42 protein-coding genes, 10 tRNA genes, 1 other RNA gene, 1 pseudogene and 1 riboswitch are annotated in these 56344 nt (G+C 74.6%); of the genes and pseudogenes, 28 read left to right on the top strand and 26 right to left on the bottom strand.

The features are described from left to right. Nucleotides 1–333: 333 nt before the first annotated feature. Nucleotides 334–831: a hypothetical protein gene (locus LPA54_RS29235; protein WP_228983364.1), complete on the top strand. Its 498-nt coding sequence runs from the start codon at nt 334–336 to the stop codon at nt 829–831. Here the strand turns inward: LPA54_RS29235 and LPA54_RS29230 are convergent. Next, nucleotides 832–1238: pseudogene (locus LPA54_RS29230) on the bottom strand (ATP-binding protein); the annotation flags it as partial. A gap of 247 nt (nt 1239–1485) precedes the next feature. On the opposite strand from LPA54_RS29230, the gene LPA54_RS29225 reads away from it, so the two are divergent. Next, a complete protein-coding gene (locus LPA54_RS29225; RefSeq protein WP_228983361.1) occupies nt 1486–2106 on the top strand; it encodes a restriction endonuclease in 621 nt (206 codons plus the stop codon). A 107-nt stretch (nt 2107–2213) separates the two neighbouring features. Here LPA54_RS29225 and LPA54_RS29220 read toward each other — a convergent pair. Continuing rightward, nucleotides 2214–2301: transfer RNA gene (locus tag LPA54_RS29220), tRNA-Ser, on the bottom strand. Between the two features lie 72 nt (nt 2302–2373). Here LPA54_RS29220 and ffs point away from each other — a divergent pair. From ffs to LPA54_RS29190, 6 genes are all read left to right on the top strand, one after another. After that, nucleotides 2374–2472, top strand: an RNA gene (gene ffs / locus LPA54_RS29215) — signal recognition particle sRNA small type. Nucleotides 2473–2544: 72 nt separating this feature from the next. Further along, entirely contained in the window at nt 2545–4968 is a 2424-nt protein-coding gene (locus tag LPA54_RS29210; protein WP_228983359.1) for a DNA polymerase III subunit gamma and tau, read from the top strand. Nucleotides 4969–5029: 61 nt separating this feature from the next. Next, entirely contained in the window at nt 5030–6280 is a 1251-nt protein-coding gene (purD, locus tag LPA54_RS29205) for a phosphoribosylamine--glycine ligase (RefSeq protein WP_228983355.1), read from the top strand. A 243-nt stretch (nt 6281–6523) separates the two neighbouring features. Continuing rightward, nucleotides 6524–8644 carry a hypothetical protein gene (locus LPA54_RS29200; protein WP_228983351.1) on the top strand — a complete coding sequence of 707 codons (2121 nt, stop codon included), beginning with the start codon at nt 6524–6526 and terminating at the stop codon, nt 8642–8644. Between the two features lie 263 nt (nt 8645–8907). Beyond that, complete coding sequence (locus tag LPA54_RS29195; protein WP_228983348.1) at nt 8908–10389, top strand: N,N-dimethylformamidase beta subunit family domain-containing protein; 1482 nt, start codon at nt 8908–8910, stop codon at nt 10387–10389. A gap of 83 nt (nt 10390–10472) precedes the next feature. Beyond that, nucleotides 10473–11372: a phosphoribosylaminoimidazolesuccinocarboxamide synthase gene (locus LPA54_RS29190; protein ID WP_228983345.1), complete on the top strand. Its 900-nt coding sequence runs from the start codon at nt 10473–10475 to the stop codon at nt 11370–11372. A 143-nt stretch (nt 11373–11515) separates the two neighbouring features. On the opposite strand, the gene LPA54_RS29185 is transcribed toward LPA54_RS29190, so the two are convergent. From LPA54_RS29185 to LPA54_RS29150, 8 genes are all read right to left on the bottom strand, one after another. Continuing rightward, nucleotides 11516–11588 (bottom strand) — tRNA-Gly (locus tag LPA54_RS29185). A 22-nt stretch (nt 11589–11610) separates the two neighbouring features. Further along, complete coding sequence (locus tag LPA54_RS29180) at nt 11611–12219, bottom strand: response regulator transcription factor (RefSeq protein WP_228983343.1); 609 nt, start codon at nt 12217–12219, stop codon at nt 11611–11613. Further along, the gene (locus tag LPA54_RS29175) at nt 12219–13991 is read right to left on the bottom strand and encodes a sensor histidine kinase (RefSeq protein WP_228983339.1); all 1773 of its coding nucleotides are present in this window, start codon (nt 13989–13991) and stop codon (nt 12219–12221) included. The genes LPA54_RS29180 and LPA54_RS29175 overlap by 1 nt, the downstream gene beginning before the upstream one ends. 33 nt (nt 13992–14024) lie before the next feature. After that, complete coding sequence (locus LPA54_RS29170; RefSeq protein ID WP_228983337.1) at nt 14025–14819, bottom strand: ABC transporter permease; 795 nt, start codon at nt 14817–14819, stop codon at nt 14025–14027. Between the two features lies 1 nt (nt 14820). After that, nucleotides 14821–15840, bottom strand: a complete 1020-nt coding sequence (locus LPA54_RS29165) for an ABC transporter ATP-binding protein (protein WP_228983333.1) — start codon at nt 15838–15840, stop codon at nt 14821–14823. A 153-nt stretch (nt 15841–15993) separates the two neighbouring features. Beyond that, nucleotides 15994–16066, bottom strand: a tRNA-Gly gene (locus LPA54_RS29160). Between the two features lie 76 nt (nt 16067–16142). After that, nucleotides 16143–16217, bottom strand: a tRNA-Gly gene (locus tag LPA54_RS29155). 267 nt (nt 16218–16484) lie between these two features. Further along, nucleotides 16485–16817, bottom strand: coding sequence for an Lsr2 family protein (locus LPA54_RS29150; RefSeq protein WP_228983330.1), 333 nt, complete (start codon nt 16815–16817; stop codon nt 16485–16487). 397 nt (nt 16818–17214) lie between these two features. Here LPA54_RS29150 and purS point away from each other — a divergent pair, with 397 nt between their 5' ends. The 7 genes from purS (at nt 17215) to purM (ending at nt 25089) form a co-directional block, all read left to right on the top strand. Continuing rightward, nucleotides 17215–17463 carry a phosphoribosylformylglycinamidine synthase subunit PurS gene (purS, locus tag LPA54_RS29145; RefSeq protein ID WP_228983328.1) on the top strand — a complete coding sequence of 83 codons (249 nt, stop codon included), beginning with the start codon at nt 17215–17217 and terminating at the stop codon, nt 17461–17463. Then, nucleotides 17460–18143: a phosphoribosylformylglycinamidine synthase subunit PurQ gene (gene purQ / locus LPA54_RS29140; protein WP_228983324.1), complete on the top strand. Its 684-nt coding sequence runs from the start codon at nt 17460–17462 to the stop codon at nt 18141–18143. Before purS ends, purQ begins: the two co-directional genes overlap by 4 nt. Beyond that, nucleotides 18140–20389 (top strand): phosphoribosylformylglycinamidine synthase subunit PurL, encoded by a 2250-nt coding sequence (gene purL, locus LPA54_RS29135; protein ID WP_228983323.1) that lies wholly within the window; start codon nt 18140–18142, stop codon nt 20387–20389. The genes purQ and purL overlap by 4 nt, the downstream gene beginning before the upstream one ends. A gap of 143 nt (nt 20390–20532) precedes the next feature. Continuing rightward, entirely contained in the window at nt 20533–21336 is an 804-nt protein-coding gene (locus LPA54_RS29130) for a maleylpyruvate isomerase family mycothiol-dependent enzyme (RefSeq protein ID WP_228983313.1), read from the top strand. Nucleotides 21337–21492: 156 nt separating this feature from the next. Further along, the gene (locus LPA54_RS29125; RefSeq protein WP_228983310.1) at nt 21493–22284 is read left to right on the top strand and encodes an META domain-containing protein; all 792 of its coding nucleotides are present in this window, start codon (nt 21493–21495) and stop codon (nt 22282–22284) included. Nucleotides 22285–22435: 151 nt separating this feature from the next. Continuing rightward, the gene (gene purF, locus LPA54_RS29120) at nt 22436–23962 is read left to right on the top strand and encodes an amidophosphoribosyltransferase (RefSeq protein ID WP_228983308.1); all 1527 of its coding nucleotides are present in this window, start codon (nt 22436–22438) and stop codon (nt 23960–23962) included. A 44-nt stretch (nt 23963–24006) separates the two neighbouring features. Beyond that, nucleotides 24007–25089: a phosphoribosylformylglycinamidine cyclo-ligase gene (purM, locus tag LPA54_RS29115; RefSeq protein WP_228983306.1), complete on the top strand. Its 1083-nt coding sequence runs from the start codon at nt 24007–24009 to the stop codon at nt 25087–25089. A gap of 57 nt (nt 25090–25146) precedes the next feature. Here the strand turns inward: purM and LPA54_RS29110 are convergent, their stop codons facing one another. Then, complete coding sequence (locus tag LPA54_RS29110; RefSeq protein WP_058942884.1) at nt 25147–25398, bottom strand: DUF3073 domain-containing protein; 252 nt, start codon at nt 25396–25398, stop codon at nt 25147–25149. Nucleotides 25399–25801: 403 nt separating this feature from the next. Further along, the gene (locus tag LPA54_RS29105) at nt 25802–26884 is read right to left on the bottom strand and encodes a Glu/Leu/Phe/Val dehydrogenase dimerization domain-containing protein (protein ID WP_228983302.1); all 1083 of its coding nucleotides are present in this window, start codon (nt 26882–26884) and stop codon (nt 25802–25804) included. A gap of 164 nt (nt 26885–27048) precedes the next feature. Here LPA54_RS29105 and LPA54_RS29100 point away from each other — a divergent pair, with 164 nt between their 5' ends. Next, a complete protein-coding gene (locus LPA54_RS29100; RefSeq protein ID WP_228983299.1) occupies nt 27049–27903 on the top strand; it encodes a hypothetical protein in 855 nt (284 codons plus the stop codon). A gap of 520 nt (nt 27904–28423) precedes the next feature. Continuing rightward, nucleotides 28424–28630 carry a developmental transcriptional regulator BldC gene (gene bldC / locus LPA54_RS29095; RefSeq protein ID WP_003949541.1) on the top strand — a complete coding sequence of 69 codons (207 nt, stop codon included), beginning with the start codon at nt 28424–28426 and terminating at the stop codon, nt 28628–28630. 321 nt (nt 28631–28951) lie between these two features. Here bldC and LPA54_RS29090 read toward each other — a convergent pair whose 3' ends face one another. The 3 genes from LPA54_RS29090 to hrpA form a co-directional block, all read right to left on the bottom strand. Further along, on the bottom strand, nt 28952–29143 hold the full coding sequence (locus LPA54_RS29090) for a DUF6274 family protein (RefSeq protein WP_228983296.1): 192 nt from the start codon (nt 29141–29143) through the stop codon (nt 28952–28954). A gap of 350 nt (nt 29144–29493) precedes the next feature. Continuing rightward, a tRNA-Asp gene (locus tag LPA54_RS29085) sits at nt 29494–29568 on the bottom strand. Between the two features lie 89 nt (nt 29569–29657). Beyond that, nucleotides 29658–33593, bottom strand: coding sequence for an ATP-dependent RNA helicase HrpA (hrpA, locus tag LPA54_RS29080; RefSeq protein WP_228983294.1), 3936 nt, complete (start codon nt 33591–33593; stop codon nt 29658–29660). Nucleotides 33594–33701: 108 nt separating this feature from the next. Here hrpA and LPA54_RS29075 point away from each other — a divergent pair, with 108 nt between their 5' ends. The 3 genes from LPA54_RS29075 (at nt 33702) to LPA54_RS29065 (ending at nt 35977) form a co-directional block, all read left to right on the top strand. After that, a complete protein-coding gene (locus LPA54_RS29075) occupies nt 33702–34274 on the top strand; it encodes a hypothetical protein (protein ID WP_228983291.1) in 573 nt (190 codons plus the stop codon). A gap of 123 nt (nt 34275–34397) precedes the next feature. After that, nucleotides 34398–35156 (top strand): thioredoxin domain-containing protein, encoded by a 759-nt coding sequence (locus tag LPA54_RS29070; RefSeq protein ID WP_228983372.1) that lies wholly within the window; start codon nt 34398–34400, stop codon nt 35154–35156. Further along, nucleotides 35153–35977: a cytochrome c biogenesis CcdA family protein gene (locus LPA54_RS29065; protein ID WP_228983282.1), complete on the top strand. Its 825-nt coding sequence runs from the start codon at nt 35153–35155 to the stop codon at nt 35975–35977. Before LPA54_RS29070 ends, LPA54_RS29065 begins: the two co-directional genes overlap by 4 nt. A 69-nt stretch (nt 35978–36046) precedes the next feature. Here LPA54_RS29065 and LPA54_RS29060 read toward each other — a convergent pair whose 3' ends face one another. The 5 genes from LPA54_RS29060 to LPA54_RS29040 form a co-directional block, all read right to left on the bottom strand. Continuing rightward, nucleotides 36047–36211: a hypothetical protein gene (locus LPA54_RS29060; RefSeq protein ID WP_228983280.1), complete on the bottom strand. Its 165-nt coding sequence runs from the start codon at nt 36209–36211 to the stop codon at nt 36047–36049. A 107-nt stretch (nt 36212–36318) separates the two neighbouring features. Then, nucleotides 36319–36395 (bottom strand) — tRNA-Phe (locus tag LPA54_RS29055). Between the two features lie 22 nt (nt 36396–36417). Next, nucleotides 36418–36492, bottom strand: a tRNA-Asp gene (locus LPA54_RS29050). A 39-nt stretch (nt 36493–36531) separates the two neighbouring features. After that, nucleotides 36532–36604: transfer RNA gene (locus LPA54_RS29045), tRNA-Glu, on the bottom strand. Between the two features lie 162 nt (nt 36605–36766). Continuing rightward, nucleotides 36767–38467 (bottom strand): metallophosphoesterase, encoded by a 1701-nt coding sequence (locus LPA54_RS29040; RefSeq protein WP_228983275.1) that lies wholly within the window; start codon nt 38465–38467, stop codon nt 36767–36769. Nucleotides 38468–38535: 68 nt separating this feature from the next. Here LPA54_RS29040 and LPA54_RS29035 point away from each other — a divergent pair, with 68 nt between their 5' ends. From LPA54_RS29035 to LPA54_RS29005, 7 genes are all read left to right on the top strand, one after another. Beyond that, entirely contained in the window at nt 38536–38886 is a 351-nt protein-coding gene (locus LPA54_RS29035; RefSeq protein ID WP_228983271.1) for a metallopeptidase family protein, read from the top strand. Between the two features lie 82 nt (nt 38887–38968). After that, nucleotides 38969–39580 (top strand): hypothetical protein, encoded by a 612-nt coding sequence (locus LPA54_RS29030; protein ID WP_228983269.1) that lies wholly within the window; start codon nt 38969–38971, stop codon nt 39578–39580. A 370-nt stretch (nt 39581–39950) separates the two neighbouring features. Then, the gene (locus tag LPA54_RS29025) at nt 39951–42260 is read left to right on the top strand and encodes a DEAD/DEAH box helicase (protein WP_228983266.1); all 2310 of its coding nucleotides are present in this window, start codon (nt 39951–39953) and stop codon (nt 42258–42260) included. Between the two features lie 154 nt (nt 42261–42414). Then, nucleotides 42415–42487, top strand: a tRNA-Lys gene (locus LPA54_RS29020). A 238-nt stretch (nt 42488–42725) separates the two neighbouring features. Continuing rightward, nucleotides 42726–42799 (top strand) — tRNA-Met (locus tag LPA54_RS29015). Nucleotides 42800–42966: 167 nt separating this feature from the next. Then, nucleotides 42967–44229, top strand: a complete 1263-nt coding sequence (locus LPA54_RS42725) for a PP2C family protein-serine/threonine phosphatase (RefSeq protein WP_228983262.1) — start codon at nt 42967–42969, stop codon at nt 44227–44229. 213 nt (nt 44230–44442) lie between these two features. Next, a riboswitch (cyclic di-AMP (ydaO/yuaA leader) is annotated at nt 44443–44579 on the top strand. Nucleotides 44580–44590: 11 nt separating this feature from the next. Further along, on the top strand, nt 44591–45721 hold the full coding sequence (locus tag LPA54_RS29005) for a M23 family metallopeptidase (protein ID WP_228983260.1): 1131 nt from the start codon (nt 44591–44593) through the stop codon (nt 45719–45721). A gap of 330 nt (nt 45722–46051) precedes the next feature. On the opposite strand, the gene LPA54_RS29000 is transcribed toward LPA54_RS29005, so the two are convergent. The 4 genes from LPA54_RS29000 to LPA54_RS28985 form a co-directional block, all read right to left on the bottom strand. Beyond that, nucleotides 46052–47404, bottom strand: coding sequence for a PrsW family intramembrane metalloprotease (locus LPA54_RS29000; protein ID WP_228983258.1), 1353 nt, complete (start codon nt 47402–47404; stop codon nt 46052–46054). Nucleotides 47405–47541: 137 nt separating this feature from the next. Continuing rightward, complete coding sequence (gene trmB / locus LPA54_RS28995; RefSeq protein WP_228983369.1) at nt 47542–48279, bottom strand: tRNA (guanosine(46)-N7)-methyltransferase TrmB; 738 nt, start codon at nt 48277–48279, stop codon at nt 47542–47544. Nucleotides 48280–48520: 241 nt separating this feature from the next. Then, nucleotides 48521–49711, bottom strand: coding sequence for an L-2-hydroxyglutarate oxidase (gene lhgO, locus LPA54_RS28990; protein ID WP_228983367.1), 1191 nt, complete (start codon nt 49709–49711; stop codon nt 48521–48523). A 136-nt stretch (nt 49712–49847) separates the two neighbouring features. Further along, the gene (locus LPA54_RS28985; RefSeq protein ID WP_228983255.1) at nt 49848–51530 is read right to left on the bottom strand and encodes a sporulation protein; all 1683 of its coding nucleotides are present in this window, start codon (nt 51528–51530) and stop codon (nt 49848–49850) included. Nucleotides 51531–52339: 809 nt separating this feature from the next. Between LPA54_RS28985 and LPA54_RS28980 the strand changes: the two genes are divergently transcribed. After that, nucleotides 52340–54481, top strand: coding sequence for an asparagine synthase-related protein (locus tag LPA54_RS28980; protein ID WP_228983250.1), 2142 nt, complete (start codon nt 52340–52342; stop codon nt 54479–54481). Nucleotides 54482–54615: 134 nt separating this feature from the next. Here LPA54_RS28980 and LPA54_RS28975 read toward each other — a convergent pair whose 3' ends face one another. Both LPA54_RS28975 and LPA54_RS28970 read right to left on the bottom strand, forming a co-directional pair. Next, nucleotides 54616–55170, bottom strand: coding sequence for a hypothetical protein (locus tag LPA54_RS28975; RefSeq protein WP_228983248.1), 555 nt, complete (start codon nt 55168–55170; stop codon nt 54616–54618). 340 nt (nt 55171–55510) lie between these two features. Next, on the bottom strand, nt 55511–56344 hold an 834-nt coding region (locus tag LPA54_RS28970; RefSeq protein WP_228983245.1), incomplete at its 5' end, for an NPCBM/NEW2 domain-containing protein.

Raw genomic sequence — 56344 nt, 5'->3', positions numbered from 1 at the left:
GCGGGCCTCCGCACGCCCGCCCCGCCCCGCCACGGCGGCCCCGTCACCCCGACGCGCCACCCCGCGCGCCCCCCACCACCACACCCCGAGCCCCCGCCCGACACCCCCAACACGCAGACGCACAGGCCCAGTTGCCGAAAGCCCGACCCCTCGCCCCCCGTCCCGCCCCCGCGACCCCCGGCAGGTCCCCTTCCCCCACAGGGACACCGTGTGTTCACTTCTCCCCTACCGGGGGCTCGCCGCGCGCCGGCACGGAACGGGCGCCCACCATGTCCGTTGTGCGGTCCGCACCTACGAGTGGGAGGCGCCCATGGCCGGAAAGCGAGCCGCGAGGTGATCGCGGCGGTCGGCCACACCGACCTGACCCCGGAGACCCTGGCCCTGGTCGAGGAGGAGCTGCGCAGCCGGCTGGCACACCTGGAGGAGGACGCCACCGGCCTGGTACGCGTCGGCGCGGGACTGCCCGTGGCGTTCGGCCGGGCCGTCCGCGAGGCGGGCCGCAGCCTGGTCGTCCTGCTCCCGGCGCAGGGCTCGGTACCGGCCGTACTGCCCCGCCGCGACCGCCCCGCGGCCGGCGAACTCCTCCGCCTCGCCGAGCAGATGCGGCTCATGCCGTACGACCCGGAGGGCCGTGACGCGTGCGTCGGCGCGGACGAACGCATGATCGCCACGAGCCGCCACCTCCTGGCGGTCTGGGACGGCTCCCCGTCCGACGGCCGCGACGCGACGGCCCACCTCGTCGCCTACGCCCGCTCCCGAGGCATCCCGGTGGACATCATCTGGCCCCCGGGCGCCACCCGCCGGCGACCCACCGGGGCCGCCCTTTCCTGATCACGCCCCGCGCCAGGCGGCGAGCGGGTCCTCCGGCCCGTACGCCGCGTGGAGCCGGGAACAGGTGGTCCCGTTGCGCGACACCGCCACGCGTGGTGTCGGTTCGTCGGTGATCGCGGCACGGTGCTTCTGCAGCGCCGCGAGATCGTGGCTGTCGAACGCGGAGTTCTCCAGCCATCTGATCGAGCCGAGGAAGAGCAGGTCCTTGGCCACCGGCTGGCGGTCGGCGCCCACCAGGTCGATCTCCACGTCATTGCTGCGGGTCCAGTACCCGCCGATCGCGGAAGCGGAATGCAGGAGCCCGTCCGGCAGGAGACGGGCGACAATTTCCCGGGCGAGGGGTTGGATCGCACGCCCCCGCAGCTCGTCCACTGCTCCTTGATCCGGATCAGTGCGAGATCGTATCGCCAGGAAAACCGTCCCTCTTGATACCGCCCTGCCCCTCCCGACCCGCTCTGCGGCAGGAAGCGACGGCCCGCGCCACGCCATGCGTCTCGGTCATTGGCTGATCGGCGCCCTTACGGCTCGGTCCCGCCTCGTCGATCCTGCTGCCGGACCAAGGGGAGGGCCATGGCGGCGGCACGGAAGCGGCGGGTGTCGGCTGCGCGGAAGCGCCGTCGGCAGCGACTCGGTATCGGCGCTGCGACCGGATGCGTGGGCGCCGTCGTACTGGCGGCGTTCTGGAGCGCGATCTGGCCCTACCTCCTCGGTGCGCTCCTCCTCGGCGGCGCCGCCGGCGGAGGGTGGTGGCTGTGGCGCACCGACCGGCTCCTCAGGGGCGGCGACCGGCGGTGGCGGCACGACGAGGCGGTGAGGGCCGGGCACCGGACGCTCGCACAGGTCGACGCGATGACGGGGACGGAGTTCGAGGAGTTCGTCGTGGAGCTGTGCCGGCGCGACGGGTGCACCGACGTGCGGAGGGTCGGCGGCTCACACGACAACGGGGCCGACGTCCGGGGGTGCCTGCCCGACGGGCGCAGCATGGTGATCCAGTGCAAGCGGTACGCGCCCAGGAGCAGGATCCCCAGCCGCGAGGTGCGCGACCTGCTCGGAGCGAAGGTGCACTTCAAGGCCGACGTGGCGGTCTTCGTGGCCACGACGTACTTCAGTGGCCCGGCCGAGCGGTTCGCCGCGGAGAACGACGTGCTCGCCGTCCACCGCGACCACCTCGGGCTGTGGAACAACGGGGCCTCGCTCCTGTCGCTCAGCGCGGTGAACGGCCTCGGGCAGGGAGACCGGCGGCACCGTCAGCGCTGGAAGGAGACGTACGAGTAGAAGCGTCGCCCCGGCGGGCGGCCGTGGCCCCGGGGACTGCTCCCACGTACGACGAAGGGCCCCACTGCGAGCAGTGGGGCCCTTCGACATCGTGCCCGGTGAGGCACTGGCGGAGGATACGAGATTCGAACTCGTGAGGGGTTGCCCCCAACACGCTTTCCAAGCGTGCGCCCTAGGCCTCTAGGCGAATCCTCCGCCGGGAACATTACATGACTCCCGGGGGTGCTCGCGAACTCGTTCGCCGGGCGGGGGATCGGGTACGCTGGGCGCAGCCCCTCACGTGGCGCTATCTGACTGAACTCCCCCAGGGCCGGAAGGCAGCAAGGGTAGGTCGGCTCTGGCGGGTGCGTGGGGGGCGCTTGCGTGGGCGGGCCGGGTGCGTGTGGTGCTGGTCTCGGGGCGGGCCGGTTGTCGGCGGGGCCCGATATCGTCGTAAGGGTGTCGTCCCTCGCGCTGTACCGCCGCTATCGACCCGAGACCTTCGCCGAGGTCATCGGGCAGGAGCATGTCACCGACCCCCTGCAGCAGGCGCTGCGGAACAACCGGGTCAACCACGCGTACCTGTTCAGCGGGCCGCGGGGCTGTGGCAAGACGACCAGCGCGCGCATCCTGGCCCGCTGCCTGAACTGCGAGCAGGGTCCCACGCCCACGCCGTGCGGGGAGTGCCAGTCGTGTCGTGACCTCGCGCGGAACGGGCCGGGTTCGATCGACGTCATCGAGATCGACGCCGCGTCGCACGGTGGTGTGGACGACGCCCGCGACCTGCGGGAGAAGGCGTTCTTCGGGCCCGCGAGCAGCCGGTACAAGATCTACATCATCGACGAGGCCCACATGGTCACCTCCGCGGGGTTCAACGCCCTGCTGAAGGTCGTGGAGGAGCCGCCGGAGCACCTCAAGTTCATCTTCGCGACGACCGAGCCCGAGAAGGTCATCGGGACGATCCGGTCGCGTACGCACCACTACCCCTTCCGATTGGTGCCGCCCGGCACGCTGCGCGAGTACCTGGGCGAGGTGTGCGGGCGGGAGGCCATCCCGGTCGAGGAGGGCGTGCTGCCGCTGGTCGTGCGGGCCGGCGCCGGGTCCGTGCGTGACTCGATGTCCGTGATGGACCAGCTCCTCGCCGGGGCCGGCGAGGAGGGCGTGACGTACGCCATGGCCACCTCGCTGCTCGGCTACACCGACGGGTCGCTGCTGGACGCCGTCGTGGAGGCGTTCGCGACCGGGGACGGCGCGGCGGCCTTCGAGGTGGTCGACCGGGTCGTGGAGGGCGGCAACGACCCGCGCCGGTTCGTCGCCGACCTGCTGGAGCGGCTGCGGGACCTGGTGATCCTCGCCGCGGTGCCGGACGCCGTGGACAAGGGCCTCATCGAGGGGCCGGCGGACGTGGTCGAGCGGATGCTGGCGCAGGCGTCGACGTTCGGCGCGGCCGAGTTGAGCCGCGCCGCCGACCTGGTGAACACCGGCCTGACCGAGATGCGCGGCGCCACCTCGCCGCGGTTGCAGCTGGAGCTGATCTGCGCCCGCGTGCTGCTGCCCGCCGCCTTCGACGACGAGTGTTCGGTGCAGGCCAGGCTGGAGCGGCTGGAGCGCGGCATGCACGTCCAGGCCGCCGGGCCCGGGCCCTCCGTCGGGTACGTGCCGGGTCCGGGCGCCCACCAGCCCGACGCGGTCGGGCCGGGGCAGGGCGTTCCGGCGGCCGTTCCGCCCGGTGGCGGTGCCGCGGCCGCGCGGGCGGCCGTCCGCGGGGGCGGCGCCGACGGCGGTCCCGGTGGCCTCAGCGGTGCCGCTGGCCCCGGTGGGCCGGGCGGTGCCGCTGGCCCCGGTGGGCCGAGCGGTGTCGGTGGCCCCGGTGGTGAGGGGGCGGGGGCCGGGTCCGTACCGGCCGCCGCCGCGGCTCACGCCGTACCGCCCACGCCCGACGCGCCCGTCGCGCCCCCCGCCCCGGTCGCCCCCGCGCCCCAGGAGCCGCCCGCCGCCGCCCCGGCCGCGCAGGCCGCGGGTTCCCGCGCCCCCGGTGCCTGGCCGAGCGCCGCCGCGCCCGGCGGTCCCGGCGCCGGTACGGGTGCCCCCGGCGGCCGGCAGCCCGGCGCCTGGCCCTCCGCCGCCGCGCCCGGCCAGGGCCGCCCCGCCCCGCAGCAGGGCCACCAGGGCCAGGCGGGCCACGCCCCCCAGCAGCCGCACGCCCCCCAGCAGCCGCAGGCGCCCGCCGCCCCGCCCGCCGGGGCCCACGCCGAGCCGGCGGCGGCCCACGGCGCGGTCCAGGTCCGCAACATGTGGCCCTCCATCCTGGAGGCCGTCAAGAACCGCCGCCGCTTCACCTGGATCCTGCTCAGCCAGAACGCCCAGGTCGCCGGGTTCGACGGCACGACCCTCCAACTCGGCTTCCTCAACGCCGGCGCCCGGGACAACTTCGCCGGCAGCGGCAGCGAGGAGGTGCTGCGGCAGGCGCTCGCCGAGCAGTTCCACGTCAACTGGAAGATCGAGGCGATCGTCGACCCGTCCGGCGGCTCCGGCCCGGCGCCCTCGGCCCCGTCCTCCCCCCACGGCGGCCACGGCGGCCGCCCCGCCGCCCCGGCCCCGCCCCCGCAGCCCGGCCCGCAGTCCCCGCCCGCCGCTGCCCGCCCCGCCCAGCAGCCGTCCGCCCCGCCGCAGGTACCGCAGGGCCCGCAGGGGCGGTCCGGTCCGTCCTCCGGACCCGGCGGGTACGAGCCGCCGCGACCGGCCGGACCCCAGCCGGTCGCGCCCGAGGACGACGTACCGGAGGAGGACGATCCGGACCTTGTCGACTCGGCGCTCTCAGGTCACGAGCTGATCGTCCGGGAGCTCGGCGCCACGGTGGTGGAGGAATACACGAACGAGTAGGGGGCCCCGCCTCGGCGGCCCGCACAAAGGGCCCGCCGCGCGCCGGGCTACCCTGGCTGGCGTGAAGGTCCTCGTCATCGGCGGCGGCGCCCGCGAACACGCCCTGTGCCGCTCCCTCTCGCTCGATCCCGACGTCACCGCTCTGCACTGCGCGCCCGGCAACGCCGGAATCGCGGAGGTCGCCGAGCTCCACCAGGTCGACGCCCTCGACGGCGCGGCCGTGGCCCGCCTCGCCACCGACCTGGGGGCCGACCTGGTCGTCGTCGGCCCGGAGGCACCGCTCGTCGCCGGGGTCGCCGACGCCGTGCGCGCGGCCGGCGTCCCCTGCTTCGGCCCGTCCGCGAAGGCCGCCCGGCTGGAGGGCTCCAAGGCCTTCGCCAAGGACGTGATGGCGTCCGCCGGCGTGCCCACGGCCCGCAGCTACGTCTGCACGACGCCCGAGGAGATCGAGGAGGCGCTGGACGCGTTCGGCGCCCCGTACGTCGTCAAGGACGACGGCCTCGCCGCCGGCAAGGGCGTCGTCGTCACGGGCGACGTGGAGCAGGCCCGCGCGCACGCCCTCTCCTGCGAGCGCGTGGTCATCGAGGAGTACCTCGACGGCCCCGAGGTGTCCCTCTTCGCGATCACGGACGGCACGACCGTCCTCCCGCTCACCCCCGCCCAGGACTTCAAGCGGGCCCTCGACGGCGACGAGGGCCCCAACACCGGCGGCATGGGCGCCTACTCCCCGCTGCCGTGGGCGGACCCGAAGCTGGTCGACGAGGTCATGGCGACCGTCCTCCAGCCGACCGTGGACGAACTGCGCCGCCGCGGCACGCCGTTCTCCGGCCTGCTGTACGCGGGTCTCGCGATCACCTCGCGGGGCGTGCGGGTCATCGAGTTCAACGCCCGCTTCGGCGACCCCGAGACGCAGGTCGTCCTCGCCCGGCTCAGGACGCCGCTCGCGGGCGTCCTGCTCCACGCGGCGAACGGCACCCTCGACACCGAGCCGCCGCTCACCTGGCGCGACGAGGCCGCCGTCACCGTCGTCGTCGCCGCGCACGACTACCCCGCCACCCCGCGCACCGGCGACCCCGTCACCGGCCTCGACGAGGTCGCGGAGCGGGACGCGCCGCACGCGTACGTGCTGCACGCCGGCACCCGCCGCGAGGGTGACGCGGTCGTCAGCGCCGGCGGGCGCGTCCTGTCCGTCACCGCGACCGGCGAGGACCTGGCGCAGGCCAGGGAGCGGGCGTACGCCGCGGTCGGGCGGATCCGCCTGGAGGGCTCCCAGCACCGCACGGACATCGCCCGTACGGCCGCCGGGCAGTAAACCCGTTCGAACCCCGAACCGTCTTCAGCCTTGGTCAAAGCCATTCCATCGAGTGACGACTCACCCATCCGGATGACGCCTGCCGATGCCCCAACTAGGGTGCCGCGCAGGCGTTCCGGCACTTGGCCCACCGGCATTGCGATGTCAGTGGCGGGTGTCACAGTGGGGGAGTGAGCAGAACCGTCGCAGGCGTGGAGGGGGTGACGTAAGGCCGTGTTCGGGTCCGGATCCGACAGGGAAGGCGTGGGCGTCCCGCGTGCCGGTGGTGCGCTGGGCGAGGAGCGCGGCGCGCGCGCGGCGCACGCCCTGGCCGTCGCCGTGCTCCGGGTGCGCGGCCGTGCGCTGGCCGTCGCCCTGCTGCCGGCCGCCGTCGCCGTCGTGCTGCTGACCGGTGGTGCCACGGGCCGGCTGGCGGGCGGCGGCTGGGACGTCGCCCGGTGGGTGGTGTCGGGCCTCGCCGCGGCCGTGCTGCTCGGCGCCGCCGCCGTCGGCACGGTCATCGCGCGGGCCCGCCCGGCGCTCACGCCGACCGTCGAGATCACCGAGGCATCGGCCCCGGACCTGTACCGGCTGGTGCGCGACCTCGCGTCGCGGCTTTCGGTGCCCGCGCCGTCGGCGATAGCGCTGACGCCGGACTGCGACAGCTGGCTGGAGGACCGCACCCACCGGGCGCACCGCGTGCCCGGCCGCCCGCACGGCCCGTCGGACGCGACTCCCGTGCTGGTCATAGGGTCGCCGTTCCTGTGGTGGATGCGGGTCGGCGAGCTGCGGGCGGTGCTGGCGCCGGTCGTGGCGGGCACGGGCGCGTCCGCCGACCCCGACATAGCCGCGGCCCGCCGGTTCGTACGCGGGCTGGACGCGGCGGTGGCCCTGCCCGACCGGCCGGGGCTCGGCGCGCTGCCGCGGCTGGGCGCCCGGGGCGTGGGCGCGGTCGCGCGGCTGCTGCTGCGGGCCGTGCGCGGCCCCGCCACCGAGATGGAACGGGCCGTCGCGACGGCGGCGTCGGAGCGCGCGCAGGCCGTGGACTACGGCCTGCGGATCGTCGCCCAGGAGCAGGTCGGCCTCGCGTACGCGGGGTGGGACCGGCTGCTGACCCGCGTCGCGCTGCCCGCGTGGCGGATGGGGCGCTGGCCGTCCCGGCTGGACGCGGGCGTCGTCTCGGCGCTCACGGAGCTGTCCCGCCGCGACCGGCTTGCCGAGGGCTACACGACGCGGCTGGGCGAGCGGCCCGCGTGCGACCTGCTGGAGGAGCCCGGCCTGGTGGACGAGGCGACGTCCCTGCTGGCCGCCCGCCTCTTCCACGGCGGCCCGGCCGTACCGGGCGCCGACTGGGCGCCGGTGGACTGGCAGCGGTACCCGGACGAGGTCGTCGACCGGAAGTGGCGCACCGAAGCCGCCCGCCTCCACCGCGCCCTCGACCGCCTCGACGGACTCGGCGCCCACCCGGGCGACCCGGACGGCACGTCGGAGGGCCCCACCCTCGCCCGCGTCCTGCGGCACCTGTCGACGGCGGACGACGGCGACACTCTGGCGGCGGCGATCAGCGCGGAACTCTCCCGCGAGGAGTCGGCGCTCCTGCGCGAGGACTCCACCCGCCGGCCCCCGTCCGCCGACCCCTCGTCCGTCAGGCCCTCGCCCGACGGCCTCCCGTCCGACGAACCCTCGTCCGACGGCCTCCCGTCCGACGGCCTCCCGTCCGACGGGCCCTCGCCCGGGAGCCCCTCGTCCGACGGGCCCGCGACCCACCGGCCGACCACCGGCGCCGCCCCCGACCCGGCCCCGGGCGGCAGGGCAGGTACGGCAGGGGCCACCCCCGGCCCGGCCGCCACCGCCGGCCCGGCCGCCCCCGGCCCGGCCGCCGCCTCCGACCCGGCTACCGCCCCCGACCCGGCCGCGCACGTCACCGGCGGGCCGGCAGCGCAGGACCCCGCCGCCGGAACCGCTCCCGAGCCGACCGGCCACGGACAGGCGGCGACCCGATCCGGTCAGGTCGTGGCGTCCGCGCACAGCGGGAGCGCGTCCGAGACCGCGCGCGCCGGAGACGCGACCGGGCCCGCCCCGTACATCTGGGGCGGTGACGACCTGCCGCTGCTGCCGCTCCAGCCGCCCCGCACGGACCGCGAGCTGCTCGCCGACCACGTCACGGCGATGGTCTGCTGCGCCGCCGTGGACACCGCGGGTGCCGCGCCCGGGTTGGACTGGCTGGACGGTCCGGTCCTGCTGCTCGGCGAGGAGGGCGGCAGGCAGCGCGCCGACGTGGCCGACGGCGTCCTCGCGCTCATAGAGGACGCCGACCCCGAGCCGCTGCGGAGCTGGCTCACCGCCGTGGGCGCGCGGCCGGAGAAGCCCGTACGACTCGTCTGACGCCTGCGGCCGGCCGGCTGCCCCTCTGCGGTCGCGGTCGCGGTCGCGATTGCGGCTGCGGCGGGGGCGAGCGCGGCAGCCGAGGTGCCGGCGCGGCACCCGTCCGGAGGCCCGCCCCGGGTCCGCCTCTGCGGAGTGCGCGGTTCCGTTCACGTCAATCCACGACGACCGGTGACGGAGTGCGTGCGTTATGTGATGTGCTGGGGACCGGCGCTGAACGCGTCGGGCCATCGGAGCCGGGGGAGTTGAGGGAGGGGCGCGGCATGGGGGCGGAGCACGTACGGAGGTGGGAGTCCGGGGCGCTCGCCCACGCGGCCACCGACCCGTTCGGTCAGGGGCCGCTGCCCTGGCTGCGCGGCACCGAGCAGTTCGTCGACGAGAACGGTCACCTCACCGCCTGGTACGCGGAACAGCCCCCGCTGTCCTCCCACCCCCGCCCGTCCGCGGGCCGGGGCGGCGGTCCGCGCGCCGCGGACGACGTCCACCTCCAGATCAAGGGCTACGCCTCGACGGGCGCGGTCGCCCCGGGGGAAGCGGTCGACTTCCACGTCACGGTCGACCCGCCCCAGCAGTTCTCGGTGGACGTCTACCGCGTCGGGCACTACGGCGGAGACGGCGCCACCAAGATCACCACCAGTCCGCGCCTCTCCGGCATCGTCCAGCCGCCGCCGCTCACCGCCGACCGCACCGTCTCCTGCCACCACTGGTGGCTCTCGTGGCGGTTGCAGGTCCCGTCGTACTGGTCGACCGGCGCGTACGTGGCCGTGCTCACCACGGCGGACGGCTACCGCTCCCACATCCCCTTCACGGTCCGCGACGCCCACCCGGCGGACCTGCTGCTGGTCCTCCCGGACCTGACGTGGCAGGCGTACAACCTCTACCCGGAGGACGGCCGCACGGGCGCGAGCCTGTACCACGCGTGGGACGCCGACGGGCGCCTGCTCGGCGAGGCGGACGCCGCCGTCACGGTCTCCTTCGACCGCCCGTACGCCGGACAGGGCCTGCCGCTGCACGTCGGCCACGCCTACGACGTCATCCGCTGGGCCGAGCGGTACGGCTACGACCTCGCCTACGCCAACGCGAGCGACCTGCACGCCGGCCGCGTCGACCCGACCCGCTACCGGGGCCTGGTCTTCCCCGGCCACGACGAGTACTGGTCGGTGCCGCTGCGCCGGGCCGTGGAGGCCGCCCGCGACGCCGGCACCTCCCTGGTCTTCCTGTCGGCCAACTCCCTGTACTGGCAGGTCGAGCTGTCCGCGTCGCCCCCCGGCGTGCCGGACCGCCTGCTCACCTGCCGAAAACGGCGGGGCCCGGGCAGGTCGGCGCTGTGGCGGGAGGCGGACCGCCCCGAGCAGCAGTTGCTCGGCATCCAGTACGGGGGCCGCGTCCCGGAGCCCGCCCCGCTGGTCGTGCGGAACGCCGAGCACTGGCTCTGGGAGGCGACCGGCGCCGGCGAGGGCGACGAGCTGCCCGGCCTCGTCGCGGGCGAGGCCGACCGCTACTTCCCGCGCACCGCCCTCCCCGCCCACCAGCGGCGCATCCTGCTCGCGCACTCCCCGTACCGGGACGCGGACGGGGCCGTCCGGCACCAGGAGACGTCCCTGTACCGGGCCCCCTCCGGCGCCCTCGTCTTCGCCTCGGGGACGTTCGCCTGGTCACCGGCTCTGGACCGGCCGGGTCATGTCGACCTCCGCGTCCAGCGCGCCACGGCGAACCTGCTGGACCGCATCTGCAAACGGGACTAGAACGTCCCTGCACCCTGGCCACGGCCCGTCCCGCCGCGTGCGGGAGAATCGGAACCGATCGGTCAGAACCACGGGGAGGAACCGTGTCCGGATTCGTAGAAAAGCCCGAGCCTCTTCAGGTGCCGGGCCTGGTGCATCTGCACACCGGGAAGGTGCGCGAGCTGTACCGGAACGAGGCGGGCGACCTCGTGATGGTCGCCAGCGACCGCATGTCCGCGTACGACTGGGTCCTGCCCACGGAGATCCCGGACAAGGGGCGCGTGCTCACCCAGCTCTCCCTGTGGTGGTTCGACCGGCTCGCGGACCTCATCCCCAACCACGTCATCTCCACGGAGCTGCCGGAGGGGGCGCCCGCGGACTGGGAGGGCCGCACGCTGGTCTGCCGTTCGCTGCGGATGATCCCCGTGGAGTGCGTGGCCCGCGGCTACCTCACCGGCTCCGGCCTGGTCGAGTACGAGGCGAACCGCACGGTCTGCGGGCTCGCCCTGCCGGAGGGGCTGGTCGACGGCTCGGAGCTGCCCGCCCCGATCTTCACGCCGGCGACGAAGGCCGCCGTCGGCGAGCACGACGAGAACGTCTCGTACGAGGAGGTCGCCCGCCAGGTCGGCGCCGAGACCGCCGCGCAGCTGCGGCAGTCGACCCTCGCCGTGTACAGCCGGGCCCGGGACGTCGCGCGGGACCGGGGGATCATCCTCGCGGACACCAAGTTCGAGTTCGGCCACGACGAGCAGGGCGGCCTGGTGCTGGCCGACGAGGTCCTGACACCGGACTCCTCGCGCTTCTGGCCGGCCGCCGAGTGGGAGCCGGGCCGCGCCCAGGCGTCGTACGACAAGCAGTTCGTGCGGGACTGGCTGACGTCCCCGGCCTCCGGCTGGGACCGCCGCAGCGAGCAGCCGCCCCCGCCGCTGCCCGCCGAGGTGGTGGAGGCGACGCGCGCCAAATACGTCGAGGCGTACGAGCTGCTGACCGGCACGGCCTGGTAGCGGCGGCGGTACCCGACCGGCGCGGACGCACCCCGCGGGGCGCGCCCGCGCCGGTGCCGGTCGGTCCGGCCCGCGCCGGGCGGTCGGCCCTGCTCGCGGGAACGCCGAAGGCCCCGGTCTGATGACCGGGGCCTTCGCACTTGAGCGGACGACGAGATTCGAACTCGCGACCCTCACCTTGGCAAGGTGATGCTCTACCAACTGAGCCACGTCCGCATGCGCCGTAGCGCGAGAACCACTATACCCAACCTCGCTCGCGTGCGAGACGCACCGCGGCATGACGGTTCTCGGTGCCGAGCTTCGAGACGGCGGAGGAGAGGTAGTTGCGGACAGTCCCGGGGGAGAGGTGGGCCCGGCGGGCGATCTCCGCGACGGGGGCGCCGTCGGCGGCGAGTTCCAGCACCTCGGCCTCGCGCGCGGTCAGCGGGGAGTCGCCCGCGGAGATCGCGTCGGCGGCCAACTCCGGGTCGACGTAACGGTTCCCGGCGTGCACGGTGCGGATGATCTCGGCGAGCCGCTGGGCGCTGACGGTCTTCGGGACGAACCCCCGCACTCCGGCCGTGAGGGCGCGCTTGAGGTGACCGGGGCGGCCGTGCCCGGTCACGATCATGGTCTGGCAGCCGGGCAGTTCGGCCTGGAGCACTGTGGCGACCCTCACACCGTCGGCGCCCGGCATCTGCAGGTCCAGCACCGCCACGTCGGGGCGGTGGACGCGGGCCATGGCGAGCGCCTCCGGGCCGGACGCGGCCTCGGCGACGACCTCCAGGTCCTCCTCCAGCCCGAGGAGGGCGGCGAGCGCGCCCCGGATCAGGTGCTCGTCGTCGGCGAGCAGCACCCGTACGGTCATCAGCGGACCCCTTCCACGTCGTCCCGCCGCGCGGGGTGAACCCCGCCGGCCGCCCCGCCCCGGCCGCCGGGTCCTGCAACCCCGACCGCGCCGCCGGGTCCTGCAACCCCGACCGCGCCGCCGGGTCCTGCAACCCCGACCGTGCCGGCGGCCTCTGCCGGCCCGACCGTGCCGGCGGCCTCTGCCGGCCCGACCGTGCCGGCGCCCCCCGCCGACCCGACCGCACCGGCGCCCCCCGCCGACCCGACCGCACCGGTCGCCCGGTGAGCCCCGGCCCCGCCGGCCGCTCCGGCCGCCGGCCGGGGAGCCCCCGCCCCGCCGATCACCGCGGCGGCGGCCGCGCCCGTGGCGGCGCCGAGCGGTACGCGGGCCGTGACGCGGAACCGGCTGCCGCCGTCGACCGGCCCGGCCTCCAGCACGCCGTCCAGCGCGGCGAGCCGCTCCCGCAGCCCCGCCAGCCCCGAACCGGGCGCCTCCGGTACGCGGCCCGCCCCGGCACCCCCAGTCCCGGCACCGCCCGGCACCCCGGCACCGCCGTCCGTTCCGGCACCGCTCACCCCCGAGCCGCCCGGCACCCCCGAGCCGCCCGGCACCCCCGAGCCGCCCGGCACCCCCGAGCCGCCCGGCACCCCCGAGCCGCCCGGCCCCCGCGACCCGCCCGACCCCCCGGGCCCCGGCGGTGCCGTCACCACGGCGGCGCCGTCGTTCTCGATGACGAGCACCGCGCGGTCACCCCCTGCCGGTACGGTCACCGACACCTCGCAGAGCCGCGCGTCACCGTGCCGCAGGACGTTCGTGGTGGCCTCGCGGACGACCCAGGCGAGCGCCGACTGCACGGGCGCGGGCAGTGCCGCGTCGGCGTCGCGCACGTCGACGCGGCAGGTGATGCCGGCGGCGGCCAGCACCCCGCGCGCGCCCTCCAGTTCGGTGTGGAGGTCGGCGCCCCGGTAGCCGCGTACGACGTCGCGCACCTCCCGCTGGGAGTCCCGGGCGATGCGCTGCACCTCGGCCATCTCGGTGACGGCGCGGTCGGTGGCGCCGCGCCGGGCGAGTTGGACGGCGAGCTCGCTCTTGAGGGCGATCACCGACAGGTTGCGGCCCATGACGTCGTGGAGGTCGCGGGCGAACCGGAGCCGTTCCTCCGTGACGGCCAGCCTCGCCTGGAGCCGGTGGGCGGCGTCCAGTTCCCACACGGCCCGCAGCAGCCAGCCGGAGAAGCCGCTGGTGGAGGCGAAGACCACCGTCCCGAACGCGCTGGAGAGGGTGATGCCGACCACCGCGGTGGCGGACAGCCCCATGGCCAGCGCGAGCCCCGCGACGCCGCCGATGGCGACGACCGTCAGGGCGAGCAGGTGGCGGGCGCGCAACGAGCACAGGGCGAGGGCGCCGACGCCCCAACTGACCATTCCGGCAGCGATGTACATCGTCATCTGGAGGTCGGCGAGGGGGCCCACCCGCCGCTGGGCGAGCACGGTGACGCAGCCGATCACGGTGAGCACGGCGACGGCGGCCATGAGCCGGTGCGGTCGCTCACGCCGGCCGAGCTGCCAGCTGAGGGCCCACGACGCGAGGACGCCGACGAGCACGGTCTGCACGACGACCAGCAGGAACAGCCAGCCCCCGACGGGCCCCACCTGCATGGCGAGGGCCAGCGCCGGCAGCCCCGAGATGAGCAGCGTCGCCGCGGCGAGCCCGTGGTAGGTCCACCGCGTGTACAGCTCGACCTTCTCCGGATTGCTCCTGCGGCTCCACCAGCCGGTCAGTCCAGGCATGGTCCCGTCTCCCCCGTCCCGCTCACGTCCCGCTCAGTGGCGCGGCTCCCACCGGAACCACCGCCGCACAGCAAACACCGACACCGCCGTCCAGACCAGGGCGGTCACCGCGGCCCGTACGAGCTCCCCCGCGTCGCCCCCGCCGAGCCACCCGGCCCGTACGAGCTCCACCACGCCGGTCAGCGGCAGCAGCGCGCACACGTCCTGCACCCGCTCCGGGAACACCTCCACCGGGAGGAACAGGCCCGAGCCGAACGCCGACACCAGGAACAGCGGCATCGTCGTCAGCTGGGCGCTCTCCACGGTCCGGGTGACGCGCGCGGTGACCGCGGCGAGCGCGGCCAGCAGCACGATGCCGACGAGCAGGCCCGCCACGAGCAGCTCCGGCCGCCGGGGCGCCCGCAGGTCGAGGAACGCCACCGCCGCCCCCACCATGATCAGGCACTGGGCGAGGGTGAGCGCCACCGAGGGCAGCGCGGTCCCGGCGAGGATCTCGGCGTCGGTCGCCTCGCCGGTGCGCAGCCGCTTCAGGACGAGCTCCTCGCGGCGCGCGACGTACGCGGGGACGAGGTTGAGGTAGACGACGATGACGAGGACCATGCCGAGGCCGCCGGTCATCACCGCCTCCAGCACGGTCAGGCCGCTCTTCTCGGCGCCGACCCGGTCGACGCTCATCCCGATCGAGCCGACCATCAGCAGTGGCATGAGGAGGGTGACGAAGAGGGAGGTGCGGTTGCGTACGAGGAGGGTCAGCTCGGCCCGCGCGAGGGCGCCGAGCCGTCCGGCCGCCGTGGTCCCGGGCCGCCCGTGGGCGGTGGTCGCCGTCATGTCACACCCCTGCCGTGTCGGTACGGTCCGCGTGGCCCCCGGCGGACCGCGCTATCTCCAGGAACGCCTCCTCCAGGGAGGCGGACCGCGCGTCGAGCCCGTCGAGCCGGACGTCCTGGTCCCGGGCCCAGCCGAGCAGCTCGGTGAGCGCCTGCTGGAGGTCGTGGGTACGGATCTCGATGCGCCGCGCGCCCTGTCGCGCGGCGCGCAGCGACAGCGGAAGCCGCGCGGCCGGCACGCCGGCGGGCAGGTCGAAGCGGATCCGGGCGGGCCGGGCGGCGGTGACCTCGGCGGGTGTGCCGGAGGCGACGACGCGGCCGCCGTGCATGATCGCCAGCCGGTCGGCGAGGGCTTCGGCCTCTTCCAGGTAGTGCGTGGTGAGGAGCACGGTCGTGCCGGTCTCGCGGAGCCGCCGTACGAGGTCCCAGGTGTCGCGGCGGCCCTCGGCGTCGAGTCCGGTGGTCGGCTCGTCGAGGAACAGAACGTCGGGTCGGCCGAGCAGGGCGAGCGCCAGGTCGAGCCGGCGTCGTTCCCCGCCGGAGAGCTGTTTGACGCGGACGCGGGCGCGGTCGGTGAGGCCGACCATGTCGAGCGCCTCGCCGGTGGGCCGGGCGCCGCTGGTGCACCCGGCCCACATGCGGACCGTCTCGGTGACGGTCAGGTCGGACGGGAAGCCGCCTTCCTGGAGCATCACGCCGATGCGGGGCCGCACGGCGGCGCGCTGCCGGTACGGGTCGTGCCCGAGCACCCGGACGCGGCCGCCGTCGGGGGCGGCGAGCCCTTCGAGGAGTTCGACGGTGGAGGTCTTGCCGGCGCCGTTGGTGCCGAGGAGCGCGAAGATCTCCCCGTGCGGTACGGCGAAGGTGATGCCGGACACCGCCTCGAACCCCCCGGCGTACCGGCGGCGGAGCCCTTCCGCCTCGATGGCGGGCCCGTCGTCGGGGCGGTGTCCCGGGCCCGGCTCGCCGCGGGGCCGCCGGCCGGGTCCGGGGCCGGGTCCGGTGTGGTCGTCGCTGGTCATGGTTCCAGGCTGGGCGCGGACCTGCGGGGTCGGCAGTGGGCGCTGTCAGCTCCCTCCGATGACAAATGTCATCGGCACGCGGCCGGGACGGTGAAGAGCACGCGGCCGGGAACGGCGAAGACCCCGGTCGATTGACCGGGGTCTTCATTCCTGAGCGGACGACGAGATTCGAACTCGCGACCCTCACCTTGGCAAGGTGATGCTCTACCAACTGAGCCACGTCCGCATTGCTCCCGACCGGCTTTCACCGGGCGGTGCGAACACCACTGTACCTGATCCACCGGAGTGGTCGGTACGTGATGTGGAGCGGGTGACAGGAATCGCACACTGCGCCTTCCCCCTGGAAGGGGGATGTTCTACTACTGAACTACACCCGCACGCTCCGTGAGGTCTCGGCCTTTTCGGCCTCGCCCCTCGGCGTGCTCCAGACTTTAGCCGATCAAGGGGGGTGCCGCGCAACTCGGTGCTCCGGCACCGGGTCCGGCGCCCGGTCGGCCGGCCTCCCGCCGCCCCCGTCGCGGCCGCCGACCCGCCCCGAGCCCGGCCCCCCTCGCCGCGAGCCCGGCCTCCCGCCGTGACCGCCGCACCCGCCGGGTTCGGTGGCCCGGCGGGTGCGGTGGCCCGGCGGCCCGCCCGCCTGTGCCTCAGTGCGCCTCTTCGAAGGCCTCGTACACCCGCTTCGGGATGCGGCCGCGAGCCGGCACGTCAAGCTTGTTGGACTGGGCCCAGGCGCGTACGGCCGCCGGGTCGGGGTCCACGGCGGTGTGCCGGTAGGGCTTGCGGGCCTTCTCGACGCCGCCGCCGGACTTCTTCCGGCCGGCGTCGAGGTACGGGGCCAGGGCCTTGCGCAGTTTCTCTGCATTGGCTTCATTGAGGTCGATCTCGTACGACTTACCGTCGAGGCCGAACCTGACCGTTTCCGCCGCTTCCCCGCCCTCGATGTCGTCGGTGAGCGTGACCACTACGCGCTGCGCCACGGATATCGGTCCCTTCGCGTGGTATCCCGCCGTCCGGTGTGTGTTCTGTGACACGTTTGACGTGCGGTGATACCTGATTCACATGGGTGTTATTTCCTTTGTACAGCGCGAAGCGCCGCACTGGGAAGACCCGGCAATTGTCCCCGCGTGTCCGGCGGTATTGCGCGACCCGGATTCTTTTCCGGGATTTTTCCCGGCCGTCCCGCGGGGGGTGCCGCCGTCCGCCTTCCAGCTCCGCGTGGCGGGCGGGCGGGAGACCGGCGGTCCGGGCGTGCGGGAGCTTCAAGTCAAGATCGAACACGGTCGTTTGTGGGATCCTCTGGAAATCTACTCGCGTAGAATTTGTAGGCAGGTACGCTGAGGGAACCGCCCACGCAACACACCACCGGGAGTGCCAGTGGCACGCGTCGTAGTCGACGTCATGCTCAAGCCGGAGATCCTCGACCCGCAGGGACAGGCGGTGCAGCGCGCACTGCCCCGCCTCGGGTTCGCCGGAATCGCCGACGTCCGCCAGGGGAAGCGCTTCGAGCTGGATGTGGAGGGCCCGGTCGACGAGGCCGCCCTCGCCCGCATCCACGAAATGGCCGAAACGTTCCTTGCCAACACCGTCATCGAGGACTTCGTCGTCAAGGTGGAGGAGGCGTGACCTCTCGCATCGGAGTCGTCACCTTCCCCGGGACGCTCGACGACCAGGACGCCCTGCGCGCGGCCCGGCTCGCCGGCGCCGAGGGCGTCCCGCTCTGGCACCGCGACAAGGACCTCCACCAGGTCGACGCCGTGGTCCTCGCCGGCGGCTTCAGCTACGGCGACTACCTCCGCGCCGGAGCGATCTCCCGGTTCTCGCCGGTGATGGAGACGATCATCGAGCAGGCCCGCGCGGGCATGCCGGTGCTCGGCATCTGCAACGGCTTCCAGGTCCTCACCGAGGCCCACCTGCTGCCCGGCGCCATGCTGCGCAACAACCACCTGCACTTCGTCTGCCGCGACCAGCGGCTTCGGGTGGAGAACGCCGAGACCGCCTGGACCACCGACTACGAGCGGGGCCAGGAGATCTCGATCCCGCTGAAGAACATGGACGGCCGCTACGTCGCCGACGAGCGCGTGCTCGACGAGCTGGAGGCCGAGGGCCGGGTCGCCTTCCGGTACCTCGACGGCAACCCCAACGGCTCGCTGCGCGACATCGCCGGTGTCACCAACGCCGCGGGCAACGTCGTCGGCCTGATGCCGCACCCGGAGCACGCCGTCGAGCCCCTCGTCGGCACGGGGCGCACGGACGGCCTCGGGTTCTTCACCTCGATCCTCAAGAAGCTGGTCGACGCCTCATGACCCTCGACACCGTCAAGCACGCGACCGAGACGCCCGACGTCGAGCAGCCGTGGGCCGAACTCGGCCTGAAGAAGGACGAGTACGCGCGCATCCGCGAGATCCTCGGCCGCCGCCCGACCGGCGCCGAGCTGGCGATGTACTCCGTCATGTGGTCCGAGCACTGCTCGTACAAGAGCAGCAAGGTCCACCTGAAGCAGTTCGGCGAGAAGGCCCCCGAGAACGACGCGATGCTCGTCGGCATCGGCGAGAACGCCGGCGTCGTCGACGTCGGCCAGGGGTACGCGGTGACCTTCAAGGTCGAGTCGCACAACCACCCCTCGTACATCGAGCCCTACCAGGGCGCGGCCACCGGCGTCGGCGGCATCGTCCGCGACATCCTCGCCATGGGCGCCCGCCCCGTCGCCGTCGTCGACCCGCTGCGGTTCGGCGCCGCCGACCACCCCGACACCAAGCGCGTCCTGCCCGGCGTCGTCGCCGGCATCGGCGGCTACGGCAACTGCCTCGGCCTGCCCAACATCGGCGGCGAGGTCGTCTTCGACTCCTGCTACCAGGGCAACCCCCTGGTCAACGCCGGCTGCATCGGCGTGATGAAGCACGAGGACATCCACCTCGCCAAGGCCTCCGGCCCCGGCAACAAGGTCATCCTGTACGGCGCCCGCACCGGCGGCGACGGCATCGGCGGCGTCTCGGTCCTCGCGTCCGAGACCTTCGACGACACGAAGCCCACGAAGCGGCCCGCCGTCCAGGTCGGCGACCCGTTCCAGGAGAAGCTCCTCATCGAGTGCACCCTGGAGATCTTCGCGGAGAAGCTCGTCGCGGGCATCCAGGACCTCGGCGGCGCGGGCCTGTCCTGCGCCACGAGCGAGCTGGCCTCCGCCGGCACCGGCGGTATGCGGGTCGAGCTGGACAGCGTGCCGCTGCGCGACGCGTCGCTCTCGCCGGAGGAGATCCTCATGAGCGAGTCGCAGGAGCGCATGTGCGCGATCGTCGAGCCGCAGCACGTCGACCGCTTCCTGGAGATCTGCGAGAAGTGGGACGTCATCGCCACCGTCATCGGTGAGGTGACCGACGGCGAGCGCCTGGAGATCTTCTGGCACGGCGAGCAGATCGTGGACGTGCCCCCGGGCACGGTCGCCCACGAGGGCCCGACCTACCACCGCCCCTACGAGCGTCCCGCCTGGCAGGACGCCCTCCAGGCCGACGACGCCAACAACCTGCCCCGGCCGTCCTCCGCCGAGGAGCTGCGCGAGCAGGTCCTCAAGCTGGTCGCCCACCCGAACCAGGCCTCCAAGGCGTGGATCACCGACCAGTACGACCGGTTCGTGCAGGGCAACACCGTCCTCGCCCAGCCCGAGGACGCGGGCATGGTCCGCATCGACGCCGAGACCAACCTCGGCGTGGCCCTCGCCACCGACGGCAACGGCCGGTACGCGAAGCTCGACCCGTACGCGGGCGCGCAGCTCGCGCTGGCGGAGTCGTACCGCAACGTCGCCGCCTCCGGCGCCCGGCCGCTGGCGGTCTCCGACTGCCTCAACTTCGGTTCGCCCGAGGACCCGGCCGTCATGTGGCAGTTCGCCGAGGCCACCCGCGGCCTCGCCGACGGCTGCCTCCAGCTCGGCACGCCGGTGACCGGCGGCAACGTCTCGCTGTACAACCAGACCGGTGACGTCGCCATCCACCCGACGCCGGTCGTCGCCGTGCTCGGCGTGATCGACGACGTGACCCGCCGCACGCCCATCGCCTTCGCGCAGGAGGGCCACCTCCTGTACCTGCTGGGCGACACGCGCGAGGAGTTCGGCGGCTCGGCCTGGTCCGAGGTCGTCCACGGGCACCTCGGCGGCCTGCCGCCGAAGGTGGACCTCGACCGGGAGAAGCTGCTCGGCGAGATCCTCGTCTCCGCCTCGCGCGACGGCATGGTCGACGCGGCGCACGACCTGTCCGACGGCGGACTCGTCCAGGCCGTCGTCGAGTCGTGCCTGCGCGGCGGGAAGGGCGCCCGGCTCGTCGTGCCGGACGGCCTCGACGCGTTCACGTTCCTCTTCAGCGAGTCGGCGGGCCGCGCGGTCGTCGCCGTCCCGCGCAGCGAGGAGCTCCGCTTCACCGACATGTGCGGCGCGCGCGGCCTGCCCGCGACCCGCATCGGCGTCGTGGACGGCGACGTGATCGACGTCCAGGGCCACTTCGCCCTCCCGCTGGACGAGGTGCGCACGGCCCACGAGGCGACCATCCCGGCCCTGCTGGCCTGAGACCCGCCCCGGACCACCCGACCCGACGCCCCGCCGCGCACCGCATCGCACGGCGGGGCGGCGGGGCGCCGGCCCGTCCTGGCCGGCCCCAACGCCCTTACGGGGGCACGCCGCACGGGGCGGCCCGCCGGTAGCCTCGGGGCATGCCGCAGCCGAGGAAGCGCCCCCGCAGCCATGACCCCGCGAAGACCCGCGCCGCGGTCACGGCGCAGTTCGCCCACGTCCGCGAGGGCGTCGAGAAGCTCACCCCCGAGCAGCTCGCCCTGCCCACGCGGCTGGGCGAGTGGACCGTACGCGAACTGGCCGCCCACATCGCGATGGTGCTCCGCTCCGTCATCCGCGGCGTGGCCGCCCCCGAGCCGCCCGTACGCGACGCGGGCCTCCTCGACTGGCCCGCGGCGACCCGGCGGTACGCCGGGGCGGTGGACGAGGACACCCGCGAACTGGCCGAGGCCGCCGTCGGACCCGACGGGCTGAACGAGCTGTACGCGCGCACCGCCGAGGAGTTCGCCGCCGCGCTGGCGGACGCCCCCGGCGACCGGCTGATCGTGACGCGCTTCGGCGGCATGCCGCTGGCCGACTTCCTCGTGACCCGCACGGTCGAGCTGACCGTGCACACCGACGACCTCAACGCCGCGACCGGACTGGCCGTCCCGCACGACCGGCAGGCCCTCGCGTCCTGCACCCGCCTCCTCGCCGACGCCCTCGCCCTCAAGGCGCCGGGCGGCTCCGTGGAGCTGCGGGTACCGCCCCACGCCGTCGTGCAGTGCGTGGAGGGCCCCCGCCACACCCGCGGCACACCGCCGAACGTCGTCGAGACCGACCCGCTGACCTGGACGCGGCTCGCCACGGGCCGTCTCTCCTGGGCTGAGGCGCTCGACTCGGCCCGGCTCCGCGCCAGCGGCGACCGCGCCGACCTGGCGGCCTGGCTCCCCGTCCTCGGCTGACCCGCCCCACCGGCCCCGCCCGGCGCGCCCCACCGGCCCCGCCCGGCGCGCGTCCACCGGCCCCGTACCCGGTTCCCCACCCCGTCCGAGGGGCCGGTGGGGCCGTTCGGGGCGGGAGGGGCGGAACCGACGCGCCTCCCGGTCCGTCCCATCCGCATGCGGACCACGAAGACCCTCCTCCCCGTCCTGGCCGCCGCCGTCGCGCTCGCCGGCTGCGCCACCACCGCGGACCCCGGCGAGCGCCCCGACATCCCCGTCACCGGGGTGCACTGGACGGTCGACGCGCTCACCGTGGACGGCCGCAGGACGGCCGCCCCCGCCCCCACCGCGTACGTCGAATTCCAGCCGGACGGGCGCGCGGTGGGCAACGCCGGGTGCAACCGCTTCACCGCCGCGGCGACCGTCGACGGCGACACGCTCACCGTCGGGAAGACCACCCGCACGCAGATGGCCTGCGAGGAGCCCGCCATGGGCTTCGAGAACGCCTTCCTGAAGGCGTTCACCGGCACGCTGGAGGCCCGTCTCGACGGCGACCGCCTCACCCTCACCACCCCGGGCGGCGACACCATCGCCCTCGGCGAGCAGCCCGCCGCGCCCCTCGCCGGCACCACCTGGCACGTCGAGTCGCTCCTGGACGGCGAGGCCGCCGCGTCGCTGCCCGCCGGCACCGAGGGCCGGGCCCACCTGACCGTCGGCGAGGACGGCACCGCCCGCGGCAACCTCGGCTGCAACAACTTCACCGCCACCGTGAAGACGGCCCCCGGCAAGCTGACGTTCGGGCCGCTCGCCGTCACCCGCAAGATGTGCACCAAGCCGCAGATGGAGCTGGAACAGCGGCTGTACGGGACGCTGAGCAGCGGAACGGTGACGTACCGGATCCAGCACCGGGCACTCACCGTCACCGAGCAGGACGGCTCCGGATTCGCCGCCCGTGCCACGGCCCGGTAGGGGTGCGAGGTCCGTCACACCGCGGGCGGGACCGCGGGGCCCCCGGAAGCGGTGAAAGGCCGCCTGGTCAGGGGCCCCGTCCCGGCCCCGCCCCGCAGGGGCGGTCCGGCCCCATTCGGACCAGTGGTCGATCTCGCCTACACTCGGTGGTGTGCCACGTGGTGACGGTCGACTCAATCACGATCTGCTTCCCGGCGAAAAAGGCCCCCAGGACGCTTGCGGCGTCTTCGGTGTCTGGGCTCCGGGCGAAGAGGTCGCAAAGCTCACGTACTTCGGGCTCTACGCCCTCCAGCATCGGGGTCAGGAATCCGCGGGAATCGCGGTAAGCAACGGCTCCCAGATCCTCGTCTTCAAGGACATGGGCCTGGTTTCCCAGGTCTTCGACGAGACCTCCCTCAGCTCGCTCCAGGGTCACATCGCGGTCGGTCACGCCCGCTACTCGACCACCGGGGCCTCCGTCTGGGAGAACGCCCAGCCCACCTTCCGGGCCACGGCGAACGGCTCCATCGCCCTCGGGCACAACGGCAACCTGGTCAACACGGCCGAGCTCGCCGGGCTCGTCGCCGACCTGCCCAAGAAGGACGGCCGCGCCACCCAGGTGGCGGCCACCAACGACACCGACCTCGTCACCGCGCTCCTCGCGGGCCAGGTCGACGCCGACGGCAAGCCGCTGAGCGTCGAGGAGGCCGCCGCGGCGGTCCTCCCCAAGGTCCAGGGCGCCTTCTCCCTCGTCTTCATGGACGAGCACACCCTTTACGCCGCCCGCGACCCGCAGGGCATCCGCCCGCTGGTCCTCGGGCGCCTGGAGCGCGGCTGGGTCGTCGCCTCCGAGTCCGCCGCACTCGACATCTGCGGCGCCAGCTACGTCCGCGAGGTCGAGCCGGGCGAGATGATCGCGATCGACGAGAACGGCATCCGCACCTCCCGATTCGCGGAAGCGAAGCCCAAGGGCTGCATCTTCGAGTACGTGTACCTGGCCCGGCCCGACACGGACATCGCCGGCCGGAACGTCTACCTCTCCCGGGTGGAGATGGGGCGGAAACTCGCCGCCGAGGCCCCGGCCGAGGCCGACCTCGTCATAGCGACCCCGGAGTCCGGCACGCCCGCGGCGATCGGCTACGCCGAGGCGAGCGGCATCCCCTTCGGCGCCGGCCTGGTCAAGAACGCGTACGTCGGCCGGACCTTCATCCAGCCGTCCCAGACCATCCGCCAGCTCGGCATCCGCCTCAAGCTGAACCCCCTGAAGGAAGTCATCCGCGGCAAGCGCCTGGTCGTCGTCGACGACTCGATCGTCCGCGGCAACACCCAGCGCGCCCTGGTCCGGATGCTCCGCGAGGCGGGCGCCGCCGAGGTCCACATCCGGATCTCGTCCCCGCCGGTGAAGTGGCCGTGCTTCTTCGGCATCGACTTCGCCACCCGCGCCGAGCTGATCGCCAACGGCATGACGGTCGACGAGATCGGCAAGTCCCTCGGCGCCGACTCGCTCGCGTACATCTCCCTCGACGGCATGATCGAGGCGACCACGATCGCCAAGCCGAACCTCTGCCGCGCCTGCTTCGACGGCGAGTACCCGATGGAGCTCCCCGACCCCGAGCTGCTCGGAAAGCAGCTGCTGGAGACGGAGCTCGCCGCGGGCCCGGCCGCCACGGCCGCCGCCGACGCCCTCCGCCGCCCGTAGGGCACCCCCACACCCCCGCTGTACGACACGAAAGTTCTGTAGCCATGTCTCAGGCCACCAGTGCCACGGGCGGCGGCGCCAGCTATGCCGCCGCGGGCGTCGACATCGAGGCGGGCGACCGCGCCGTCGAACTGATGAAGGAGTGGGTGCGCAAGACGCAGCGCCCGGAGGTCCTCGGCGGCCTCGGCGGGTTCGCCGGCCTCTTCGACGCCTCCGCCCTCAAGCGCTACGAGCGCCCCCTCCTCGCCTCCGCCACCGACGGCGTCGGCACGAAGGTCGACATCGCCCGCCGCATGGGCGTGTACGACACGATCGGCCACGACCTCGTCGCGATGGTCATGGACGACATCGTGGTGTGCGGCGCCGAACCGCTCTTCATGACCGACTACATCTGCGTCGGCAAGGTCCACCCCGAGCGGGTCGCCGGCATCGTCAAGGGCATCGCCGAGGGCTGCGTCCTCGCCGGCTGCGCCCTGGTCGGCGGCGAGACCGCCGAGCACCCCGGCCTCCTCGGCCCCGACGACTTCGACGTCGCCGGCGCCGGCACCGGCGTCGTCGAGGCGGACCGCCTGCTCGGCGCCGATCGCATCCGTACGGGTGACGTCGTCATCGCCATGGCGTCCTCGGGCCTTCACTCCAACGGGTACTCGCTCGTCCGCCACGTGCTCTTCGACCGGGCCGGCATGGCCCTGGAGCAGCAGGTCGACGAACTGGGCCGGACCCTCGGCGAGGAGCTGCTGGAGCCGACGAGGATCTACTCCCTGGACTGCCTGGCGCTCACCCGCACCACCGACGTCCACGCCTTCAGCCACATCACCGGCGGCGGCCTCGCCGCGAACCTGGCGCGAGTCCTCCCCGACCATCTGCACGCCACGGTCGACCGGTCGACCTGGGCCCCCGGCGCGATCTTCGACCTGGTCGGCACGGCCGGTCAGGTGGAGCGGCTGGAGCTGGAGAAGACCCTGAACATGGGCGTCGGCATGATGGCCGTCGTCCCCGCCGACTCCGTCGACGTGGCCCTCACGACCCTCGCCGACCGGAACCTCGACGCCTGGGTCGCGGGCGAGGTCGTCGAGCGCGGCGACCACCCGACCGGCGCCGCCCTCACGGGTGACTACGCGAGCTGAGCAGCACAGAAACCCGGTCCGGGGCGGGCCCCGGACCGGGTGGAGAGTGTGCGGGCGTCAAGCGCCGCGACGCTGCGATGACGGACCGGACTCGTCGTCCCCGTCATCGTCGTCGTTGTACAGCTCCGCGTAGCGGGCGTACGGGTCGTCTTCCTCGTCGTCGTCCTCGAACGGCTCTCCGTTCGGAGGCTGACTCGAAGTCGATGCGCCCAGCTCGCTGGCCAGCCGTGCGAGGTCAGTCCCACCGCTGTTGTACTTCAGCTGGCGGGCGACCTTCGTCTGCTTGGCCTTGGCCCGGCCGCGCCCCATGGCTCGACCCCCTCGGTGACGGGGCTCGACGGCCCCAGAGTCTTGACACGCGTTCATGATGCGGAACGGACTCCCCGTGGAGAGACCGGCCCGCTGGGCTTCAACGGTACCTGCTTCCGCGGCCATACGGTACGCCGCCCGCATGACGCGCCTCGGAGCCGGACCCGCGAGGCGCCCCGTCCTCGCTGGTCAGCTGCGATTTTAACCTCTTCCCGAGGTCGACCCGCCGACCGGCGTGAGCCATCTCTCGCCGGCGGCCCCGCGCCGCTGTACGAACACACCAACCCGTCGGCGCGTCCGGAAGGTTCCCGAGGGCACGCAAGGTGCCGCCCGCCGGGCCGCCCTGTCAAGGGCGCGATCCCGGCGGGCGTACCCAGCGTGACCGTGCGGCTGCGCGCCGGGGTCAGCGGCGGCGGGCGTCCGCCATCCGCTGCTCGGCGATCCGGTCGGCGGCGGCGGCCGGCGGGATGCCGTCTTCCTTCGCACGAGCGAATATCGCCAGCGTGGTGTCGAAGATCTTCGTCGCCTTCGCCTTGCACCGGTCGAAGTCGAAGCCGTGCAGCTCGTCGGCGACCTGGATGACGCCGCCGGCGTTGACCACGTAGTCGGGCGCGTAGAGGATCCCGCGCTCGGCGAGGTCCTTCTCGATGCCCGGGTGCGCGAGCTGGTTGTTGGCCGCGCCGCACACCACCTTCGCGGTCAGGACGGGCACGGTGTCGTCGTTCAGCGCGCCGCCGAGCGCGCACGGCGCGTAGACGTCCAGGCCCTCGGCGCGGATCAGCGCGTCGGTGTCGGCGGCCACGCGGACCTGCGGGTACGCGTCGGTGATCCGGCGGACGGACTCCTCGCGCACGTCCGTGACGACGACCTCGGCGCCGTCCTGCACGAGGTGCCCGACGAGGTGGTGGCCGACCTTGCCGACGCCCGCGACGCCGACCCGGCGGCCGCGCAGGGTGGGGTCGCCCCACAGGTGCTGGGCGGAGGCGCGCATGCCCTGGAAGACGCCGAAGGCGGTGAGGACCGAGGAGTCGCCGGCGCCGCCGTTCTCGGGGGAGCGGCCCGTCGTCCACCGGCACTCGCGGGCGACGACGTCCATGTCGGCGACGTACGTGCCGACGTCGCAGGCGGTGACGTACCGGCCGCCGAGGGAGGCCACCATCCGGCCGTAGGCCAGCAGCAGTTCCTCGGTCTTGACCTGCTCCGGGTCGCCGATGATGACGGCCTTGCCGCCGCCGTGCTCCAGGCCGGCCAGGGCGTTCTTGTACGACATGCCGCGGCTGAGGTTCAGCGCGTCGAGGACGGCCTCCGCCTCCGTGGCGTACGGGTAGAAGCGGGTGCCGCCGAGGGCGGGGCCCAGGGCGGTCGAGTGGAGGGCGATGACGGCCTTCAGGCCCGAGGCGCGGTCCTGGCACAGCACGACTTGCTCGTGGCCCCCCTGCTCCGAGTGGAACAGGGTGTGCAGGACGCCGTCGGTCACATCGGTCACGGTGGTGACTCCCAAGTACGAAGCGGCGGAATGAGGCCCTCCGGGGGTGGGGAGGGACCTGTTCGGGATGAGGGTAAGTCCTACCTGCGCGTAGATCCGAGGCAGTGCGCAGGATCACCCCCTCCCGGAGTACGGGGCGGCGCCGGCGTGGAAGGATTCCCGGCATGGCGGCTGTCTCCTCGGTCCTCGTCCCGTACGCCTCGTACCTGCGGGTGTACGAGCCCCTGGACGCCTTCCCGGAGCCCGAGCGGGGCCACTGGGCCCGCTACGCGCCGCTCGCCCTGCGGGGTGGGACGCCGACGGCCCAGGACGAGCTGCGCCGCTCCCTCGCCGACCTGCTGCCCACGCCGCCGGTGCCGGTTCCGGTGCACGAGAGCGGTGACGCCTTCGTGGTGGAGCGCGAGGGCGTGGTGTGCGTCTGCCCGTGGCGGACCCGGTTGCGCGGCTGGCTCGCCCTGGAGGAGGTGGGGGAGCTGCTGCCGCCGCCCGTGCTGGACGCGGCGCTGCCGGCGGTGGTGCGGGGGCAGGCGGCGGCGGACTTCGAGCGGTGGCGGGAGCGGAACCCGGACGCGCGGCCGTGGATCCGGGGCGCGGTGTGGCAGGTGCCGGTGCGGTGGTTCGTCCTCTTCGCGGACGAGGAGCGCGAGTACGTGCCGGCGAAGGGTGCGGGCGAGCCGCCGCTGCTGCGGTACCGCACGCCGATGGTCGAGGCGCGGCGGCGGGTGGCGCGGGGGCTGCGGGCGCTGCGCGAGGCGGTCGACGAAGGGCCCCTGACCGAGGGGCTGGTGGACGTCGGGCGGTGGCTGGAGGAGTTCCACCCGCGCTCGCTGGTCGAGCTGGACTACGGGGGCCTGGTCCACGCCCTGCCGGCGGAGCGGCTGGCGGAGGACCGGTCGGTCGCCGACGTGACGGCCGCCATCGCGGCGCTGCGGGACGGCGACGGGACGGGCGCGGGGAGCGCCTATGAGCGGCTGACGGAGCGGTGGCGGGCGGTCCGGGACCTGCGCTCCGCGAACTGAACCGGAAGATTCCCAAGTGGGGCTATTGCGCCGGAGGCTGTTGCACCTGAGTCTTGTGTGGCGTGCGTGCCCTGAAGGTCGATGGTCCCTATCCGGGCCTTTGCCTCAAGGGTGATGAATCGCACTAACAGTGGCTCTTGCGCCCCTCGCCCGACCTCATGCCAAAATAGGACAAGGAGTCCGGGGAGGGCTCCTTCCGTCCAACTTTGGGCGGAAGGCTCAGCATTGCACGCTATGGGGGGTCTGGTGGCTCCTGATCGCTCTGTGACTGATCGTCACTGTGACGTGACTGTCCGCTATGGCATGGTCCATCGGCTTCCGCCGCTGATGGACACCTGAGAGGGCAATTCCATCGGTTTGGCCGAACGTGGCTGGACAGATGGTGTAGTTGTAGTGCCGAGGACAAGCCGTTCGTCCTATAACCGACTCGGCCCGCGTCTGCCATTTCGGGCAACGCGGGTCAAGGTGCAGAATTTAGAGGAAAGAACCGAGAACGTCGGTTCTCCCGAGGAGGCCGCTCATGACCGCTCGCACCCCTGATGCTGAGCCGCTGCTGACCCCCGCTGAGGTTGCCACGATGTTCCGCGTGGACCCGAAGACGGTGACCCGCTGGGCGAAGGCCGGCAAGCTCACGTCCATCCGCACGCTGGGTGGACACCGCCGGTACCGCGAGGCAGAGGTCCGTGCGCTGCTCGCGGGTATTCCGCAGCAGCGTAGCGAGGCCTGAGACACCCCTGTGAACCGGGCTCTTCCGGGTCCCCCAACCCGGGCCGCCCACCCCTTGCACCACTGACGGACGCCCGCCCCAACGGGCCGAAGGTCACCGATCGCGCTGGACTCCGCCGGGTCCGGCGCGATCTTTTTGTGTGCCCGACTTCCGTCGTCTCGCAGGTGCAATGGTACGTATTAAATGGGGCGGGTGTAGGTGTGGGATAAGTGAAGCGGTTTCTCGAACGGGTTCCGTGACTCGCGTCACACTCCTGACGGTCACTCGGAAGCCCGTGCCCACCCTCCCGTGCGCTGCCGGGCCCGCCTTCCCGAGGGGGTCTCAGGCGGACGCGGTGCGCTCCTCCCGGGGCTGCGGCCGGGGCGGGGGCGGGGGCTGCTCGGTGAGCGCGGCGAGTTGGGCGAGGCGGTGGCACACGGCGCAGCGCCGGGTGAGGTGGCGGTAGCCGGACGCGGCCGCCAGGTGGGCGCGCAGGAGCGCGCGGGTCTCGTGCCGGGCCGTCGCAGCCGCCATGCGCGTCACCTCCGGGGCAGGGCGCCGTCGCCCTTCTGTCTGGGTACCGGCCCCGCCGTCCGCCGTCAAGACGGTCGGCACGCACCCGCGCCCCCCACGGGCCCCTGAGCGGCCCGGACGACTCCCGGCGGGCTGAGGGGGGATCAGATGTCCGGGAGCGCGGTGGAGCGCCGCAGGGGGCGCCCCGCCCGGGGCGCGGGCCGGGGAGCGGACGCGGGGGCGCGCGGTCCCGTACGTGCGCCGGAGCGCGGTCCCGCACGGCGGCGCGGGTGGGGGCCGGGCGGGCACGGGTCGGCTCCGGGTGCACGAACGAGGGCCCGCACCTCGCGGTGCGGGCCCTCGTATCACTGCGGTCCTGACGGGATTTGAACCCGCGGCCTCCACCTTGACAGGGTGGCGAGCACTCCAAACTGCTCCACAGGACCAGGTTTCGCGGCCGTTGTTCCTTGGCTGCGAGCAAGACTGTACAGCAGGTCAGACCACCAGGTCGAACTCACTCCTGGCGACCGCACCGTCACGGCGCCGCCGCGTCGATCGCCTTCACGATCCGCTTGTCCGAGACGGGGTACGCCGTGCCCAGGGCGTGCGCGAAGTAGCTGACCCGCAGCTCCTCGATCATCCAGCGGATGTCGAGGACCTCCTGCGGGACCGGCCGCCCCTTCGGCAGCTGCTCCAGGAGCCAGGCGTACTCGTCCTGCATCTCGTGGACCTTCTCCATGCGCGTCGTGTCGCGCTGCACGGACGTCGGCATCTGCTGGAGGCGGCGGTCCACCGCCACGAGGTAGCGCATCAGGTCCGGCAGCCGCCGCAGGCCCGTCCCCGTCACGAAGCCGGCCGGCACGAGGGCCGCCAGCTGCTCGCGGACGTCCTGGACGTTCCTGACCAGGGTGAGGCTGTTGGTGGCCTTCAGCCGGCGCTCGCACGCCTGCCAGGCGGCCAGGATCTGCTGCACCTGGTCGACCGTGCGGATCGTCAGCTCCACCAGGTCGGCGCGGACCTTGTCGTACAGCTTGCGGAAGGACTCCTCGTCCCAGGCCGGGCCGCCGTGCTCGGCGATCAGCCGGTCCGCCGCGGCGGTCGCGCAGTCCTCGAACAGCGCCTGCACGGAGCCGTGCGGGTTGCGGGACAGCGCCAGCTTCTGCTGGTTCGTCAGCCGGTCGGAGGCGAACTTCGCCGGGTTCACGGGGATGTTCAGCATGATGAGCCTGCGGGTGCCCCGCCACATCGCCCGCGCCTGCTCGGCCTCCGTGTCGAAGAGCCGCACGGCGACCGTCGCGCCCTCGTCCACCAGGGCGGGGTACGCCTTCACCGGCTGGCCGGCCCTCCGCGTCTCGAAGACCCGCGTCAGCGTGCCGATCGTCCACTCCGTCAGACCGGTGCGCTCCAGGGACCCGCCCGAACCCGAGGGGCCCGCCGTCGCGGCCGCCGCGGCCTTCGACAGGGCCTGCCGGGCCTTCGGTCGCAGCCGCAGCTTCAGCGCTTCCAGGTCCTTGTCCTCGGCGAGCTTGCGGCGCCGCTCGTCGACGATCCGGAACGTGATCTTCAAGTGGTCGGGGACCTTCGCCCAGTCGAAGTCGTCGGCGGAGACCGGTACGCCCACCATGCGCTGCAAATCGCGGGCCAGGGTCTCCGTCAGCGGCTCCGCGCCCGGCGCCGCCCGCTCCAGGAACCTCCCCGCGAAGTTCGGCGCCGGGACGTAGTTGCGGCGGATCGGCTTGGGCAGCGAGCGGATCAGCTCCGTCACGACCTCCTCGCGCAGCCCCGGGATCTGCCAGTCGAAGTTCTCGTCCACGACCTGGTTGAGGACCTGGAGCGGGATGTGGACGGTGACGCCGTCGGCGTCCGCGCCCGGCTCGAACTGGTACGTCACGCGGAACTTCAGCGCGCCCTGCCGCCACGTGTCGGGGTAGTCGTCCTTGGTGACCGCCCCGGCCCGGTCGTTGATGAGCATCTCGCGCTCGAAGTCCAGCAGCTCCGGCTCGTCGCGGCGCTTGTGCTTCCACCACGAGTCGAAGTGGGCGCCGGACACCACGTGCTCGGGGACCCGCTGGTCGTAGAAGTCGAACAGCGTCTCGTCGTCGACGAGGATGTCGCGGCGCCGCGCCCGGTGCTCCAGCTCCTCGACCTCGGTGAGCAGCCTGCGGTTGTCCGCGAAGAACTTGTGGTGCGTGCGCCAGTCGCCCTCCACCAGCGCGTGGCGGATGAACAGCTCGCGCGACACCTCCGGGTCGACGCGGCCGTAGTTCACCTTGCGGTCGGTGACGATCGGCACGCCGTACAGCGTCACCTTCTCGTACGCCATGACGGCCGCCTGGTCCTTCTCCCAGTGCGGCTCGGAGTACGTGCGCTTCAGCAGGTGCCCGGCGAGCGGCTCGATCCACTCGGGTTCGATGCGGGCGTTGACCCGCGCCCACAGCCGGGACGTCTCGACGAGTTCGGCGGACATCACGAAGCGCGGCGGCTTCTTGAAGAGCGCCGATCCGGGGAAGATCGCGAACTTGGCGTTGCGGGCGCCGAGGTACTCGTTCTTCGCGCCGTCCTTCACGTCCTTCATGCCGACGTGGGAGAGCAGTCCGGCGAGGAGCGAGACGTGGACCCGCTGCTCGTCCGCGTCCTCCTCGTTGAGGTGTATCCCCATCTGCCGGGCCACCGTGCGCAGCTGGCTGTAGATGTCCTGCCACTCGCGGATGCGCAGGTAGTTGAGGTACTCCGCCTTGCACATGCGGCGGAACGCCGACGAGGACAGCTCCTTCTGCTGCTCGCGGACGTACCGCCAGAGGTTCAGGAACGCGAGGAAGTCGGAGGTCTCGTCCTTGAACCGGGCGTGGCTCTGGTCGGCCTGCGCCTGCTTCTCGGCGGGCCGCTCGCGCGGGTCCTGGATGGACAGGGCGGCCGCGATGACCATCACCTCGCGGACGCAGCCGTTCCGGTCGGCCTCCAGCACCATCCGGGCCAGGCGCGGGTCGACGGGCAGCTGGGCCAGCTTGCGGCCCTCCTGCGTCAGGCGCTTCTTCGGGTCCTTCTGCGCGGGGTCGATTGCGCCGAGCTCCTGGAGGAGCTGCACGCCGTCGCGGATGTTGCGGTGGTCCGGCGGGTCGATGAACGGGAACTTCTCGATGTCGCCGAGGCCGGCCGCCGTCATCTGCAGGATGACGGAGGCGAGGTTCGTCCGGAGGATCTCCGCGTCCGTGAACTCCGGGCGGGCCAGGAAGTCGTCCTCGCTGTACAGCCGGATGCAGATGCCGTCCGAGGTACGGCCGCAGCGCCCCTTGCGCTGGTTCGCGCTGGCCTGGCTGACCGGCTCGATCGGCAACCGCTGCACCTTGGTGCGGTGGCTGTACCGGGAGATCCGGGCCGTGCCGGGGTCGATGACGTACTTGATGCCGGGCACCGTCAGCGACGTCTCGGCGACGTTCGTCGCGAGGACGATCCGGCGCCCGGAGTGCGCCTGGAAGACGCGGTGCTGCTCGGCGTGGGAGAGGCGCGCGTACAGCGGCAGCACCTCGGTGTTCCGCAGCTTCCGCTTGACCAGCGCGTCCGCCGTGTCGCGGATCTCGCGCTCGCCGGAGAGGAAGACGAGGACGTCGCCGGGCCCCTCGGCCTGGAGCTCGTCGACGGCGTCGCAGATCGCGGTGATCTGGTCGCGGTCCGCGTCGTCGGAGTCCTCTTCGAGCAGCGGGCGGTAGCGGACCTCCACCGGGAACGTCCGGCCGCTGACCTCGACGATCGGCGCGTCACCGAAGTGCCGGGAGAACCGCTCGGGGTCGATCGTCGCGGAGGTGATCACGACCTTGAGGTCGGGGCGCCGCGGCAGCAGCTGGGCCAGGTAGCCGAGGAGGAAGTCGATGTTGAGGCTGCGCTCGTGGGCCTCGTCGATGATGATCGTGTCGTACGCGCGCAGCTCCCGGTCCGTCTGGATCTCGGCGAGCAGGATGCCGTCCGTCATCAGCTTCACGAAGGTGTCGGAGCCGACCTGGTCGGTGAAGCGGACCTTCCAGCCGACCGCCTCGCCCAGCGGCGTCCCCAGCTCCTGCGCCACCCGCTCGGCGACCGTGCGCGCGGCGATCCGGCGCGGCTGCGTGTGGCCGACCATCCCCCGCACGCCGCGGCCCAGCTCCAGGCAGATCTTCGGGATCTGCGTGGTCTTGCCGGAACCGGTCTCACCGGCGACGATCACGACCTGGTGGTCGCGTATCGCCTCCAGGATCTCGTCCTTCTTCTGGCTGACCGGCAGCTGCGGCGGGTACGTGACCGCGGGCACGCGGGAGGCGCGCTCGGCGGTGCGCGCGGCGCCCTTCGCCGCCTCGGCGGCGATCTCGTCCAGGACGGCCTGCCTGGCCTCGGGCTTACGGATGCGGCGGGCGCCTTCGAGACGGCGGCCGAGCCGGTGCGCGTCGCGCAGCGAGACCTCGGTCAGCAGGGTCTGGAGGTCGGCGAAGGAAGTAGACATACCGTGTCCCAGGATCTCACCCGCGGCTCGGGAGTGGCGAACCCATTTCCCCGTACCATTTCGGGCGAGCCGACACCAGCCCCCCGGATCAGGAAGGCCACCGACCCGATGCCCCGTACCGATGCCCGGCGGCGCCGTCCGGCGCTGCTCGTGCCGGTGCTGGTGGGAGCGGTGCTCGGGCTCCTGCTGGGCTTCGGCGGGTGGCGCGCCGGGACGCCCGGGGCGACCGGGATGCCCGGGGCGACCGGGACGCCCGCGGCGATCGGGGCGCCCGGGACGCTGACGGCGGCCGGGACGCCCGCGGCGATCGGGGCGCCCGGGACGCTGACGGCAGCCGGGGCGCACCCGGGCCGCGCGGTGACCCGGGCGGCCCTCCCCGGCCCCTCCGGCGCCCCCGCGTGGTCCGCCGTCCCCCGCGACGCCGCCGGGGCCGGTGGCGCCGGTGGTGCCGGTACGCCCGGCTGTGACGACGGCTCCCGCTCCGGCGACGGCGGTCTGGCCCCCGCCACCCTGCCGCGCGGCCCGTCGGCCGGCGAGCTGCTCCCCGCGCCGTACGACGCGCGCGGGGCCGTCCCCGCGGCCGGGAGCGCGGCGGGGCAGCCGGCCGGGACCACCCCGGGGCGGGCCCCGCCCGGTCTCGTCCCGCCCTCCCCGATGGACCTGTCGATCCTGCGCGTGTAGCCGGCGGCGTGCCGCCGCGTCCCCCTTTTCCCGCCCGCACACCGCAGGAGATCCGCCATGTCCCCGAAGCCCCCGAAGTCGTCGAAGGCCCAGAAGCCGGCCCGGACCCCGTCCGCGTCTTCCGTGTCGTCCCCGTCGTCTCCTTCGTCCCCGTCGCCGAGGCAGCCGTCCCGGGTGCGGCCGTACGCCATCGGCGCCGGTGTCGCGGCCGCCGCCGCGCTGCTCGCCTTCGCCTCGTACACGGCCACCAAGCCCGACGACCGCGCCGCGGCCGACTCGGCCGCCTCCGCCCCCGCGGCAGCGGGCGCTGAGGAGGGCGTCCACCCGCAGCTGGAGAAGCTCGCCCGCCGCGACGCGCGGGACGGGCTGGCCCTGGGCCGCGCCGACGCGCCCGTCGTGCTGATCGAGTACGCCGACTTCCGGTGCGGGTACTGCGGGAAGTTCGCCCGGGACACCGAGCCCCGGTTGATCGAGAAGTACGTCGACGCGGGCGTCCTGCGCATCGAGTGGCGCAACCTCCCCATCTTCGGCGAGGAGTCCGAGCGCGCCGCCCGGGCCGCGTGGGCGGCGGGGCAGCAGGGCAGGTTCTGGCAGTTCCACAAGGCCGCGTACGCCGAGGGGGCGAAGGAGAAGGGGTTCGGCGCGGACCGGCTGGCCGAGCTGGCCCGGCAGGCCGGCGTCCCCGACGTGGCCCGCTTCTCCCGCGACCTGGACGGCCCGGAGGCCCGGCGCGCGGTCGAACGCGACCAGAACGAGGGGTACGAGCTGGGCGCCGCCTCCACGCCCTCGTTCCTGATCAACGGGCGGCCGGTCGCGGGAGCGCAGCCCCTGGAGACGTTCACGGCCGCGATCGACGCGGCGGCGGCGAAGGCCGGCCGATGACCGACATCGGCTATCTGGCCGCCTTCCTCGGCGGCCTGCTGGCGCTGCTGAGCCCGTGCAGCGCCCTGCTGCTGCCGGCGTTCTTCGCGTACTCCGTCGACTCGGCGGCGCGGCTGATCGCCCGCACGGGGATCTTTTACGCGGGCCTGGCGACGACCCTGGTGCCGCTCGGCGCCGCGGGGTCCGTCGCCGGGCGCTTCTTCCAGGGGAACCGCGACCTGCTCGTCACCGGCGGCGGCTGGCTGATCATCGCGCTGGGCGTCGCCCAGGTGCTGGGCTTCGGCTTCGCGCCGCGCCGCCTCGCGGAGGCGAGCGGCCGGATCCGCCCGACGTCGGCGGTGTCGGTGTACGCGCTGGGCCTGGTGTACGGCCTGGCGGGGTTCTGCGCGGGCCCGATCCTCGGCAGTGTCCTGACGGTGGCGGCGCTGGGCGGCAGCGCCGTCTACGGCGGGCTGCTGCTGGCCGTGTACGCGCTCGGCATGGCGGTGCCGCTGTTCGTGCTGGCGCTGCTGTGGGACCGGTACGACCTGGGGCGCCGCCGCTGGTTGCGCGGCCGGCCGGTACGGCTGGGCCGGCTGGAGCTGCACACCACGTCGCTGCTGTCGGGCGGGTTCTTCGTGCTGCTGGGCGCGATGTTCCTGGCCTTCGACGGCACGACGTCGCTGCCGGGGCTGATGTCGGTGGACGCCTCGTTCGCGGCCGAGCAGTGGGCGGCCCGCGCCGGCCGGGCGGTCCCGGACTGGCTGCTCCTGCCGGGCGTCGTCGCGGTGGTCGCGGTGGTACTGGGTGTACGCGGCCGCCGCCACCGGGAGCGGGTCTGACCCGAGGCGGCGGGGCCCGGCGCCGTCCGTCCCGAGGGGGCGGCGGCGCCGGCGGCCCTGGACCGGCGCCTAGGCGCCGCCGCCGAGGACCTCGCCGAACAGCTCGGTGAAGCGGTGCTTCCACTTGTGCCGGCGGTTGCAGTACCGGCGCGGGAAGAAGCGCCGCCCCGGGTCGACCGGCCGGTCACACCACTTGCACGGCAGCGTGCGGCCCTGGTTCGCGTACTCCCCCATGCGGGCGACTCTAGCGACACCGCGTCGGCGTACCGGTCGGGGTACCGGCCGGCGTACCGGTCGGGGTGAACGACGAAAGGCCCCGTCCGGAGACGGGGCCTTTCGGCTGGTGGCTGGGGCCGGGGTCGAACCGGCGACCTTCCGCTTTTCAGGCGGACGCTCGTACCAACTGAGCTACCCAGCCACGCGACTCCGAGGAGTCGCAGCGGTCCTGACGGGATTTGAACCCGCGGCCTCCACCTTGACAGGGTGGCGAGCACTCCAAACTGCTCCACAGGACCAAGCTTCGTGCGAGAACCAGTCTCGCACAGGGTGATGCGTGCCCCCAACGGGATTCGAACCCGTGCTACCGCCTTGAAAGGGCGGCGTCCTGGGCCACTAGACGATGAGGGCTAAGGGCCCGCCTGGGCGCTTCGTCAGCGCGTCGGGGACGTGAGAAGCATATGGGATGCGGGGACCGTTCGCCAAAACGGTTACGCGGGGGGTCGCGCGGGAGCGGGACGGCGGGGCGTGCGGGCCACCGGGCGGCGGGGCCGGGGCGGGCGCCGGGGCGGGTCACCGCGACGGCCCGCCCGGTGCCGCGGTGGGTTCCCGGGACGGCGCCGCGGACGGGCCGCCGGGTGCCGGGGACGGGGCGCCGGGCGTCGGTGAGGTGCCGCCGGGTGCCGGGACGGGGGCCGGGGAGGGGGTGCCGGCCGCGGGGACGGGTTCCGGTTCCACCAGCGCGTCCTCCGGCACGTGGCGGGCGACCTCCGCCGTGGTCAGGCCCAGCCCGCCGAGCGTGATCTCGTCCCACGCCTGGAGGCGCCGGGTGTCCCGGTCCAGGTACAGGACCGAGGCGTGGACCCGCTCCGGCTCGTCCTTCTCGACCGCGCGCAGCCCGCCGCCGCCCGTCGACCCCTCGATCTTCAGACGGGTGCCGTTCGGCAGGACCTCGTTCACGCGCCGGTGCACGTGGCCCGCGAGGACCAGCGGGACGGCGCCGTCCGTCTGGTGGGCGGCGACGGGGTTGTGGGCGACCGCCACGTCGACCGGCGTACCCGCCCGCGCCTGCGCCCGCAGCGACTCCGCCAGGCGCCGGCCGGCGTCCCGCTCGGCGTCGTCGCCCGCCGGTACGACCGTGCGGTCCGGCGTGAACTGCGGGTCGCCGACGCCCGCCACCCGCACCCCCGCCACGGTGACCGCCCGCCCGCCGTCCAGGACGTGCACGTTCCGCAGCCCGCCCAGGTACTTCTGGGTCTCCATCGAGTCGTGGTTGCCGCGCACCCACACGTACGGCGCGCCGAGGTTGCTGACGGGGTTGAGGAAGACGTTCTCGGCGGAGCTGCCGTGGTCCATGGTGTCGCCCGAGTCGATGATCAGGTCGATGCCGTACTGCTCCACGAGCGAGGCGACGATGTGCCAGGCCGCCGGGTTGAGGTGGATGTCCGAGACGTGCAGCACCCGGATCGTCGCGGGGTCGGGCTGGTACGTCGGGAGGGTGGACGTCGCGTCGTACAGCTTGGTCACGTTGGTGACGAGCCGCGCCAGCTCCTTCTGGTACACGTCGAACTCGGTGACGATCGAGCGGGCGTTGCCCACCACCGCGGGGGCGCTGCTGAGCAGACCGGAGAAGCGCGGCTCCAGGACGGACTTGGGGTTCCACGTCGCGTACGCGGTCGCCCCCGACGCGGCCAGCAGCACGAGCGCGAGACCGCCCGCCGCGAGCGCGCGCCGGGGCCGGCGGTAGACGACGAGCCCCAGCGCGGTGGCGCCGGTGACGACGGCCACGCAGGAGCGGACGGCCAGCTCCCGCGTGCCCTCCGCCACGTCGCTGGTGATCCTCTCCTGGAGGCCGGAGATCCGCTCGGGGTGCTCGACCAGCACCTGCGAGCGGACCGGGTCCAGCTGGTCGACGTCCACGTCGAGACGGATCGGCCCGGTGTGCGAGTCCAGCTCCAGGGCGCCCAGCGGCGAGACGTTGATCTTCGTGCCGCCGGTGAGGGAGGGGCGCAGCGTCATGCTCGTGTCCATCGGCCCGACCGGCGCGCGGACGCTCCCCACCACCAGCAGGCCCAGCCACGCCCCCGCGACCACCACGGCCAGCAGTCCGACGGCGCGCCCGGCCCGCCGCGCCGCGGGACGGCGGCCGCCGGCCGGCCCGGGGAGCGCCGCGGGCCGGGCAGGGGGGCGGGCGCCGGGTCGCACCCGGTCGCGCACGCGGCGCAGGGCTCGGGCGATACGGACGTACGGGGTACGGGCGACGGCTCGGGCCATTGGGGCCGTATGCCCTGCGGGGCGCGCGGCCATGCCCGGACGCCCGCCGCATCCACGACAATGGCGGAGTGCTGGAGATGACGCGCGAGGAGTTCGAGGAACTGGTGGCCGAGGCGCTCGACCGGATCCCACCGGAACTCACCCGGCTGATGGACAACGTCGCCGTGTTCGTGGAGGACGAGCCGTCCGCGGACGACCCCGACCTGCTCGGCCTGTACGAGGGGACGCCGCTCACCGACCGGGGCGAGTGGTACGCCGGCGTGCTGCCCGACCGGATCACGATCTACCGGGGGCCGACCCTGCGGATGTGCGACTCGCGCGAGGACGTGGTCGCCGAGACGGAGATCACCGTCGTCCACGAGATCGCCCACCACTTCGGCATCGACGACGCCCGGCTGCACGAACTGGGGTACGGCTGACCGACCCGTCGCGCGGGCGTGTCCCCCGCGGGCAACCGGGAGTTGGGCAGGGAAACCCCGTCCCCGCCCTGGAGGTGCCCCCGTGCGCCAGCTGCCCGCCCCCGTCCGATGGGCCGTCACCGCCGTGGCGGTGGTGGCCTCCGCCGGCTCCGTCAGCGGCTGCATGAGCGTCTCCGACGACGGCTCGCGGCCCCGGCCGACCGAGTCGGTGGACCCCTCCGGGGCGGCCGCGGCCGAGGCGGACAGCGGGGTCACCGTCCCGGGCGGGCCCCACGGGCCGCGCCGGGGGTCCGGCGACGGCGACGCGCCCGACGACGGCGCGGCCGACACCACCCGCCCCTCGCGGGCACCGTCCGCCTCCGCCGCGCCCTCCGCGAGCCCCGCGCCGAGCGGCCGGCCCGGCGGCGGCCACGGCGCCGAGCCGCCGGACGGCCCCCGCCCCGGCGGCGGCACGGGCGGCACCGGCGGCGGTACGGGGCCGAGCGGACCTCCCCCGACGTCGTCCGAGCCCGACACGCCGCCGGAGCCGACGCCCACCCCGTCGCCGTCCGCCGAGCCGCCCGCGCCCGAACCGTCGGAGCCGCCCACCGCGTCACCGTCCGCCGAGACCCGCACCGAGGCGATGCACCGCGCGGACCGGTCCGCGGCGCGGTGGACGCAGCCGGCCGCGTCCCCACAGGTCGCCCCGGCGTGAGCGGCGCCACCCGGGACGCGGCGGAGTGGGCCCGTGGGCGTGGGGCGGGGCCGTGGGGCGGGCCGGTCGAAGCCTGGGCGGGACCCGGGCGCGGGGGCCCGGGCAGGGGCGGTACGGGGGCCCGGGGGGCGGCTCGGAAGGGGGCCGTGGGCGGCCCCGGCGAAGCCGGGCTTGCGCTGAGTGGGGGAAGGTGCGTATGGTGGTAGATCGTTTGATCCCATTTGCCCGGCGCCACGACCGAAGAGCGCCGCGTGTGGCGCGTACTCTCTCCCTTGCCGTGGCTGACCGCATCGAGGCGGTCGATTTGCTAAGCAGCGAAACACGGAGTTGACGGGCGCGTGCCGAGACTCCGGAAGGTTTCGCATTTCGCATGTCCATTTCCAGCACTGACACCGTTCTGCCCACGACCGAGAACCCCGCCGACGACACCGCGGTGACCGACGCGCAGGTCGTCGCCGCCGACGAGCGGGACGCGGTCGAGGAGACCGTCGAGGAGACCCCCGAGGCCGTCGCCGACGCGACCGCCGACGAGACGGTCACCGACGAGCCCACCGTCACCTTCGCCGACCTCGGCCTCCCCGAGGGCGTCGTCCGCAAGCTCGCCCAGAACGGCGTGACCACCCCCTTCCCGATCCAGGCCGCGACCATCCCGGACGCCCTGGCCGGCAAGGACATCCTCGGCCGCGGCCGCACCGGCTCCGGCAAGACCCTCTCCTTCGGTCTGCCGACCCTGGCCTCGCTGGCCGGCGGCACCACCGAGAAGAAGAAGCCCCGCGCGATCATCCTCACGCCGACCCGTGAGCTGGCGATGCAGGTCGCCGACGCCCTCCAGCCGTACGGCGACGTCCTCGGCCTGAAGATGAAGGTCGTCTGCGGCGGCACCTCCATGGGCAACCAGATCTACGCCCTGGAGCGCGGCGTCGACGTCCTCGTCGCCACCCCGGGCCGCCTGCGCGACATCATCAACCGCGGCGCCTGCTCGCTGGAGGCCGTGCGGATCGCCGTCCTCGACGAGGCCGACCAGATGTCGGACCTGGGCTTCCTGCCCGAGGTCACCGAGCTGCTCGACCAGATCCCCGGCGGCGGCCAGCGCATGCTCTTCTCCGCCACCATGGAGAACGAGATCTCCACCCTGGTCAAGCGCTACCTGACGAACCCCGTCACGCACGAGGTCGACAGCGCGCAGGGCAACGTCTCGACCATGTCCCACCACGTCCTCGTCGTGAAGCCGAAGGACAAGGCGCCCGTCACCGCCGCGATCGCCGCCCGCAAGGGCCGCACGATCATCTTCGTCCGCACCCAGCTGGGCGCCGACCGCATCGCCGAGCAGCTGCAGGACACCGGCGTCAAGGCCGACGCCCTGCACGGCGGCATGACCCAGGGCGCCCGCACGCGCGTCCTGGAGGACTTCAAGAAGGGCTACGTCAACGCCCTCGTCGCCACCGACGTCGCCGCGCGCGGCATCCACGTCGACGGCATCGACCTGGTGCTGAACGTCGACCCGGCCGGCGACCACAAGGACTACCTGCACCGCTCGGGCCGTACCGCCCGCGCGGGCAAGTCCGGCGTCGTCGTCTCGCTCGCCCTGCCGCACCAGCGCCGCCAGATCTTCCGCCTCATGGAGGACGCGGGCGTCGACGCCTCGCGCCACATCGTGGGCGGCGCCGGGGCGTTCGACCCGGAGGTCGCCGAGATCACCGGCGCCCGGTCCCTGACCGAGGTGCAGGCCGACTCCGCGAACAACGCCGCCAAGCAGGCCGAGCGCGAGGTCGCCGACCTCGCCCAGCAGCTGGAGCGCATGCAGCGCCGCGCCGCCGAGCTCCGCGAGGAGGCCGACCGCCTGGTCGCCCGCGCCGCGCGCGAGCGGGGCGAGGACCCGGAGGCCGCCGTCGCCGAGGTGACCGAGGCCGCCGAGGCCGAGGTGCAGGCCGCCGTCGCCGCCGTCCCGGCCCAGGCCGAGCGGGACTCCCGCGACGCGCGTGACGACCGCTCGTCCTCGTACGAGCGCCGGGACCGTCGCGACGAGCGGGGCAACTTCGAGCGCCGCGACCGCGAGGACCGCGGTGGCTACCGCCGGGACAACGACCGCCCCTCGGGTGGGTTCCGTCGTGACAACGACCGCCCGTCGGGTGGCTTCCGCCGCGACAACGACCGCCGGGACGACCGGGGTGGCTTCAACCGCGACCGTGACGACCGCGGCGGCCGTTCCTTCGAGCGCCGGGACAACGACCGCGGCGGCTTCCGTCGCGACAACGACCGTCCGGCGTCCGGCGGGTTCCGCCGTGACAACGACCGTCCGGCCTCGGGTGGGTTCCGTCGTGACAACGACCGTCCGGCGTCCGGTGGCTTCCGCCGTGACAACGACCGCCCCGCCTCGGGTGGGTTCCGTCGTGACAACGACCGTCCGGCGTCCGGTGGCTTCCGCCGTGACAACGACCGCCCCGCCTCGGGTGGCTTCCGCCGCGACGAGCGCCGCGACGACCGTCCCGCCGGCGGCCACCGCGGCAGCGACCGCCCGTTCAACCGCGACCGCCGCGACGACCGCCCCTCGGGCGGCGGCTTCCGCTCCGGCGGCCACGAGCGCCCCTACGGGCGCCGTGACGACCGCGGCGGCTCGAGCTCCGGCTCCTCCTCCTTCGGGCGCCGTGACGACAAGCCCCGCTGGAAGCGCAACGGCTGACGCCCCGTAGGGCGCCGGACGGGCCCGTACGCGACACCCCGAGTGCCGCGTACGGGCCCGTTCCCGTTCCGGGACCCGCCGTACGAGGGTGTTGTGCCGATACCCGATCGGCTCACCGGCCCCGGCGGGCTATGCTCGGGGATGACCCCGTCGAGGGCCCTTAGCTCAATTGGCAGAGCAGCGGACTTTTAATCCGTTGGTTGTGGGTTCGAGTCCCACAGGGCCTACCGGTCGCGAACCCCCGCGGTTCGCCGCGGGGGTCGGTGCCCCGGTCGGTTCCCCCGGCCGGGGCATTCGTGCGTCCGGGGCCCTGGCCGCACCCCCGTCCGGGCGCCGCGGGGCTGGTGAAGGCCGTCCGGTGGGGGGCCGGTGGCGGCGAACCGGGAATTTCTTCAGCTTTCTGGCGCCGAACACGCGAAATGGTCAACGGTGGTCCCCGGGATGGCGTAAGGTTGTGTTCATCGACGCGGGGTGGAGCAGCTCGGTAGCTCGCTGGGCTCATAACCCAGAGGTCGCAGGTTCAAATCCTGTCCCCGCTACTGAAACCGAAGGCCCGGTGCTTACAGCACCGGGCCTTCGGTGTTTTCCCGTCCCTCCCTCCGTTCGCCTGCCCGCCCGTCGTGGCGCGGGCCGGTGCGCCCGCCGTCCTCGCCCGGTCGGCCGACCGCGGGTCGCCGGGGCGGGCGGCTGCGGCCAGCCTGGGGTGGTGGGGCAGCGAGCGGGGTACGGCGAGGGCGGCGACGGGCCGGCCGGTGGCGCGCGGGCCGATGGTCGGCACACCGGTGGCGGCGCCCGGGGTGGCGCCGGCGCGGGCGGGCCGGGAGCCTCGGGGGACGACGGCGCCGCGCAGTACGGCGGGGCCGAGGCCGGCGGGGTGCTCCGCCGGGTCGTGCGGGGGCTGCCCGCGCTGCTGCTCGTCGGGGGAGCGGCGTACGACATCGCGACCCCGCCGCCCTTCACGGGCGTCCCCTTCTTCGTCGCCGCGCCGCTCATCGCCGCACCGCTCTACACCCGGCGCGCGACCGTCGTCGTCGCGGTGTGCGCCGTCCTCGCGGTGATCGCGCCGCACCTGGTGGAGAAGCCCCTGGCCGGCGTCCCCACCCTGACCGAGCTGGTCACCGTCGTCACGGTCGACGGGCTCGCCCTGCTCATCAACCGGCTCGTGAGGCGCAGCGGCGAGCGGCTCGCCTCGGCGCGGGTGATCGCGGAGACGGCGCAGCGGGCCGTGCTGCCGGTACCCGCCGCACGCATCGGCGGGCTGCGGGTGGCGGCGCGCTACGAGGCGGCGCAGGCCGACGCGTCCATCGGCGGTGACCTGTTCGCCGTACAGGACACCCCGTACGGCGTCCGGCTCCTCGTGGGAGACGTGCGGGGCAAGGGCCTGGGCGCGGTGGAGGCCGTGGCGATCCTCATCGGGGCGTTCCGGGAGGCCGCCGAGCAGGAGTCCTCGCTGGAGGCGGTGGCGCAGCGGCTGGAACGGGCGCTCGCCCGGGAGGGGACCCGCCGGGACGGTCTGGACGCCGTGGAAGGGTTCACGACGGCCGTGCTCGCCGAGATCCCGCGCGGCGACGGGACGGTACGGGTGGTCAACCGCGGCCACCCCGAACCCCTGCTGCTGGAGGCGGACGGCCGGGTGGCCGCGCTGGAGCCGCCGGAGCCGGCGCTGCCGCTCGGCATGGGGGAGCTGGGCGCCTGGCCGGACCGGGCGTACACGGCGCCGTACCCGCCCGGCTCGACGCTGCTGTTCCACACGGACGGCCTCAGCGAGGCGCGGGACGCGGCGGGCGTGTTCTACGACCCGGCCGCGTGGCTGGCGGGGCGGGCCTTCCCGGGGCCGGGGGAGCTGCTGGACGGGCTCGTCGAGGACGTTCGGCGGTACACGGGCGGCGGTGCCGACGACGACATGGCGCTGCTCGCGGTCACCCGCCCGACGGGCACGGACCGTGAGCGGGGGACAGCACGGCGATAACAATTGACAAACCGTCAGAAAGTCGTGAGGTGGGGCGCGGGGGGCGAAGTGCGCTGATACCGCGTCAATTCGGCGGGGAATGTCTGTTTATAGGGGACTTGGTCCGCGCGGTGAGCCCTCACGAATACCCGGGAACAGCTTGGAATACGACCGGTGCGTCTATTAACGTTCGATAACGCAGCGCGGCCGTACCAGCCGTCGCAGAGGCGGCACCGTGCGCATGCGCCGAATCCCGCGAGGGAACCGGGGACCCACCACACCTGGGGTGAATCGGGCTGCATTCCGGCCCGTAGGAGACCTTCCTGCTCCGAACCCGTCAGCTAACCCGGTAGGCGAGAAGGAAGGAAAGGAGAGCGCCCCCGTGGCGTCCAACAGGCCTGCCCCCGAAGCCCCCTTCGGTGCGTACGACACCACCGGCCGACCGGCCGGACCGGGCTTCACCGGCACCGGCGCCGGCACCGCCGCCCCCGCGGCCGACGTCGAGTGGAACCCCACCGAGGACTCCGTCCGCCCGGTCCGCGGCCGCCACCGCGTCGTCAAGCAGCGCGGCGGCCTCGCCCGCAGCTCCACCGTCCTCGGCGTCGGCGTCATCGCCGCCGTCGGCGCGGGCGGCATGGCCACCGCGCAGGACAAGCCCCGGGTCGCGATATCCCTCCCGGACGTCGACCTCCCGGACGCCTCCTCCCTGCCCGGCGTGGGTGCCCTGCTCGCCGGCGACACCACGGACGCCGACGCCGGCGGCGCGACCGCCGCCGCGCAGGACGTCACCGCCGCCGACCTCGCCCCCCTCGCCACGCTGTCGTCGGCCGCGCCCGGCGGCCAGGAGGCACAGGGCGCCACCGACGCGGGCGAGGCACTGCGCGCCCGCATCCTCCAGCAGGCCGAGCAGCAGCAGGCCGCCGCCGACGCCGAAGCCCGGTCCGCCGCGGAGAGGGCGGCCGCCGAGAAGGCCGCCGCCGAGGCCACCGCCCAGCAGGCCACCGCCCAGGCCGAGGCGAAGGCCGAGCAGGAGAAGCGCGAGCGCGCCGAGGCCGCGGCGAAGGCGGAGGCCGCCGCGAAGGCGGAGACCGCGCGCCTGGCCAAGCTCGCCGCGAGCTACGCCCTGCCGACCTCCTCGTACACGATCACGTCCACGTACGGCCAGGCCGGCTCCATGTGGTCCTCCGGCTACCACACGGGCCTCGACCTCGCCGCCCCCACGGGCACCCCGGCCAACGCCGTCCACAGCGGCACCGTGAAGTCGGCCGGCTGGTCCGGCGCCTACGGCTACCGGGTCGTGCTGGAGCTCGCGGACGGCACGGAGGTCTGGTACTGCCACCTCTCGTCGATGACCGTCAGCGCCGGGCAGAGCGTCGGCACCGGCGAGACCATCGGCCGGGTCGGCGCCACGGGCAACGTCACCGGCCCGCACCTCCACCTGGAGGTCCACACCCCCTCCGGCGGCGGCATCGACCCGCTGGCGTGGCTCCGCGGGAAGGGCCTCACCGTCTGACACCCGGTCGCCCGGCCGGCAGGCCGTACGGGCGGTCCCTCAGACCCCCGGCCCACCCGGCCGTACGGACGGTCCGTCCGGCGCCCGGCCGGGCCGCACGGACGACGGTCCGTCCGGTGCCCGGCCACCCGGTGGTACGGCCGTCCGGTACGGGGCGTCCGGTACGGGGCGGCCGGCGTGCGCACCGCCCGGTCGGCGGCCCATCGACCCCGGCAGCCTTGGCGGCACACCCCCCGACGCCAGGGCTGCCGGTCCGTCCCCGCCCCGCCCCGCCCCGCCCGGCGCGGCCGGCCGTCCGCGCCCGCGCCGGTCGGTGCTCGTGCTCGGCGCTCAGTACCGGTACGGGTTGTACCCCGCGTAGTCGCGGTGCGGCGGCGGAGTCCACACCCGGCCGGTCGCGCGGGCCGCGAACGTCAGGGCCGGGGCGGCCGTCGCCTTCCGCTGCCACATGTGGTGCAGCAGCTCCTGCTCCCGGGCCGTGAAGTCCCGGTCCGCCGCACCCCGCCGCGCCCGGTGGCGCAGGAACGCCAGCGTCGTCGCGAACGCCTCGTACTCGCCCACCGACCGGGCCGCCGCGGGGCCGAACGCGCGTGACGCGTAGTCCCGCGCCAGGGAGCGTGCCCGCATCGACGACAGCGCGAGCGGCTCGTCCGCCGTGAGCCAACCGGCCGACGCGTACGCCGGCAGCTCGGCGGCTATGGTCCGCAGCTCCCGCTGGCGCGTCCACACCGCCAGCCACGTCAGCAGCCCCAGCGCGGGCAGCATGAACGCCCCGTACACGGCGACGAAGCCCCAGGGGCCGAACGTCGTCGACCCGTTCCACAGCGCGTGCACCCCCATCGCCAGCAGCAGGCCCAGCACCGGCAGCACCACCCGCACCACCCTGCGGCGGCGGGCCGTCATCGCGGCGATGCCGAAACCGATGCCGGTCAGCACCGTGAACAACGGGTGCGCGAACGGCGACATCACCACCCGGACGAAGAACGTCGCCGCCGTCACCGACCCGATGCCGGAGGCGCCGAACTCCTGGTCCTCCCCGAAGGCACTGCCCAGGTACAGGATGTTCTCGGTGAAGGCGAAGCCGGTCGCCGTGAACCCGGCGATCACCACGCCGTCGACCAGCCCCGTGAAGTCCCGTCTGCGGAAGAGGAAGACCAGCAGGATCGCGGCGGCCTTGGCGGACTCCTCGACGACGGGGGCGACGACGGTCGCGCCGAGCGTGTCGGCCGATGTCGGGTCGGCGGTCGCGGTGGCTATCCACCGGGTCGCGAAGGTGTTGGCGACGATCGCCACGAGCGCCGCGGCGAACGCCCCCCAGGCGAACGAGAACAGCAGGTTCTTCCACGGGCCCGGCTCCACCCGGTCCAGCCAGCGGAACGCCGCCATCAGCAGCGGTACGGGCAGCAGCGCCAGCCCGAGACCGACCAGGAAGCCCGCCGTGCCCGTCTGCTCCCGCACCAGGGCCAGGATCACCAGCGCGCACAGGGCGAGCACCAGGATCACGGCGGAGGCGCGCACCGCCCTGCTGCGCCAGAACGCCCGGCGCGGCTTGTACCGCCAGCGCGACCGCTCCGGCACGGCGTCGAAGGACGGCCGTGGGTGGTACGCCGGGATGGCCGGCTGGGCGGGGCCGGCCGGCCGGGAGTGCGGCGGTGCGGGACGGTGCGCGGGCGACTGTGACACCCGGCCGACCCTAGACGGCCACGCCGACACTCCGCGACCGCCTTGGGGACGGCCGGGCGGTCACGCGGTGCGGGCGGTCACGCGGGGCGAGGGGGCACGCGGGGCGAGTGGTACGCCGGGTCGGCGGCCGGGACCGGTCACGCCGGGTCGGCGGCCGGGACGCGGGCGAAGAGGAGGTCGTGCACGACGTGGCCCTTGTCCAGGCCCTGCCCCTCGAACCGGGTCAGCGGCCGGAAGTCGGGCCGGGGCGCGTACCCGCCGCCGGGAACGGTGTTCTCGAAGTCGGGGTGCGCGGTCAGCACCTCCAGCATCTGCTCCGCGTACGGCTCCCAGTCCGTCGCGCAGTGCAGCACCGCACCGGGCGCCATACGGGGCGCGAGGAGGCTCAGGAACTCCGGCTGGATCAGCCGCCGCTTGTGGTGGCGCTTCTTCGGCCACGGGTCCGGGAAGTACACGCGGACGCCGGCGAGCGCGGCGGGCGGCAGCATCTCCCGCAGCAGGATGATCGCGTCGCCGTTGGCGACGCGGACGTTCGTGAGCCCCTCGCGCTCGGCGAGGCCGAGGAGGTTGCCCTGGCCGGGGGTGTGGACGTCCACGGCGAGAATCCCGGTCGACGGGTCGGCGGCGGCCATCCGGGCGGTCGCCTCACCCATGCCGAAGCCGATCTCCAGCACCACGGGCAGTCCGCCGAACAGCTCGTCCAGGTCCAGGACGCGCTGCCCGTCGATGTCCAGGCCCCAGGCGGGCCACAGGCGGCGCAGCGCGTCGGCCTGACCGGTGGTGACGCGGCTGCGGCGGGGCTGGAAGCTGCGGATGCGCCGCTCGAAGTGCGACCCGGCCGGATCGGGGGCGGGGCCGGTGCCGTCGGCGAACATACGGCTGCCGCGGTGGGCCGGCGCGGGCACCTGCGGGGTCTCGGGGGCGGGGGGCGCGGGGGGCGTGCTCGACGCGGTCTTCTCGGACACAGTGCTTTCGATTCTACGAACCCCGCCGTCCTCCCTCCCACCCGTCGAAGGACCGGGCGCCCCTACCCACCCGTCGAAGGACCGGGCCGCCACCCCCCGCCGCCGCCCCCACCCGTCGGTGGCCGCCCGTCGGCGCCCGCCCCCGCCGCCCCTACCCGTCGACCAGGGCCAGCGCCTGCCGGGCGACCTCCCGCCCGATCGGCAGGGACGCCGTCGCCGCGGGCGACGGCGCGTTCAGCACGTGGACGGTGCGCGGGCCGCGCCGGATGAGGAAGTCGTCGACGAGCGTGCCGTCCCGCAGCACCGCCTGGGCCCGCACCCCCGCCGGCGCGGGACGCAGGTCCGCGGCCTCCACGGCGGGCAGCAGCCGCCGCACCGCTTCCGTGAACGCCCGCTTCGACAGGGACCTGTGCAGCTCCCCCGCCCCGTACCGCCAGTGCCGCCGGGCGATCCGCCACGTGCCGGGCCAGGCGAGCGTCCCGGCCAGGTCCCGCGGGTCCACCTGCCGCCGGCGGTAGCCCTCGCGGGCCGCCGCGGGCACGGCGTTCGGTCCGAGGTGGACGCCGCCGTCGACGCCGCGCGTCAGGTGCACGCCCAGGAACGGGAACGCCGGGTCCGGCACCGGATAGACCAGGCCCCGCACGAGGTCGGGCCGGGCCAGCTCGTAGTACTCGCCGCGGAACGGCACGATCCGCACGCCCGGCTCGTCCCCCGCGAGCCGCGCCACCGCGTCGCAGTGCAGCCCCGCGCAGTTCACCAGCGCCCGGGCCCGCACCACGCCGCCGTCCGCCGTCCGCACCGCCACCCCCCAGGGGCGGCGGTCGACGGCGGTGACCCGCGCCCCGTACCGCAGCTCCGCGCCGGACGCCTCCGCGAGCTGCGCCGCCACCGCCCCGTAGTCGCAGACGCCCGTGGTGCCGACGTGGATCGCGGCGATGCCCCTCACCTGCGGCTCGAACTCGCTGATCTGCGCCGGCCCCAGCTCGCGCACGGGGATGCCGTTCTCCCGGCCGCGCTGGACGAGCGCGTGCAGCCGGGGCAGCTCGGAGCGGTCGGTGGCGACGATCAGCTTCCCGGTCACCTCGTGCGGCAGCCCGTACTCGGCGCAGAACTTCACCATCTCGGCCGCGCCGCGCACCGCGTACCGCGCCTTGAGTGAACCGGGGCGGTAGTAGATCCCGCTGTGGATGACGCCGCTGTTGCGGCCCGTCTGGTGGCGGGCGGGGCCCGCCTCCTTCTCCAGGACGACCACCCGGGTCCCGGGAGCGGCCCGCGAGAGCGCGTACGCCGTCGACAACCCGATGATCCCGCCGCCGATCACCAGGATGTCGCAGTCGAACATGCCGCTGCCGAACCCGGACACCTGTGCCACCTCCCACCCCGATAGTGCACTGGCCCGCTGACAACGCCGTTAAACCAGGTCCGCGCGGCGGTGGGAGATGGATCACGCCAGGTGGTGCGGCCCGGTCCCCGCCGCCCTACGCCGGGGTCGTCAGCAGGGGCCGGGCGCGCTCGCGCAGCTCCGCGACGCGCGGCTCGTCGCCGTACGGCTCCAGGCGGTGCAGCAGGTCGCGCACGTACTCGGTGGTCCGCGCCGACGAGATCCGCCCGGCGACCTCCACCGCGCGCGTGCCCGCCGCGCACGCCGCGTCGAGGTTCCCCGACTCCAGCTCGGCGACCGCGCTCACCACCAGCCGCAGGCCGTGGGAGCGCACGTACTCCTCCGTCGGCCGCGACAGCGCCTGCTCGGTGAAGCGCCGCACCTGTCGCGGGGCCTTCAGGTCGCGGTAGCACTCGGCGGCGTCGGCGGCGAACCGGTCGTACGAGTAGAAGCCGAGCCACGACGGGTCCGCGTCGCCCTCCCGGGACCGCTCCAGCCACCCCTCGGCAGCCTTCAGCGCCGCCCCGGCCGCCGCCGCGTCCCCGGCCTTGGCGTGGGCGCGCGCCTCCACCAGCCGGAAGAACGACATCGTGCGGGCCGTGGCCAGTCCCCGGTTGCGCTCCAGGGCCGCCTGCGCCAGGTCGACGCCCTCGTCGGCGAAGCCCCGGTAGGTGGCCTGCAACGACATCGACGCCAGGACGTACCCGCCGAGGGGCACGTCGGCGGCGGCCCGCGCCAGGCGCAGCGCCTGGATGTAGTAGCGCTGCGCGGCCTCCTGCTGACCGGTGTCGAAGGCCATCCAGCCGGCCAGCCGGGTCAGCTCGGCGGTCGCCCCGAACAGGGCCCGCCCGACCTCGTCCGAGTACGAGCCCAGCAGCAGCGGCGCCGCGTCGACGCGCAGGCACTCGGGCACCATCGAGGACCGCCAGTCCCCGCCGCCGTACTTGGAGTCCCAGCGGCGGGCGTCCTCGGCCGCCTCCCGGAGCTTCGCCACGTCGCTGTGGCCCACGCGCGCGTGGCCGCCGTCCGGCGGCAGCTCCTCGACCACGGTGACGGACGCGACCGGCCGGACGCCGGTGCCGGGAACGGGGGCGGCGCCGGTGCCGGTCCGGGTGCCGGTGTCCGTGTCGTCCCCGGCTCCCGGGGCTCCCGGGGCACCCGCGGTAGCGGCCGCCGCGGTGCCGGTGGTACCGGAGGCCGCCGCGGTCCCGGCTCCGCCGGGCGCTCCGGGCGGGCGGGGCGCGGGCCGGGCCGCGGACGCGCCCCTGCCGGACTGCGGAGCCTGCCCTTCCGTGCGCGGGACGTGCCGCTCCACCGACGGGTCGGCCGGGGCGATCAGCCACCGCGACGCGGGCACGGCGTACGCGCTGACCGCGAAGGAACCCGCCAGCGACTGCCAGATGCCGCCCCCGCCCGCCCGGCGACCGGCCAGGTCCAGCCGGTACAACTCCGTCGCCGACCGCACCGCCTCGCCCACGTCCCGCGGGAACGCCAACCCCACCTCCGGCGCCGGATCCGCGTCCGCCAGGCCGATCTCGTGCAGCGGCACCGGGCGGCCCAGCTTCTGGCCGATCGCGGCGGCGATCAGGTGCGGCGCGGCACCCTGCGGGATCATGCCCTTCGACACCCACCGGGCCACCGACGTCTTGTCGTAGCGCAGGGTCAGACCGCGCTGCGCGCCCAGGTCGTTGACGCGCCGGGCCAGGCCGGCGTTACTGATGCCGGCGAGGGCGAGAACGGTGCCGAGCTTCTCGTTCGGTCCGCGTAGCTCCCTGGACATGCGCCACCCCTCGACCCAGACGGCCGCCGCGCTGCCAGGCATAGGCGCGCGGCATTCGTAAACCCAGCGTAGTTCGCCGCATCCCCACCGTTAAGAGGCGGTGTTCCCTATGGCGGGATTGTGGTGCGTACGGGACGTCGGCGTGCGCCCGCACACCCGCTGCCGTGCCCCCGCCGTGTGGCCGTGCGCCCGTCCGTGCGCTCTGCCCCGTCCCGCCGGGGGAGCGCTTCCATGGTGCTGCGTGGGTCGGCCCGCTGGGCGGGAACCAGCGGGCTGGGGGACACCGTCGCCTCATTCCCCGCGGGCGGCGGACCGGTCCGGAGGGCGAGCAGCGCCCCCCGGACCGGACCACCCCGAGGGACCGGGCCACCCCGGCGCGACCGGAGCGGAACGGGGCCCGCACCGGACCCGGACGGGGCCCGGACGCGGCCCGCGCCGCACCCGGACCGGGGCCGTACCGGACCGGAACCGGACCCGAGCCGACGCCGCACACGGGCTCCGGTGGGCACGGAGATTGGCTGAATGATGCCCATCCTCCGCCCGGTCGAACCCTCCCCTACCGGCCCGGACTTGATCAATCCGACCCCTCGCAAAGGGAGTTGACGCTCCCGCGCCGACGCGACCGCACCGCCCCATCAATTGCCAGGGGCGCGTTCCCGTTTGCGTACGCGCCGCCCGGACGACCTCCTGTGCGCCTGTTGTCGTGGCAGCATGTCTCCATCGGCACCCCTCGTCGCACCAGCCGCCCCAGCGGCCCACGACGAGCGGACCCGAGTGGCTGAAGATGTCCACAGGCTGTGGAGGCGGCGATGCGCTGGCTGGTGGGGTGGAGCAGTATCGCCGCGAACTTCGGCACGGCCGGCGCCGTGGGCGCGGTCGGAGCCGGCACCGCCTCCGACGACGCCCCCACCATGCAACCCGTCGGCGGCCACCTCCTCTGGGGCGACCCCGACCCCCTCTGGGCCGTCGGCGACTGGCGCCCCGACGAGATCCGCGTCGTCAGCGTCGCCCCCGACACCCGCCTCGCCGTCCTCGGCTGCTGCGCCGCCACCGACGAGGAACTCCGCGTCGGCCTCTTCGCCGCCCGCGGCGGCGCCCTGCGCCACCTCACCGCCTGGCCCGGCAGCTACACCGCCGTCGTCCAGACCGGCCGGCGCATCACCGTCGCCGCCGACCTCGCCGGCGCCCGCCCCGTCTTCCACACCCCCTGGGCCAACGGCACCGCCTACGCCACCGCCGCCCTCCCCCTCGCCGACCTCATCGAGGCCCAACTCGACATCGGCCACCTCGCCGCGCTCCTCGCCTGCCCCGAAACCACCGAAGCGCTCCGCGACTCCACCCCCTACGCCGGCGTCAGACGCGTCCCCCCCGGCCACGCCCTCGTCCTGCGCGAAGGCTCCCGCGAGATCACCGGCTACGAACCCGTCGCCTCCCTCGCCGTCGCCGCCCCCCAACTCGACCCGGACCGCGCCGTCGAAGCCGTACGAGACGCCCTCGTCGAAGCCGTCCGCGCCCGCCTCACCGCCCCCCGCCACGCCCCCGCCACCCCGCCGCCCGACCCCGGACCCGTCCCCGGCATGGGCCCCGCCGACCGCCGCGCCGCCCGCGGCCACGCGCCCGCCCCCGGCATCGGCGCCGACCTCTCCGGCGGCAGCGCCTCCAGCACCCTCGCCCTCCTCGCCGCCGGCCTCCCCGGCGTACCCGGCACCATCACCGGCCACGGCGGCACCGGCGCCGGCGAACGCCTCCTCGCCGTCACCTTCAACGACCTCACCGCCGGCGCCCGCGAACCCGGCCACACCGCCGAACTCGAACGCGCCCACGCCCTCGCCGAGAACCCCCGCCTCCACCACGTCGTCGTCGCCGCCGACGAAGACGAAGCCCTCCCCTACGCCGACCTCGACGTCCCCCTCACCGACGAACCAGGCCCCGCCCTGGTCACCGCCGCCCGCCACCGCCGCCGCCTCGCCGCGGGCAGCGCCGACCACCTCACCGGCCACGGCGCCCGCCAGGTCCTCGACGCCCACCCGGCCCGCCTCGCCGACCTCCTCATGGACCGCAGACGCCGCCACCTGCTGCGCCCCGTCACCGCCCTCGCCCGCGCCACCGGCCCCACCGCCGGCTCCCTCCTCGTCCCCATCACCGTCTACCGGGCCGCCCGCAGACTCGCCCGCACCCCCTACCGGGCAGGACTCGAAGCCGCCGCCGGCCGCCTCCTCGAAGCCAACCGCGCCCTCGCCACCGGCAACGGCACCCCCGACGGGCCCCTCGACGCCTCCCTCGCCGCCCTCGCCTGGACCCGCCCCGGCCCGGCCGCCCGCTGGCTCACCGGCGAAGCCCTCGCCGAAGTATCGGTTCGCCTCCACCAGGCGGCCACCCGCCCCACCTCCGTCCAACGCCCCGGCGAAGCCCGCGCCCGCGCCGCCCTCGCCCGCCACGCCGCCGACCACCGCGTCCTCGAACAGGCCGCCGAGATCCGCAGCCAGCGCCTCCACGCCCCGTTCTTCGACAACCAGGTCGTCCGCGCCTGCCGCGACCTCCCCGAATCCCTCCGCGTACGCCCCGGCGCCCGCGCCGACATCCTGCGCGCCGTCCTCGCCGGCACCGGCATCCACGACCTGCCCCCCGGCTGGGGCGCCCCCACCCAAGCCCCCTCCCAGACCGCCGTACGCGCCGGCCTCCGCGTCGCCCTCCCCCAACTCCTCGCCCTCTTCGACGCCCCGCTGCTCGCCGACGCCGGACTCATCGAGGCACGCGTCGTGCGCACCGCCCTCCGCGCCGCCGCCGACGGCGAACCGGTGCCCCTCGACGGCATCGCCGACCTGGTCTCCACCGAACTGTGGCTCCACCGCCTCCTCGCCCGCCGCGGCACCTGCTGGACCGGCACCGCCGCCCCCCGCCGCCGCGCGGTCGCCGCGGGCGTACCGTCCCGCCCCACCCTGCGCTCCTGACCACCGCCGGGGGCCCGGCCCCACACCCCCGGCACGCCACAGCCACACCCATGCGGTACGGCTCCGAGCCGCGCCGTCCCGCACGGGGCCGGCGGTGGCGCGGGCCGGCGGCCGGCGCGGAGGCCGCCCGCGGCTCAGCCCGGAGTGATCAGGTCCCCGAGCGCTTCCAGGGCCAGCAGCCACATCGGCCCCGCGCCGGTGCCGAACGCCGCCGCCAGGGCGTACCCGAGCCCCACCTCGACGGCCCGCACACCGACCCCGTCCCGCCACTCGACGAGGACGACGCCGTCACCGTCGGAGGTGAACGCGCCGATCCGCTCCTCGCCGCGCAACAGCCGACTGCCCGCCAGCGAGTCGGGCACCAGCCGGTAGACGACCTCCCCGTACGGCACGTCCACCCGGAACGAACGCCTGGTCAACCGGCCCTTGCCGGGGCGGACGGGCAGCTCGGAACCGTCGATGACGAGGCTGAGCGCAGCACCGTCGCGCGTACCGACGGGAACGTGGTCGTCGATGTCGGACACGGCCGGGTCCCGGCGGAGCTCGACGCGCGGAACGGCGTCACCGTGCACGACGACCACCCCCGCGCCGAGGTCCAACGAGACGGTGACGGGCCCGAACAGATCGTCCTCGACGACCTTCACACGGACGGCTGGGGCGGCCGGGTCGGCTGGGATGTCGTGTTCCATGGGGTCCCCCTGGTGCTCACGGTGGTGGTCTGACGGCTGGTCGTACCGTCGAGCACAGCATGCCTCCCCCGCCGTCCCCAGCGCCCGGGGGCCGCCCCCCCCGAACCCGGCACGGCCCACCCACGGCTCCCGCCCACCGTCCCCCGACGCCGCAGCCCACCCATCACCGCAGCCTTGCCCGGCGCCCGTCACCGCAGCCTTGCCCCGCGTCCAACACCGGAGCTCCGCCCCGCGCCCGGAGCCCGCAGCCCTCCCGGGCCCAGGACTTGCAGGACCGGAGGGCCGCAGGGCCGGAGGGCCGCAGCCACCGGACCGCCCCCGGGCTCAGGGCGGGCTTCCGTCAGCGACCGCCCGCGCAGGTGATGCCGGCGTCCGCCCAGTCGGCGAGCCCGACCGCCCCGAGCGGCCCGGCGCCCGGTTCGGTGACGAGCCGGATCGTCCTGCGGCCGGAGATGTCGACGCGTACCGGCACCGCCGGGTCACCGCCGTCGACCACGGGGGAGCGCCAGAGCCGCACGCCGTCCGCGTAGACGGAGAACCGCACCGACCCGACGCCCCTCGTCATGTCGTCGACGCCGACGAACGCCGTGTAGGTGGAGCACCGCCGGTTCAGGTCGACCACCACCGAGGAACTGGGGTGCACCGTGATGCCCTGCCCGTACGGGGTGCCGCCGACGGACATGCCGCCGCGCTGCCACACCCAGCTGGAGCGGCCCAGCCGCAGTTCGGGCCCGGTGTGGTCGCCGAGTACGTCGAACGCGAGCCGGCCCACCCGGTAGGTGGCGGGCGCGGGCGGCGGCACGGGCGGGGGTGTGGGAGAGGCGGCAGGGGGCGGTGGCGCCTCGGTCGGGCTCGGCGTCCGGGTGGGGGCGGGCCGGGGCGCGCTGCGGGTGGGCGCCGGGGACGGCACCACCTCGGGCGCGACGGTCGGGGCGGGCGGCGGCGTCGCGGCGGGCGCCGGACGGGGCGGGGCCGCGGGCCGGGGGGAGGGCGGCGGCTCGGGCCGCGGTGAGGACACGGGCGGCGCGAGGGTGGGCCGGGGTACGACCGGCTGGGCCACCGGTGGACGCGCGTCGGGCGCGGGTACGGGCCGGGGGTCACCGGACAGCGCCCACACGAGCCCCGCCGTGGCGGCGACGGCCAGCGTCGCGGCGGCCCCCGCCTTGGCGGGGCT

This window comes from Streptomyces sp. DH12, assembly GCF_020873895.1.
In the GTDB taxonomy this organism is placed as follows: Bacteria; Actinomycetota; Actinomycetes; order Streptomycetales; family Streptomycetaceae; genus Streptomyces.
This window is presented reverse-complemented; position numbering and strand designations above follow the sequence as displayed.

Excerpts from the sequence above, each read along its gene's own strand:
- LPA54_RS29195 (WP_228983348.1), top strand. The coding sequence starts at position 8,908 with ATGGGGGCGGAGCACGTACGGAGGTGGGAGTCCGGGGCGCTCGCCCAC.
- LPA54_RS29180 (WP_228983343.1), bottom strand. The coding sequence starts at position 12,219 with ATGACCGTACGGGTGCTGCTCGCCGACGACGAGCACCTGATCCGGGGC.
- LPA54_RS29175 (WP_228983339.1), bottom strand. The coding sequence starts at position 13,991 with ATGCCTGGACTGACCGGCTGGTGGAGCCGCAGGAGCAATCCGGAGAAG.
- LPA54_RS29170 (WP_228983337.1), bottom strand. The coding sequence starts at position 14,819 with ATGACGGCGACCACCGCCCACGGGCGGCCCGGGACCACGGCGGCCGGA.
- LPA54_RS29165 (WP_228983333.1), bottom strand. The coding sequence starts at position 15,840 with ATGACCAGCGACGACCACACCGGACCCGGCCCCGGACCCGGCCGGCGG.
- purL (WP_228983323.1), top strand. The coding sequence starts at position 18,140 with ATGACCCTCGACACCGTCAAGCACGCGACCGAGACGCCCGACGTCGAG.
- LPA54_RS29130 (WP_228983313.1), top strand. The coding sequence starts at position 20,533 with ATGCCGCAGCCGAGGAAGCGCCCCCGCAGCCATGACCCCGCGAAGACC.
- LPA54_RS29125 (WP_228983310.1), top strand. The coding sequence starts at position 21,493 with ATGCGGACCACGAAGACCCTCCTCCCCGTCCTGGCCGCCGCCGTCGCG.
- purM (WP_228983306.1), top strand. The coding sequence starts at position 24,007 with ATGTCTCAGGCCACCAGTGCCACGGGCGGCGGCGCCAGCTATGCCGCC.
- LPA54_RS29110 (WP_058942884.1), bottom strand. The coding sequence starts at position 25,398 with ATGGGGCGCGGCCGGGCCAAGGCCAAGCAGACGAAGGTCGCCCGCCAG.
- LPA54_RS29100 (WP_228983299.1), top strand. The coding sequence starts at position 27,049 with ATGGCGGCTGTCTCCTCGGTCCTCGTCCCGTACGCCTCGTACCTGCGG.
- bldC (WP_003949541.1), top strand. The coding sequence starts at position 28,424 with ATGACCGCTCGCACCCCTGATGCTGAGCCGCTGCTGACCCCCGCTGAG.
- LPA54_RS29090 (WP_228983296.1), bottom strand. The coding sequence starts at position 29,143 with ATGGCGGCTGCGACGGCCCGGCACGAGACCCGCGCGCTCCTGCGCGCC.
- hrpA (WP_228983294.1), bottom strand. The coding sequence starts at position 33,593 with ATGTCTACTTCCTTCGCCGACCTCCAGACCCTGCTGACCGAGGTCTCG.
- LPA54_RS29075 (WP_228983291.1), top strand. The coding sequence starts at position 33,702 with ATGCCCCGTACCGATGCCCGGCGGCGCCGTCCGGCGCTGCTCGTGCCG.
- LPA54_RS29065 (WP_228983282.1), top strand. The coding sequence starts at position 35,153 with ATGACCGACATCGGCTATCTGGCCGCCTTCCTCGGCGGCCTGCTGGCG.
- LPA54_RS29060 (WP_228983280.1), bottom strand. The coding sequence starts at position 36,211 with ATGGGGGAGTACGCGAACCAGGGCCGCACGCTGCCGTGCAAGTGGTGT.
- LPA54_RS29040 (WP_228983275.1), bottom strand. The coding sequence starts at position 38,467 with ATGGCCCGAGCCGTCGCCCGTACCCCGTACGTCCGTATCGCCCGAGCC.
- LPA54_RS29025 (WP_228983266.1), top strand. The coding sequence starts at position 39,951 with ATGTCCATTTCCAGCACTGACACCGTTCTGCCCACGACCGAGAACCCC.
- trmB (WP_228983369.1), bottom strand. The coding sequence starts at position 48,279 with ATGTTCGCCGACGGCACCGGCCCCGCCCCCGATCCGGCCGGGTCGCAC.
- lhgO (WP_228983367.1), bottom strand. The coding sequence starts at position 49,711 with ATGTTCGACTGCGACATCCTGGTGATCGGCGGCGGGATCATCGGGTTG.
- LPA54_RS28985 (WP_228983255.1), bottom strand. The coding sequence starts at position 51,530 with ATGTCCAGGGAGCTACGCGGACCGAACGAGAAGCTCGGCACCGTTCTC.
- LPA54_RS28980 (WP_228983250.1), top strand. The coding sequence starts at position 52,340 with ATGCGCTGGCTGGTGGGGTGGAGCAGTATCGCCGCGAACTTCGGCACG.
- LPA54_RS28975 (WP_228983248.1), bottom strand. The coding sequence starts at position 55,170 with ATGGAACACGACATCCCAGCCGACCCGGCCGCCCCAGCCGTCCGTGTG.